The organism is Histidinibacterium aquaticum, from assembly GCF_008710275.1.
Lineage (GTDB): Bacteria > Pseudomonadota > Alphaproteobacteria > Rhodobacterales > Rhodobacteraceae > Oceanicola > Oceanicola aquaticus.
This window is the reverse complement of the sequence record NZ_VYQE01000002.1, coordinates 407,405-462,047: the sequence shown is the minus strand read 5'-3', so window position 1 is coordinate 462,047 and position 54,643 is coordinate 407,405. Positions and strand designations below refer to the sequence as shown.

Below are 54,643 nucleotides of genomic sequence, written 5' to 3'. Positions count from 1 at the left end.
GCCTTCGGCGGACGCGTCGTCCGCTGCCACGAAATCGTACACGGCAAGATGGGCGAGGTGCACCACGACGGCCGGGGTGTCTTCGCGGGCCTACCCTCGCCCTTCAAGGCCACGCGCTACCACTCGCTCGTGGTCGAACGGGAGAGCCTGCCCGATAGCCTCGAGGTCACCGCGGCGCTGACGGACGGCACCATCATGGGCCTCTCGCACCGCGAGCTGCCGATCCACGGGGTGCAGTTCCACCCCGAGAGCATCGCCTCGGAGCACGGCCACCAGATCCTGCGAACCTTCCTCGAGACCACGGCGGTACCGGCATGAGCGACGCGATGAAGCCCCTGATCTACGCCGCCTCCGAGGGGCCTCTCTCGCGCGCCCAGGCCGAGGAGGCCTTCGGCATCCTCTTCGAGGGCCAGGCGACCCCTGCGCAGATCGCGGGCCTGCTCATGTCGATGCGCGCTCGTGGCGAGTCCGTGGCCGAGTATGCCGCCGCTGCCGCCGCCATGCGCGAGCGGTGCCTCAAGGTGACGGCCCCCGAGGGCGCGATGGACATCGTCGGCACCGGCGGCGACGGGATGGGCACGCTCAACATCTCCACCGGCGCGGCCTTCGTCGTGGCGGGCGCCGGCGTGCCGGTCGCCAAGCACGGCAACCGCAACCTCTCGTCCAAGTCCGGAGCGGCCGACGCGCTGGGCCAGCTCGGGATCGACGTCATGGTCGGCCCCGAGGTCGTGGAACAGGGGATCGTCGAGGCGGGCATCGGCTTCATGATGGCGCCCATGCACCATCCGGCGATGAAGCACGTCATGCCCGTCCGCCAGGAGCTCGGCTGCAAGACGATCTTCAACATCCTGGGCCCGCTTACGAATCCGGCCGGGGTGAAGCGCCAGCTCACCGGCGCTTTCGCCATCGACCTGATTTTCCCGATGGCCGAGACCCTGCAGGAACTCGGGGCCGAGAAGGCCTGGCTGGTCCACGGCGCCGACGGCACCGACGAGATCTCGATCTCCGGTCCCACCTCCGTCGCCGCGCTGGAGAACGGCCGGATCCGCTCGCGCGAGATTCACCCCGAGGACGCCGGGCTCTCGGTCCATCCCTTCCGCGAGATACTGGGCGGCACGCCCGAGGAGAACGGCAAGGCCCTGCGCGCCCTGCTCTCCGGCGAAGGCGGCGCCTACCGCGACGCCGTGGTGCTGAACGCCGCCGCCGCGCTCGTCGTCGCCGACAAGGCCGGCACGCTGCTGGACGGGGCCCGCATGGCGAAGGAAAGCATCGACAGCGGCGCGGCGCTCCGCGCGGTCGAAACGCTGGCGAAGGTTACCTCCGGCTGACGCGCTCCGGCGCGTACTTCCAGGCGACCCAGGTCACGAGGGCGCCCGCGAGCGCGATGTAGATCCCCCAGCGGACGAAGAGCGCGATCCGGGGCACGGCGACCGGATGGCTTCGACCCGGATCGGAGGGTTCCACGCGAAGGGCGATGGGCTGCGACTCCTCGCTCTCGAAGGCGGCGTCCCGGATGGCCTCGAAAGTGGGCTCGTTCACCTCGACCCACTGCTCCTCGGTACAGCGCTCCGGCGGGTCGATGCCCTCGGGGATCGGCGTGCCGCCCTGGCACCACCTCTGCTCGGCCGCAGCGTAGTGGTAGCTCACGAAATAGGAAAAGCTGGTGCTGCCCGAGGGCGAGCGGGCCTCCGAGTCGAGCAGCTGCCCCTCGACGGCTTCGCCGACCGCGTTCAGGTCGGCCGCCCACCGCATGTTGAGCAGCGGAACCACCGTTGCGAAGAGAAGGCCAGCGATCACGATGGCGATGCCGAGACGCAGGCCCTGCGCCCGTGTCAGCTGCCGTGACGTGCTGCTCTCTCCCTCGGCCATGCGCCGCAGCGTTGCGGAGCGCTTCCCCCCGTGTCAAGACGATGTTCAGAGCGCTGGAGCAGACATGTCCGACACCATTCTCGACCGCATCAAGGCCTACAAGCTGGAGGAGGTCGCGACCCGCAAGGTCGACAAGCCCATCGGCGATATCGAGGCCGCGGCGCGCGCCGCCTCGCCGCCCCGCGGCTTCGCCGAAGCCCTGATCCAGGCCTCGAAGACCGGCTATGGTCTCATCGCCGAGATCAAGAAAGCCTCGCCCTCCAAGGGCCTGATTAGGGAGGATTTCGACCCGCCGGAGCTGGCCCGCGCCTATGCCGAGGGCGGGGCCACATGCCTCTCCGTACTCACCGACGGGCCCTCCTTCCAGGGCGCCGACGACTACCTCGTCGAGGCCCGCGCCGCCTGCGATCTGCCGGTCCTCCGCAAGGACTTTCTCTACGATACCTGGCAGGTGAGCGAGGCCCGGGCCCTCGGTGCCGACTGCGTGCTCATCATCATGGCCTCCGTCTCCGATGCGCAGGCCGAGGAGCTGGAGGCGGCGGCGCTGTCCTGGGGCATGGACGTGCTGATCGAGGTCCACGACACCGCGGAACTCGAGCGCGCCGAAAAGCTGCAGAGCCCCCTTCTCGGCATCAACAACCGCGATCTGCACAGCTTCGAGACCTCCCTCGACGTGACCCGCCAGCTGTCGCGGCTGGTCCCGCCCGACCGGATCATGGTCGCCGAAAGCGGCCTTTCCTCCCCCGATGACCTCTCGGAGCTCGCCCGATACGGCGCGCGCTGCTTCCTGATCGGCGAGAGCCTCATGCGCCAGTCCGACGTCGCCGCCGCGACGCGCGACATCCTCGCCAATCCTCTCATGCCTGCAGGGCTCTAGATGGCGAAGCTCACGCATTTCGACGCCTCGGGCCAGGCCCACATGGTGGACGTCTCGGACAAGGACGAAACCGCCCGGACGGCCATCGCCGAGGGCGTCGTGCGGATGAGCGCAGAGACCCTTGCCATCGTCGAGGCCGGCGACGCCAAGAAGGGCGACGTTCTCGGCATCGCCCGCATCGCCGGTATCCAGGGGGCCAAGAAGACCTCGGACCTCGTCCCGCTCTGTCACCCCTTGCCGCTTTCCAAGGTCGCCCTCGACCTCGACCCCGACCGCGCCCTGCCCGGCATCCGCATTCGCGCCACGGTCCGCACCACCGGCCGGACCGGCGTCGAGATGGAGGCCCTGACGGCGGTGAGCACGGCCGCGCTGACCGTCTACGACATGCTCAAGGCCGTGCAGAAAGACATGGAAATCGGGGAGATACGCGTCACTCTCAAGGAAGGCGGCAAGTCGGGGCGCTACGAGCGATGATCACGGTCGCCGAGGCGCTCGACGCCCTCTTCGCGCTCGTGCGGCCGACCGGGACCGAGGAGGTTCCTCTCGTCGAGGCCGCGGGTCGCTACATGCCCGGACCCGCCGTCGCCTCGCGCACGCAGCCCCCGTTCTCCGCCTCCGCCATGGACGGCTATGCCCTCCGCGACGCCGACCTCGCGCCGGGCGCCCGCCTGACCGTGATCGGAGAGGCGGCGGCGGGGCGGCGTTTCGCCGGGCCCTGCGGCCCCGGACAAGCCGTGCGCATCTTCACCGGTGCCCCCATGCCGGAGGGCGCGGACCGGGTGCTGATCCAAGAGGACGCGCAGGTCGAGAAGGGTGTCCTGACGGTCACCGGGGACTACGGGACTTCTTTTCACGTCAGGCCCTTGGGCGCCGACTTCAAGGCAGGGGACGAGCTCTCGCCGCGCTGGCTCCGGCCCGGCGACATCGCCCTGCTCGCCGCGATGAACCTGCCCCGCGTCCACGTCGCCCGCCGTCCCGTAGTGGCGCTTCTCCCGACCGGTGACGAACTCGTCCAGCCCGGCGAGGATCCGGGGCCGGACCAGATCGTCGCCTCCAACAGTTACGGCCTGCACGCGCTGCTCACCGCGGCCGGGGCCGAGCCTCGGCTGCTGCCCATCGCCCGCGACGACGCGAACTCGCTCGAGACGGCCTTCGGCCTGGCCGAGGACGCGGACCTGCTCGTCACGATCGGCGGGGCCTCGGTTGGCGACCACGATCTTGTCGGACCGGTCGCCGAACGGCTCGGCATGGAACGGTCCTTCTACAAGGTGGCCATGCGGCCAGGAAAACCGCTCATGGCGGGTCGGTTGGGCCGGCAGGCCGTGGTCGGACTCCCCGGAAACCCGGTGTCGGCAATGGTTTGCGGCGCGATCTTCCTGCGCCCGATGATCCACGCGAGCCTCGGCCTGCCCGCGCAGCCACTTCCGCGCGGAACCGCCCGCCTGGCTGCGAGCCTGCCGGCCAACGGCCCGCGCGAGCACTACATGCGGGCCAGCCTCGGCCCCGACGGCCTGACCCCCGCCGGCAGCCAGGACAGCGCCCTGCTCTCAGTCCTGGCCGAGAGCGGAGCCCTGATCGTGCGGCCGCCCGGAGACCCGCCGCGTAAGCAGGGCGAGACGGTCGACTACGTCACGATCTGAGGCCCATCGCGGAACGGGTTGACACAAAACGGGAACATCCGTAGAACACGGGGCAACCGTGCGCCCGGTCGCACCTGATAAGGACAGCGTGGCATGCTGACTCGCAAACAGCTCGACCTGCTTGAATTCATTCACAAACGCATCCAGCGCGACGGCGTCCCGCCGAGCTTCGACGAGATGAAAGAGGCGCTCGACCTCCGGTCGAAGTCCGGCATCCATCGTCTGATCACGGCGCTCGAGGAACGCGGCTTCGTCCGCCGCCTCGCCCACCGCGCCCGGGCGCTCGAAATCGTCAAGCTGCCTGAGGCCATGCAGGCCCGCGGGTTCGAACCCTCGGTGATCGAGGGTGGGCGTCCCGATGCGCCGCCGCCCCCCTCCGCTTCGGCAGTCGAGGGGAGCGGGGCCAGCGATCTTCCGATCATGGGCCGCATCGCCGCCGGTGTGCCCATCGCCGCGATCTCGGAGGAGGCCGGGCGCGTCAGCGTCCCGCAGTCCATGCTCGGTCGCGGCCAGCACTATGCTCTCGAGGTCCGCGGCGACTCGATGACCGGCATCGGCATCAACGACGGCGATGTCGTCGTCATCCGGGAAACCGCGACGGCCGACGATGGCGATGTCGTCGTGGCCCTGGTCGAGGACCAGGAAGCAACGCTCAAGCGCTTCCGCCGCCAGAACGGTGCGATCGCCCTCGAAGCCGCGAACCCGGCCTACGCGACGCGCGTCCTGCCGGCCGACCAGGTCAAGGTGCAGGGCCGGCTCGTGGGCCTGATCCGGAGCTACTGACCTTCAGCGGGGAGTGCCGGCAGCGCCTGCGCTGCCGCACCCCGGGTCCAGAGCCGCGCTCCGGTCAGCTCCGAGGCCGAACGCAGGACCAACCGCCCCTCATCGGCGTATCCTGCCACCGATCCCGTTTCGCGCAGGCGGCTCACGTCCAGCACGAGGCAGGGCCGCTCGGTCCCGGACTCGACATTCGTCACCACGATTCCCGCGCCGCCGCATCCGGCGAGGCCCTCAAGCGCCCGCTTCCCCGTGACATGGATCACCGAGACCGGCCCGGCGGAGGCGATGGCGCCTTTCGTCACGCCCCGGTCGTAAGCGATCTCCTGCGCGACCGGCGTGCCGTCGTTCTCCAGCCAGACCCCGGCGGCGAAGCCATCTCCGCGCGGCTTGCTGAGGCCCCTGCCCTCCGCGGTCATGACGCCGACCAGACCACCGCCCTCTGCAATCAGGAGGGCCGGCCGCTCTGCCGCGGCCCAGAGACCGAAAGCCGCCGTAAGCGGGAGCGCCCCGGCGATCCTCCCCGGCCCTCGCGCCAGAGCGACCCAGAGCCCGCCGATGGCCAGCAGCGGCAGGACCGCCGGCCCCGGCGTCGGCACATGGCTCAGCGCGCCATCCCAGCCGGAGACCGTGTGCGCCACCCGCAGGATCCAGGCGAGGCCGGCCTCCATCGCCCAGAGCCCCGCGCCCTCGAGCCCCACGGGCGCCAGGCAGGCGGCCAGAACAGCGCCCGGCATGACCACGCTGCCCATGACCGGCACGCTCAGCACGTTGGCGACCAGCCCGTAGTGCGAGATCTGGTTGAAATGCGCCGCCGCGATGGGCGCGGTCGCCAGCCCCGCCACGAAGGAGGACAGCACGACAGCCGCCACGGCCCTCAGGACCCTGGGTCCGAAGGTCCGCCCCCGCAGTGCTGCGAAGACAGCGACCAGCGCCGTCGTCGCTGCGAAGGACATTTGGAAACCGGGGCCCGTCAGCTCTTCCGGCCGCCTCACCAGGACGACGACCGCCGCAACGGCAACCGATCGGAGCGTGACCGCGCGCCGGTCGGCCAGCACAGCGACCAGCATCACGCCGACCATGATGAAGGCCCTCTCGGTCGCCACGTTGCCCCCCGAGAGCGCGAGGTAGGCCGCCCCCGCCGCGAGGGCCGCCGCCGCGCCGATCTTCTTGGTGTCCAGCCGCAGCGCGAGCCAGGGCCACAGAGCGAGCCCGTAGCGGACCAGGGCGAAGACGAAGCCTGTGAGTAGCCCCATGTGAAGGCCCGAGATGGCCAGGAGATGCGCGAGGTTCGCAGAGCGGAGCGCGTCCAGCGTCCCGGCAGGCATGGCGGAACGGTCCCCGGTCGAGACGGCCGCGGCGAAGGCGCCGGCCTCACCCCCGATCCTTTCGCGGACAGCGACAGAGAGCGCCATGCGCTGCCGGGCCATCCAGAGCTCCGCGCCGCCGCGTGCGGGTTCGAGCAGGAGGACCGGCGTCCGCGTGTAGCCCACCGCGCCGAGGCGGTCGAACCAGGCCATGCGCCGGAAGTCGAAGCCGCCCGGCTCCACCGGGCCCGAGGGCGGCGAGAGATGCCCCGTCAGCACGACGGTCTGCCCCGGCCGCGGCACGATCCAGTCCTGCCGTCCGTGCAGAGAGACCCGCACGCGCGCGGGCGTCCTCGCGGGCGACATCCGCTCCAGCACAACCCGGTCGAGCGTCAGGCGGACGGCATCGGAGGCGGACCGGTCGATCTCGACGATCCGGCCCTCGACCGGGCCGTAGTAGCGGAACCCGAGGACCGGCTCCGCCACGAGGTGCGCCCGGGCTCCCGCGAGGAGCAGTCCCGCCGCGACAAGGCCCACACCGGCCGCCGGCAAGACAAGCGCCGCGCTGCCACTCCGCGAGCCCAAAACGCCAAGGGCCACGCCGAGGCCGAGCCCCAGGTAATGCGGCGTCTCCGGCTCCCACCGCAGCGCGAAATAGAGGCCGATGCCGAGCCCAAGGAGAACCGGCGCCCAGAGAAAGAGCTGCCCCCTCCGGGCCTGCAGCGCCTCGGCCAATCGGCCCTGGGCGAACACTTGTCCTCCAACCCTCGCGGAAGTATCCCCGCTTCACTCGCACGCCCCGGTTAGAGAAAGGTAAACGCCTCCATGTCCGACACCGTCGTCACCCGCTTCGCGCCCTCTCCCACGGGCGCCCTTCACATCGGCGGGGCGCGGACGGCGCTCTTCAACTGGCTTTACGCCAGGGGGCGCGGCGGCAAGTTCCTCCTGCGGATCGAGGACACCGACAAGGCGCGCTCCACCGACGAGAACCGCCAGGCCATTCTCGACGGCCTGACCTGGCTCGGCCTCGACTGGGACGGCGAGCCGGTGAGCCAGGCGGCGGGCGCCGAGCGTCATGCCGAGGTGGCCCGCGAGCTGCTGGCCAAGGGCCGGGCATTCAAGTGCTTTTCCACCCAGGAGGAAATCGAGACCTTCCGCGAGCAGGCCAAGACGGAGGGACGCTCGACGCTCTTCCGCTCGCCCTGGCGCGAGGTGCCCGAGGAGCAGCATCCCGACGCCCCCTATGTCGTCCGGCTGAAGGTTCCGCTCGAGGGCGAGACCAGCGTCGAGGATGAAGTGCAGGGCACAACCACCTGGAAAAATGACCAGATCGACGACCTTGTCCTCCTGCGCTCGGATGGCTCGCCGGTCTACATGCTCGCCGTGGTGGTCGACGATCACGACATGGGCGTGACCCATGTCATCCGCGGCGACGACCACATGGCCAACGCCATCCGCCAATCACTGATCTACCGCGCCATGGGCTGGGAGGTGCCGGTCATGGCGCATATCCCGCTGATCTTCGGCCCCGACGGCAAGAAGCTGTCCAAGCGGCACGGCGCCACCGGCGCGGCCGAGTACCGCGCGATGGGCTACCCCGCCGCCGGCATGCGCAACTACCTGACGCGCCTCGGCTGGAGCCACGGCGACGCCGAGTTCTTCACCGACGAGGAGGCGAAGGCCTGGTTCGACCTCAAGGGGATCGGCAAGTCTCCGGCCCGCTTCGACTTCAAGAAACTGGAGAACCTCTGCGGCCAGCACATCGCCGCGGCGGAGGATGCTGCACTGCTGCAAGAACTCGAGGGCTACCTTGCCGCGGTAGGGGACAACCTCCTCACCGATACCCAGCGGGAGGGCATGGAACGGGCGATGTACTGCCTGAAGGATCGCGCGAAGACATTCCCGGAACTGCTTGAAAAGGCTCACTTCGTCCTGACAGATCGCCCGATCGTTCCGGACGAGAAGGCGGCGAAGCAGCTGGACCCGGTATCCAACGGTATACTGTCTGAATTGACGCCGCAGATGCGAACTGCTAGCTGGACGCGAGAGGATCTGGAGAGCCTCGTGAAGGCCAAGGCCGAGGAACACGGGCTGGGCCTCGGCAAGCTCGCGGGGCCGCTCCGGGCGGTGCTCGCCGGGCGCGCGGTCTCTCCATCGGTCTTCGACATGATGCTGGTTCTCGGGCGCGAGGAAACCATCGCCCGACTGAACGACATTTCCGCCTGAAACCAAATCGTCACCAACGGACGATAGCGGTTCGGGACCGGACTAACCTGCCGGCCGGCCAGCCCGGACGGCGCCTTGCGTAAGGGGACGACCCATGGCCGACGACAACCGGACAGCGAAACTCACGATAGACGGGCAGGACTTCGACCTGCCGATCCATTCGCCCACCGCCGGCCCGGATGTTCTCGACATCCGCAAGCTCTACGGCCAGGCCGGTGTCTTCACCTACGATCCGGGCTTCACCTCGACCGCCTCCTGCGACAGCACGATCACCTTCATCGACGGCCAGAAGGGCGAGCTGCTGCACCGGGGCTACCCGATCGACCAACTCGCCAGCCAGTCGCACTACCTCGAGGTCTGCTACCTGCTGCTCTACGGCGAGCTGCCCTCCGCCGCGCAGCTCGCGGATTTCGAGGACCGGGTGACGCATCACACCATGCTGCACGAGCAGATGGTCTACTTCTTCCGCGGTTTCCGCCGCGACGCGCACCCCATGGCGATCATGGTCGGCGTGGTTGGCGCCATGGCGGCCTTCTACCACGATAGCACCGACATCAACGATCCCTGGCAGCGCGAGGTCGCCTCGATCCGGCTGATCGCCAAGATGCCGACGATCGCCGCCTGGGCCTACAAGTACTCGGTGGGACAGCCCTTCGTCTATCCGCGCAACGACCTGACTTACGCCGAGAATTTCCTGCACATGTGCTTCTCGGTCCCGGCGGCGGAGTACAAGGTGAACCCGATCCTGTCCCGCGCCATGGATCGGATCTTCATGCTGCACGCCGACCACGAGCAGAATGCCTCGACCTCCACGGTCCGGCTCGCATCCTCTTCCGGCGCGAACCCCTTCGCCTGCATCGCGGCGGGCATCGCCTGTCTCTGGGGCCCGGCGCACGGCGGCGCCAACCAGGCCTGCCTGGAAATGCTCAAGGAGATCGGCACTCCCGACCAGATCCCGGAATACATCGAGCGCGCGAAGGACAAGAACGATCCGTTCCGCCTGATGGGCTTCGGCCACCGGGTCTACAAGAACTTCGACCCGCGCGCGAAGGTCATGAAGGAGAGCGCCGACGAGGTGCTGGAGCTCCTCGGGATCGAGAACAACCCGCTCCTGCAGACCGCCAAGGAGCTGGAGAAGCAGGCGCTCGAGGACGACTACTTCGTCGAGAAGAAGCTCTTCCCGAACGTCGATTTCTACTCGGGCATCATCCTCGAGGCGATGGGCTTCCCCACCGCGATGTTCACCCCGATCTTCGCGCTCAGCCGCACCGTCGGCTGGGTCAGCCAGTGGAAAGAGCAGCTCGCAGATCCGCAGCTCAAGATCGGTCGCCCGCGCCAGCTCTACCTGGGCGAGACCGCACGCGACTACGTCAGCATCGACAACCGCTGAGACACGGACGACGCGGGGCGCTACATGCGCCCCGTATCCCTCACAACGGCAGGGCGCGTGTCGACTTCAGCTCTTCCATGGAGAGCAGCGCCGTGACGTTGTAGACGCGCACCTCCGAGATCAGCGCCTGGTAGAAGACGTCGTAGGCGCGCGCGTTCTTTACCCGCACCTTCAGGATATAGTCGATATCGCCTGCCAGCCGGTGTGCCTCCTGCACCTCGGGGCGGGCCTGTAGCGCGGCGAGGAACCGGCGCTGCCAGTCCGCCTCGTGCTCCGAGGTGCGGATCAGCACGAAGAAGGTGGCCTCGAACCCCAGCGCCTCGGCATCCGGCACGACGGTCGGCGGACCGATGATGCCGGCCTCCCGCATTTTCCGGATGCGATTCCAGACGGGCGTCTTCGAAGACCCCACCGCCTTGGCGATTTCATCGAGGGATCGCCCCGCATCGGTTTGCAATTCCGAAAGGATTTTCCGGTCAGTCTCGTCGATACGGACGGAGATTTCTTTCTCGCGCTCGGTGCTGGACATGCGTTCCTCCTGAGATCGAGTTTGGAACATACGTCCTTATTAGACACAGGCAATGGGCACAAAGCAGGACGATGTTCTATATCGGGGGTCAAGCCACGGGAGTCGTCCATGCAGCATTTTCCCATCTTCATGAATCTCGCGGGCCGCCGTGTGGTGGTCTCGGGCGGTGGCGAATGCGCGGTGGCAAAGCTGCGGCTGATCCTCAAGACCGAGGCGCATGTCACCGTCTTTTCCGCCGAGCCGGAAAGCCAGGTCATCACCTGGGCGGCAGAGGGGCGCCTCACGCTCGTCCACCGGGCGCTGGGTCCGGGCGACGCGCTCTGCGCCGCGCTGTTCTACGCCGCCAACGACGAGGACGCCGAGGATCAGCGCGTCGCGGCGCTTGCCCGTGCGGACGGGGCGCTGGTTAACATCGTGGACAATCTCGGAGACAGCCAGTTCATCACGCCGGCCATCGTGGACCGCGATCCGGTGACCGTCGCCATCGGAACCGAGGGCGCGGCCCCCGTGCTCGCCCGCGCCATCAAGCGCGACCTGGAAGAGCGCCTGCCCGCCCGCCTCGGCCTGCTGGCCCGGATCGGCAAGGCCTTCCGCCACGCCGCCGAGGCCCTGCCCTTCGGCGAGAAGCGGCGCGACTTCTGGGCGGATTACTACTTCGACGCCGGCCCCCGCGCCCTGGAAGACGGCGAAGAGGCGGTGGAGCCCGCCCTGCGCAGCCTTCTCGACACGCACCTTAACCGCGATGCGCGCGAAGGCTTCGTGGAGTTCGTCGGCGCCGGTCCGGGAGACCCCGACCTGCTGACGCTCAAGGCCCGCAAGGCGCTCGACCGGGCCGAGGTCGTGATCCACGACCGTCTCGTCACGAAGGAGGTGCTGGAGCTTGCCCGCCGAGAGGCCGTGTTGGTCGACGCCGGGAAGGAGGGTTTCGGCAAGTCCATGAGCCAGGAGGAGATCAACCGCCTGATCGTGGAGCACGCCGGGGCCGGTCATCACGTCGTGCGGCTCAAGTCCGGCGACCCGACGGTCTTCGGCCGCCTCGACGAGGAGATCGAAGCCTGCGACGCCGCCAATGTCACCTGGTCCATCGTTCCGGGCATCACCGCCGCCTCCGCCGCCGTGGCGGGCATCGGCCAGAGCCTCACCAAGCGGGAGCGCAACTCCTCGGTCCGCGTCCTCACGGGCCACGACATGAAGGGCTTCGCCGAGCAGGACTGGCGCTCGCTCGCGGGCCCGGGAGAAGTCGCCGCGATCTACATGGGCAAGCGCTCCGCGCGTTTCGTCCAGGGCCGCCTGCTGATGCACGGCGCCGATCCGGCGACCCCGGTCACCGTGGTCGAGAATGCCTCGCGCCCCGACCAGCGCACGCTCGCCACCACCCTGGCGGAGCTTGAACCCACTCTCACCGGCGCCGGCCTCTCCGGCCCGGCCATCATCCTCTTCGGACTCGCGCCGCGGCGCGCCGCCGAGGTGGCGCAGGACATCCAACGGGAGATCGCGCTATGAGCCGCAAGTTCACCCCGAAAGTCGTGACCGGCAACGCCCTGATCGAGGGCGACGCCGTCTGGCTCACCGAGGACGACCGCTGGACGCGGGAGATGTCGGAGGCCGAGCTCATCGAGGACGAGGCGCACGCCCAGATGCGCCTGCTCTTCGGCCAGTCGCAGCCCTCGGTCGTCGTGGGTGTCTATCTCGCCGACGCGAAGGCCGGCCTGAACGGCCCCGAGCCTACGCACTTCCGCGAGGATTTCCGCACCCGCGGCCCCTCGAATTATCCCCACGGCAAGCAGGCCACGGCCTGAGCCGGAAGGAGAGACCATGTACAGCTATTCCGAATTCGACGAGGCCTTCGTCCGCGAACGCGTCAGCCAGTTCCGCGCCCAGGTGGAACGCCGCATCGACGGCTCGCTCACCGAGGACGAGTTCAAGCCGCTGCGCCTGATGAACGGGCTCTACCTGCAGCTGCACGCCTACATGCTCCGGGTGGCGATCCCCTACGGCACGCTCGCCCCGCACCAGATGCGCCAGCTCGCCATGATCGCCGAGCGCTGGGACAAGGGCTATGGCCACTTCACCACGCGCCAGAACATCCAGTTCAACTGGCCAAAGCTGAAGGACGTGCCCGACATTCTCGACGCGCTCGCCGACGTCGAGATGCATGCGATCCAGACCTCCGGCAATACGATCCGCAACGTTACCGCCGACCACTTCGCCGGCGCTGCCGCGGACGAGATCGCCGATCCGCGCCCGGTGGCCGAATTGCTGCGCCAGTGGTCGACCGACCACCCGGAATTCCAGTTCTTGCCGCGCAAGTTCAAGATCGCCATCACTGGCTCGCCCAACGACCGCGCCGTGACCAAGGCCCATGACATCGGCCTGCGCATGGTCCGCAACGAGGCCGGCGAGGAGGGCTTCGAGGTGATCGTCGGCGGTGGCCTCGGCCGCACCCCGATGATCGGCAAGGTCATCCGGGAGTTCCTGCCGCGCGAGGACCTGCTGCCCTACGTCGAGGCCATCGTCTCGGTCTGGAACCTGCTGGGCCGCCGCGACAACAAGTTCAAGGCGCGCATAAAGATCACGGTCCACGAGCACGGCATCGAGGAGATCCGCCGCCTGGTGGAGGACCGCTTCACCGAGATCCGTCCCGGCTTCTCCGGCGTCGACCAGGAGGTGCTCGCGGGGCTCGAGGCGGCCTTCGCCAGGCCCTCCCTGCCCGAGCGCAGCCTCGGTGGCTTCGAGAGCGCCTATACCAACGACCCCGTCTTCCGCGCCTGGTCCGACACCAACGTGGCCGAACACGCGGTGCCGGGCTACGGCATCGTCACGATCTCGCTCAAGGCCCATGGCAAGACGCCGGGCGACGCCTCCGCCGACCAGATGCGCCTGATGGCGGACCTGGCCGAGGAGCTCGGCCATTCCGAGATCCGGATCAGCCACGAGCAGAACGTGATCCTGCCGCATGTCCACAAGTCCGACCTGCCCCGCGTCCACGCGGCGCTGAAGGAGGCCGGGCTCGGCACGGCGAACGTCGGGCTGGCCTCGGACATCATCGCCTGCCCCGGCATGGACTACTGCGCACTGGCGACCGCCCGCTCGATCCCGATCGCCCAGGAGATCGCCGAGCGCGTGGACGAGCTCAAGATCGAGCACGAGGTCGGTCACCTGAAGATCAAGATCTCGGGCTGCATCAATGCCTGCGGGCACCACCACGTGGGCCACATCGGCATCCTCGGGCTCGACCGCGCGGGCGTGGAGAACTACCAGATCACGCTCGGCGGCGACGGGACCGAGTCCGCCTCCATCGGCGAGCGCGCGGGCCCCGGCTTTTCCGCCGACCAGATCGTCCCCGCGATCGAGCGGCTGATCCTGGCCTACCTCGACCTGCGCGAAAGCGACTCGGAGACCTTCATCCAGTCCTACAGGCGGCTCGGGCCCGCCCCCTTCAAAGCCGCCCTCTATCCCGAGACGGCCGAGAAGGAGAGAGCCGATGCCGCTTGATCTGAGCTCCCGCGTCTCCGATCTCAACGACCGCTACCGCCACCACGGCGCCACGGCGGTCCTCGAGCGGGCGCTGACCGATCCCGACGTGGGCGATATCGCCCTCGTCTCCTCCTTCGGGGCGGAGTCGGTCGCGCTTTTGCACCTCGTCTCGGTCATCGACCGGCGGGTGCCGGTGCTCTTCATCGACACCGAGATGCTCTTTCCCGAGACGTTGACCTACCAGTCCGAGCTCGCGGTGAAGCTCAACCTCTCCGACCTGCGCATCGTCAGGGCGCGGCTGGCCGATACGCTGGCCGAGGATCCGCGGGGGGACCTGCACAAGTCGAACCCCGACGCTTGCTGCGCCCTGCGCAAGACGGTCCCGCTGCAGCGCGCGCTGGAGGGCTTCGACGGCTGGATCACCGGCCGCAAGCGCTACCAGGGCTCCAGCCGGCAAGACCTGCAGTTCTTCGAGGCCGAAGAGGCCACGGGCCGGATCAAGGTGAACCCGCTCGCCCACTGGACGAGCGAGGACGTGCAGGACTACATCACCGAGAACCGCCTGCCCCGCCACCCGCTGGTCAGCCGCGGTTATCCCTCGATCGGCTGCCTGCCCTGCACCAGCAAGGTGGAAGAGGGCGAAGACCCGCGCGCCGGCCGCTGGCGCGGCCAGGACAAGGATGAATGCGGGATCCATTTCGTGGACGGCAAGATCGTCCGCGGCCCCAAACCGGAAGCCGCCTGAGCCCGCGCGGCAAGGGCGCATGGGGCCAGATGAAGGAGGCTCAAGGATGAGCGTGATCGTGACCGACGGGGGCTTTGGCTCCGACGACTGGACGGGCCCCATGGTGGCCTGGGACGACGAGACGGCGGAGGCCGGCCCCGGAGCGGGGCTCGACGTGCCCTCCGACGCCGACCCGGAGACGCTCTCTGCCCGCGCGCAGGCGGCGGGGATGGTGCGGATCGACTTTCCGTCCTTCTCCGACGGGCGGGGGTTCACCCTGGCCGCCCACCTGCGGCGCAAGGGCTATTCCGGCCGCCTGAGGGCCAGGGGCCATGTCATCGCCGACCAGTACGCCATGGCGCGCCGGTCGGGTTTCGACGAGGTCGAGATCTCCGAGGACCTGGCCACCCGCCAGCCCGAGGAGCACTGGCTGAGGCGCGCCGACTGGCAGGCCAACGACTACCAGGCGCGGTTGCGCGGCGGGCGCTGATCCGCCGCGGCCCGGCCGCCTTCACCTCGACCGGAACACCAATTAGAAGGGGGGCGCCGCCAAGGCCGGCCCCGTGACAGGAATGACAGAGCAGAGACCCTTGACCGACACCGCAACCGTCCGCCCCGTGCCCACCCTGCCCGACGCGCAGACCGTCACGGAGGTGCAGCACTACACCGACCGGCTGTTCCGCTTCCGCGTGACCCGGCCGCAGAGCCTGCGCTTCCGGTCGGGCGAGTTCGTGATGATCGGCCTCATGGGCGATCCCGACCCGGCGACCGGCCGGCAGAAGCCGCTGCTGCGCGCCTATTCCATCGCCTCGCCCTCCTGGGACGACGAGCTCGAGTTCTACTCGATCAAGGTGCCCGACGGCCCGCTAACCTCCCGCCTCCAGCACATCGAGGAGGGGGACCAGATCATCCTGCGGCCCAAGCCGGTGGGCACTCTCGTCCATGATGCCCTGCTGCCCGGGAAGCGACTCTGGCTCTTCGCCACGGGCACCGGCTTCGCGCCCTTCGCCTCGATCATCCGCGATCCGGAAACCTACGAGCGCTTCGACGAGATCATCGTCACCCACACCTGCCGCGAGGTGGCCGAGCTCACCTATTCCCGCGAGATGATCGAGGGCCTGCGCCAGGACGAGCTCATGCAGGAGCTTCTGGGCGACGGCCTCGACAAGCTGCGCTACTACCCGACGACCACCCGCGAGGAGAGCCCGAAGATGGGCCGCATCACCACGCTGCTGGAGTCCGGAGAGGTTCAGTCCGACCTCGGCCTGCCGCCGCTCGACCCGGCGGTCGACCGCGCCATGGTCTGCGGCTCCCTGGAGTTCAACCACGACATCAAGGCCCTGCTCGAAGGCGCGGGCCTGCACGAGGGCGCCAATTCCGAGCCCGCCGAGTTCGTGATCGAGAAAGCCTTCGTCGGCTGACCCAGCCACGGCTTCAACGCAAAAGGGCCGCCCCTCGGGGCGGCCCTTCTCGTTTCCGGTGTGTTGCGATCAGCCTTGGATGCCGAGCGACTCGCGCAGCCGCTGGATTAGCGCCTCGAGCCCGTCCTCGTTCTCCTCGACCGAGCCCACGGCGGTGCTGAGCGACTGCTTCTGCACGTCGGAGAGATCGGAGGCCTCGATGACCTCGGTCACCTGGTCGCCGTCGAAGCCCTCGACGGTGAAGAGCTCGCGCAGTTCCTCGACGCTCATCTCCACGGCCCCGGCAAGCTCCAGAACCTCCGCGCTCGCCTCTTCGGTCACCGGATCGGCAGCCTCGGCGACATCGGCGGTGGTCTCGGCGGTCGCCGCGGCGGCGTCCTCGACGGCCTCCTCGGTCGCCTCCGCAGCCTCGCCGGCGGTCTCCGCGGTCGCCTCTGCCGCGTCTTCGGTGGCGGTCAGGGTATCTTCGGCCACCTCGCGCGCGTCCTCGCCGAGATCGCTCGCCGCTTCGGCGGCATTTTCGACGGCAGTCTCGGCGGTATCCGCGACCGTCTCTGCTGCCTCGCCCACGGCGGTCGCTGCCTCACCGGCGGTCTCTTCCGCCTCTTCGGCCAGGTCACCCGCCGCCTCGGCGGTGGCGTCCGCTGCATCGGCCGCGGCGTCCCCGGTGGCTTCGGCCGCGTCTTCCGTGGCCTCGGCCGCGTCACCGGCGGCTTCGGCGGTCTCGGCAGCCGCATCCTCGGCAGCGGCCTCGGCCTCTTCCGCGGTCTCGGCGACCTCGGCAGCGGCGTCTTCGGCTTCCGCCTCAGCTGCATCGGCCGTATCCGCGATCGCGTCGCCGGTCTCTTCGGCGGCCTCGGCGGTCTCGGCGGCAGCCTCCTCGGCGCCTTCTTCGGCAGCATCGGCGGTGTCCGAAATGGCCTCGCCCGTCTCTTCAGCCGCTTCCTCGGTCGCGGCGGCGGCCTCTTCGGCGCCCTCCTCGACAGCCTCACCGGCGTCGGCGGCCTCCTCACTCACGGCCTCGGGAACCTCCTCGGCTTCCTCGGCCGTCTCTTCGAGCTCGGCTTCGGCTTCGGCGGCCTCGGTCTCCACCGCGGCCTCGGTGCCGCTCAGCACCTCGACCGGCGTGCGGTCGTTCGCGATGAACTGAAAGCCAAAGTACCCCACGACGGCGACGACCACGATAATAAGGATCGCTCTCATCTCGAATTCCCTTCCAGACTGATTTCGGCGCCGTTCGGGCGCCTTTGGCGCATATCTGACAGAACGACGGCTCCAACGGAAGGCGCAAGCCCGTTCGAATGCCCGAAATTAGCGCATTTACGGTTGAATCGGCCCCTGCCCGGCCCTAACCTCTGTCATCCACATCGCGAACAACCGAAAGGACACGCGCCATAGCCCGCAGACCGCACAACGCGCCACCCACGCGCGACACAGGCCCCCGCGTCAACGACCGCGTCCGGGCCCCTGAGATCCGCCTGATCGGCCCCGAGGGGGAAAACATCGGCGTCGTAAGTCCCGCCCGGGGCATGCAGATCGCCGAGGAGGCCGGACTGGATCTCGTCGAGATTTCCCCCAACGCCACGCCGCCCGTCTGCAAGATCATGGACTTCGGCAAGTTCAAGTACGAGCAGCAGAAGCGCGAGAGCGAGGCGAAGAAAAAGCAGAAGACCATCGAGGTGAAGGAGGTGAAATTCCGCCCCAACACCGACACTCACGACTATGACGTGAAGATGAAGAACGTCATGAAGTTTCTGGAGAAGGGCGACAAGGTCAAGGTCACCCTCCGTTTCCGCGGTCGCGAAATGGCGCACCAGAATCTCGGTCGGGAATTGCTCGAACGCGTGGCCGAGGACGTGAGCGAAATCGGCAAGGTCGAGAACATGCCGAAGATGGAAGGCCGCCAGATGGTCATGATGATCGGCCCGACCAAGTAACGCGAACGCAGCGCGAGAGACGAACGAGCCCCGGTCGATGCCGGGGCTTTTCTCGTCTTCGGAGGCGGGTCGCGGCGGTCTATCCGCCGCGACCCTTTTTCGTTCAGCGCAGGAGCGGGGTGATGTTGCGGACGGTCGCCCGGCGGTTCGCCCGCTCGGAGTCTTCCGTCTCCACCAGCAGATCGCTCTCACCGTAACCCTGGATCACCAGGTTCTCCGGCGGCACGTCGAAGTACTCCGTCAGCACGAGCGCGAGGCTTTCCGCGCGACGGTCCGACAGCGCGAGGTTGTAGGTCGCGTCGCCCACGGCGTCCGTGTGACCCTCGACGAGGAACACCGCGTCGGGGTTCTCCTCGATGGTCTGCGCGATCGCGCGGCCCAGGGCCGTGGCTTCCTCGGCTTCGGCCGGAGAGATCGCGGCGGAGTCGGTCGCGAAGTTGATCTGGTTCAGATCGACCCGCGGCGCGAGCGCCCGGACTTCCTCGATCTGCCGGATCTGCGAGAGCGAGAAGGTGCGGTTCACGTCCGCCGCCTGCTCCGCGGCGAGCGCCGCACGCAGGGCTTCCTCGTCGCTGGTGTCGACGTTCGCCTCTTCCTGCTGCGGCGCGGCCGGCAGGGCCGAAACCTCGACCGGATCGACGTCGAGCGTGTCGTCGAACAGCAGGATGCGCGTGCCGTCCGGCAGGACGCGGACGCGGCGCAGGGCACGGCCATCAGCCGCGCGGATCGTGATGATCTGCGTGCCGTCGGGACGCGTCACCGTCGTGCGCGAAGAGCCGTCGTCGAAGCTCTGGGTCCGCACCTCGGTGCCGGGCTGACGCAGCAGAACCGTGTCGTCGCGCAGCACCTGGTACTCGCCGTTGCGCTCCACGATGATCCGGTCGCCGGTGTTGCTGACGACCTCGCCGCCGTTGTCGAGCAGCGAGCCGACCGCAACCGCGCCGAGCCCCAGCAGAACGCTGCGCTCGAAGTCGCTGAGGCCACCCTCGTCGTCGTCGTCGGAGGCGCCTTCCTCGGTCTGGCTGAGGACGCCCGTCGCGAAGTCCTCGTCGGAGCTGCGCACATCTTCCTCGGTCACCGTCTCGACGGTCACTTCGCCCTCGTCCTCACTGGCGTCGGCGGCGATGCTGGCGTCGGCGCTAGTCTCCTCATCGATGGCCGATCCGCCTTCCTCGTCGTCGGAGGGCGCGGAGGTCAGGGCCGAGGTTTCCTCGTCGATGGAGGTCGTGCCGTCGTCGGAGCCGTCGGTTTCGGGCGAGGCACTGTCCGCCTCCTCGGCATCGGTCGGCGCCGAGGGTTCCTGGTCTTCACCGACCTCGGTGCCTTCACTGGCGTCCGGCACGTCGTCCTGAGCCGAGTCCGTTTCCGGATCGCTCTCCGTGGTCGTCTCGGTGTCGGCTTCTGCCTCCGTGTCCGCTTCCGGAGCAGCGTCCGTTTCCGCGCTCGCGTCGGCATCGGCTTCCGGAGTGGTGTCCGTTTCCGCATTCGCGTTGGCGTCAGCTTCCGGAGAGGTGTCCGAGCTCGTGTCGGCATCCGATTCCGGAGCCGTGTCCGTTTCCGGCGCGGCGTCGGTTTCCGTCGTCGTATCCGTTTCCGGAGCCGGCTCCGCGTCGGTCACCTCGCTCTCGGCGGCTTCGGGCGGGGCCTCCTGCACGGGCTCCTCGACCTCCTCGGGGGCCGGGGCCTCTTCCGGAGCGGGCTCGGGCGCGGCCTCTGCCTCGGGCGCAGGCTCTTCGGTCGGTTCTGCCTCGGGCGCAGCCTCAGCCTCGGGCGCAGGCTCTTCGGTCGGTTCGGCCTCGGGCGCGGGCTCTTCGACCGGCTCCTCGGTCACATCGTCGGAGCTCTCCTCCGCGGGGGCCTCGGCCTCGGGGGCCGGCTCTTCGCCGGTCTCCGGCGCCGGCTCAGCTTCGGCCTCGGCACCAGCTTCGGCCTCGGCACCAGCTTCGGCCTCCGGCGCATCGGCCTCGTCGACCGGCGGCGGCTCGTCGAGGCCGTCCTCGGCCTGCGGCTCCTCGGCCTCTCCGGCCTCGGGCGCCAGCGGCGCGGTACCGTCCTGGCCGCCGAGAAGGGCGTCGAGCGCTTCCGGCGTCTCGATCAACGTCCCCTCCGCGTCCACGCAGGGCAGTTCGATATCGGGGGCACAAGCAGGCAGCGTGTCGTCGGTCTGCGCCCAAAGCGGCGTCGCGCCGAAGGCGAGGCTCAGGGCAAGCGCCGTTGTCGTACGGATAGGCGTTCGGCTCATCGGGTACTCCTTCCTCGGGCCCCGATGAACCGGGGCCGTCTCTGGCGAGCAAACGTCGCCTGGCCCGAGCCGTTCCCGGTGACGCGAGGCCACGAGCGGGCCTCCGCCGAAACTGTCATGTCGCGTGAGGAGACCTCAGAGCGTCGCGGCAACCGCGCGACGGGTCATGACGCCAATGAGATGTGCCCGGTACTCGGGCGAGGCATGGATATCGCCGATCATCCCGTCGGCCTCCGCCTTGAGTTCCTCGACCGCCTCGACCGACCAGTCGGACGAGAGCGCCTCTTCCGCGGCGGTCCAGCGGAAGACCCCCTCCTCGGATGCGCCTGTCACCGCCACCCGCGCGCCGTCCGCGTATTTCGCCGCGAACACCGCCACGAGCGGGAATCGCGAGGCGGGCTGGGCGAACTTCTCGTAGCGCGCCCGCTCCGGCACCGGAAAGCGGACCTCTGTGATGATCTCGCCTTCCTCCAGCGCCGTTTCGAACATGCCGGCGAAGAAGTCGTCGGCCGCGATCTCGCGACTGTCGGTGATGATCAGAGCGCCCGATCCGAGCGCCGCGGGCGGGTAACAGGCCGAGGGATCGTTGTTGGCGAGCGAGCCGCCGATCGTGCCGCGGCTGCGCACCGCCGGGTCGCCGATCCGGCCCGCCAGGGAGGCGAGCGCCGGGTAGTGCGCCGCCGCCTCGCGCGCCACGGTCGCATGGGTCGTCCCGCCGCCGATGCAGACCCGGCCTTCGTCGTCGATGCAGACGCCCTTGATCTCGGGGATCCCGGACAGGCTGACCAAGGTCGAGGGCATCGCGAGACGCGCCTTGAGCGAGGGGATCAGCGTCTGACCGCCCGCGAGCGCCTGGGCGTCCTCTTCCGCAAGGGCCGCCTTGGCCTCGGCCAGCGTCGTCGGGCGGGCGAACTCGAATTCGTACATGACCGCTCTCCTCAGTCCGCCGCGACGGTGCCGACGTCCTGCCCGCTCGCGGCCATGACCGCGCGGACGATGTTGTGGTATCCCGTGCAGCGGCACAGATTTCCCTCGAGGTACTGGCGCACCTCGGCCTCGGTGGGTTTCGGATTCTCCTCCAGCAGCGAGGTCGCGGCCATGACCATGCCCGGCGTGCAGAAACCGCACTGGAGCCCGTGGTAATCCTGGAAGGCCTTCTGGACCGGCGAGAGAGTGCCGTCCGCACCCGCCACGCCCTCGATCGTGGTGACCCGGAGTCCCTCGGCCTCGGCCGCGAACATGCTGCAGGCCTTCACCGGCGCGTCCTCGACGTGGACGAGGCAGGCGCCGCATTGCGAGGTATCGCAGCCGACGTGGGTGCCGGTCAGCCCCAGCGTCCCGCGCAGAAAGTCGACGAGCAGGGTCCGGCCTTCGATCTCGCCGGAGACCTGCTCGCCATTCACGGTCATGCTGACGCGCGCCATTCACGCCTCCCCTTTCCAGTCTTTGGCCCGACCTTAAGCAGTCGGGGACCGGAAAGAGAAGGCCCGATCTGGCATTGCCTCAGAAGGTCGCGTCGAGGAAGTCGAGCAGCCCGTCCCAGCTCTCGGTGTCGGCCTCGAGCATGTAGTCGTCCGATCCCCAGACAGTGAAGGAATGCCGGGCGCCGCCGAAGATCTGCGCCTCGTGGTCGATCCCCGCCTCCTGCAGCTCGGTCAGGGTGGCGGCCAGCGCATCCGGTCCGGAGACCGGATCGGCGGTACCGTGGTAGAATTGGATCGGCCCGGTCGCGGCCTCCCAGGTCTGGCCCTCGGGGGTCCCGAGCCCGCCGTGGAAGCTGACGAAGCCCTGGGTCTCGGCCCCCGCGCGCGCGGCCTCGAGCACCGCGGCACCGCCGAAGCAGTATCCGATCATCACCATCTCGGCGGGCGCGCCCTCGATGGAGCCCGCCTCCTCGACCGCGCCCAGCAGGCGCGCGCGGAAGGTCTCGCGATCCTGGTACATCTCGCCCGAGAGGCGCTGGTAGTCCTCCATCCCCTGCGGGTCGGTATCGGCGCCGTAGACGTCGATGGCGAAGGCGGTGTAGCCTGCGGCGGCCAGCATGTCGGCCCGGCGGCGCTCGTAGTCGGTAAGCCCGTCCCAGTCGTGAACGATGAGGACAGTGCCGCGGCTCTCTTCGAGGTCGGAGTTGCGGGCGACGTAGCCTTCGAACTCGGTCCCGTCGATCGTGTAGCTGTGGCTCTCGCCCGTGATCTGGGCCTGCGCGCCCGCGGCGCAGAGGGCGAGGACGGCGGTCGTGGTGGCAAGGCGCATGGTGGGTCTCCCTGTTGGTGGCTTTCGGCGGCAGATAGCGCCGAGCGACCCAGGGTCAGCCCTTTCGGTGATCACGGGGCCGTGGGCGCGATGGGATCTCCTTCAGGAGCCCGCCCACGCCCATGGCGGCGATGTCCTCCGCGCCCACGGGCAGGCCACAGATCACGCGCTCCAGCACCCAGTCCGCGCCGTTGAGCGCGGGAGAGCGCGCGCAGCCCGGCAGGCCGATCACCGGCCGCGCCCCGAGCCGCCCGAGGAAGAGCAGGTTGCCCGGGTCCACGGGCATCCCGAAGCGGATCACCTCGCCCCCGGCGCGGCGCAACGCCTCGGGCGCGGTGTCGTGGCTGTCGGAGGTGGCGGACCCTGTGAGGATGAGCAGCAGGTCCTCGCTGCAGTCCTTCAGCGCATCGGCCAGTGGCGCGACCTCGTGTGGAACGCGGAGGGGCTCGCTCATGGCGACGCCGAGGCGCGAGAGCCGCTCCTGCGTCGCCCGCGCGCCCTTGTCGCTCGCCGGCCGCCCGGTCTCGGTCTCGATCAGCGCCGCGGTCGAGAGCCTGGGAGAGACATGGCCGATGGCACCCTGCCCCGCCCGGCAGGCCTTGCCGAGCGCCTCTTCCGGCACGGCGTAGGAGATGATCTTGATCGTGGCGATCATGGTGCCTTCGGTGCAGCGCTGCCACTCCGGCACCGTCGCGACCGTCACCATCGGGTCGACGGCGTTGACCGCCGCGATCCGCCCCGCGTCGATCCGGGCGAGTCCCGGCCCGGAGGCATGGACGTTCACTCGTCCCGTCGCCGCCTCGGTGAGCTTCAGCCCCTGGCCTTCGCCCACCAGCGCGCGGGCCAGCCGGGCTGCGGCGGAGTTCTCGTCGACGTCGTCGAGCTCAAGCCTCGCGACGGTGACCTCGCCCACGCCCGCGCCGCGCAGCGCCGCGATGTCGGCGGGGCCGAGCCGCGTGCCCTTGCCGATCCGCAGCTCTCCCGCCCGGAGCGAATGCGCGAGTACCGCGCCCTCGGCCTCTGCGAGAGGGACCGCTCCGAACCTCATGCGCCTTGCCGCAGCACGCGGGTGACCTCGGCCATGATTGACAGGGCGATCTCCGCGGGAGACCGCGCGCCGATGTCGAGGCCGACGGGGGCGTGAATGCGCGAGAGCGCCTCTTCGCCAACCCCATCGGCCTTCAGCCGCTCCAGCCGTTTCGCATGGGTCCGGGTCGAGCCGAGGCAACCGAGGTAGAAGACCTCCGAGTCCAGCGCCGCGCGGATCGCCGGGTCGTCGAGCTTCGGATCGTGGGTGAGGGTCACGACGCAGCTCCGCGCGTCGAGCTGCTGCGCGGCCAGCGCCTCGTCCGGCCAGAGGTCGAGGATGGTCTCGCCGGGGAACCGCGCCGCGGCCCCGAAGGCGGGGCGCGGGTCGACAACGACGGGGTCGTAGCCGCAGGCGCGCGCCATGGGCAGCAGCATCTGGGCGATGTGGACCGCCCCCACGACGACCATTCTCAGCGGCGGGTTGTGGACAGCGACGAAGGTCCGCTCGTCCGGCTCCACGCCGGACCGGTCGGCGCGAAACCTCTCCGCCCAGGGCTCCGGCCCGTCCAGCCGGGCGCCGCCCTCCCGCAGATCGGTCACGTAGGCGACCGGGCGGCGCGCCTCCCGCGCCTCCACGAGCCCGGCGAGGACGTCCTCGGGCATGGCCCCGCCAACGGGCTCCACCAGCACTCGGATGCGACCGCCGCAGGCGAGCCCCACGGCGAAGGCCTCGTCGTCCGAGACGCCGTACTCAAGCAGCCGGGACTTGCCGTCCTCCAGCGCCTCCATCGCCTCGACCACGACCGCGCCCTCGACGCAGCCGCCCGAGACGGAGCCCTCCATCGCGCCCTCACCGTCGATGGCGAGCTGCGAGCCCACGGGCCTCGGGGCAGAGCCCCAGGTCTCCACCACGGTCGCGAGGGCGACCTTTCGCCCGTCCCGGTGCCAGGCGAGCGCGAGAGCCGGAATGTCTTGGGTCATGGCGGGACCTCCTGCCTGCCGCCTCAACCTAGGCGCGCATCCCGCCGGCGAAAAGACCGACAGAAGAACAGCCCGGGTCCCTAGTCCCTGGCCAGCATCCACTGCCCCTCGGGCCAGAAGGCGTGGAAGGCGAAGGCGAACATCACGTCGTGCGGCAGGTCCTGCCCCGTGCCGTCCCGCACCCGCACGTCGCCCACGTCGCGGCCCTCCGATATCCGCTGGGTATCGAGCGCCGAGGCCTGGCCTTCCGACCAGGAGAGGACGACTCCGGCCTCCTCGATCCGGTCCTCCTCCGAGAGCCGCGAAAGCGGCCAGGCCCGGTCGCCCACCCGGACGACGCGCTCGAGCGGCGAGATGCCGTGCGGCGGCGACTCGCCGGAATAGAGAAAGGGCCGGTCCGCGCTGTCGTAGCGGACATAGGGGTTCGCCCCGTAGCGGCGCCGGTGTTCCGTCGGCTCGGACATCACGAGACCGCCGGGATTGCGCTCCGCGAAGCTCTGCCAGCTCTCCATCCAGGAGGGCAGCCCCTGCAATCGCGTCCCCGTCAACTCGCCGACGATGGCCTCGCCGATGGCCTGCTGCCACCAGCTCTCGGTTTCGCGGTCGAACATGATCATGTCCGAATGCCGCAGCTTCCCCGAGACGCCGAACTCCAGCACCCCGACCTCGGTCCGCCGGTCGAAGGTGAGGCCCGAGTTGCACAGCGGGCAGAAGGTGACGGCGACCGGCACGCCCGCCACCTCGTCGTTCACGATCTCATGCCAGATAAGATAGCGGATCGGGTAGGCCCGGGGCGTCGCGCCTTCCAGTTCCAGAGCGATGACCGGCTCCCTGGGTTCGAGCCCGCGCTCGTCGGAAACGGCATGAAAGTCGGGATCGCTGAGCGCCGGGATCCCGTCCTTCGGCGGCCCGCCCGAAATGATCTCGGACCAGTCCTCGACGGTCGTTTTCGAGAAATCGGTGTCGGGCCAGGCAGACTGCCAAAGGCTGGGCTGGGCAGAGACACTCCCGGCAAGCGCGATAATCAGGGCGGCGAGAGCGCGGATCATGGCGGCTCCTCCTCGGACCGAGGATGCCCCGTCGTCAGCCGTCCCGCCAAGAGCCTCGCGCAACCGTGACGGGCCGCGCGAGGCTCGAGCTTTACTGGCGCACCCGCGCCTCGACGATGGCGTCGGGGTTCTCGGTCACGGCTCCGCTGGAGCCCCGTCCGCGGCGGATCTGGTCGACCACCTCCATGCCGGCCACGACCTCGCCCACGACGGTGTAGGAGCCGTCCAGGTGCGAGGCGCTGTCGAACATGATGAAGAATTGCGAGTTCGCCGAATCCGGATCCTGCGTCCGGGCCATGCCGACGACGCCGCGCTCGAAGGGGATATCCGAGAACTCCGCCTCGAGGTCCGGCATCTCCGACCCGCCGCCCCCGGCGCGGCCGAGATCGCTCCCCGCCTTGCCGAACTCGACGTCGCCTGTCTGGGCCATGAAGCCCTCGATCACGCGGTGAAACACCACCTGGTCGTAGGCGCCCTGCTCGGCCAGCGTGACCAGCCGCTCGGTATGCTGCGGCGCGGCCTGCTCGTTGAGGTCGATCACCACGTCGCCCTGTGCCTGCCCCGCGATGCAGAGCGCGAGCCAGGGCCCGGGCTCGCCCGCCGCCGTGGACTCCGCGCCCTGTGCCGTGTCGAGCGCCTCCTCCAAGGCGCAGTCGCCCGCCTCCAGGTTCGGAGCCTCGGGCGCGTTGGCCACGGTGAACCGCTCGGGCATGACGAAGAAGTAGATCGCGGCCGCCGCGCCGATCAGCACGAGGACCACGAGGATCATGCGGTTAAGCATCCGCGGCGACCTTCACCGAGATCATCCGGTCGGGGTTCGCCGGCGGCTCGCCCCGGGTGATGGCGTCGACGTGCTCCATCCCCTCGATGACCCGGCCGTAGACCGTGTACTGGCCGTTGAGGAAGTGGTTGTCGCTGAAGTTGATGAAGAATTGCGAGTTGGCCGAGTTCGGGTTCTGCGAACGCGCCGCGCCGATCGTGCCACGGTCGTGCGGGATGCGGCTGAACTCGGCCGGAAGGTCCGGCTTGTCGCTGCTGCCGGTCCCGGCCCGGCGCGGGTTGTAGTCCTTCTCCATGTTGGCGTGCTCGACGTCGCCCGTCTGGGCCATGAAACCCTCGATCACCCGGTGGAAGGCCACGTTGTCGTAGGCGCCCTCGCGGGCCAGTTCCTTCATCCGGGTGCAGTGTCCGGGCGCGATGTCCGGCAGAAGCTCGACGGTCACGGTGCCGTCCTTGAGCTCGATGACAATGGTGTTCTCGGGATCCTTGATCTCGGCCATGGGTAGTCGTCCTTTTCAATGCTGGCGCGGAGCCTAGGGCCGGGGGGCCGCGTTGCCAAGGCGGGCCGGTTGACCGCCGCAACGGAAAGGCCCAAGCACGGACCGAATTGAACGGAGGACTGCCGATGGCCTGGAAGAGCCTCGACGACATGGACATCGCGGGCAAGCGCGTGCTCACCCGCGTCGACATCAACGTGCCGATGGAGGGGGATCGCGTCACCGACACGACCCGGATCGACCGGATCGTGCCCACCGTGCGCGACATCCTCGACGCGGGCGCCGTGCCGGTGCTGCTCGCCCACTTCGGCCGCCCCAAGGGCAAGGTCGTCCCCGAGATGTCGCTGGGCCGCCTCGTGCCCGCGCTGACCGAGGCCTTCGGCTGCGAGGTCCGCTTCTCGACGCTGGACGACGCCGCACAGACGGTCGAGGCGACGCCCGGGGGCACCGTCGTGCTGCTGGAGAACACCCGGTTCGAGCCGGGCGAGGAGAAGAACGACCGCACGCTGGCAGAGCACTACGCCTCGCTCGGCGACGTCTACTGCAACGACGCCTTCTCCGCCGCCCACCGCGCCCATGCCTCGACCGAGGCGCTGGCCCACCTCCTGCCCGCCTGCGCAGGCCGCCTGATGGCCGCCGAGCTCTCGGCGCTGGAGGCCGCCCTCTCCACCCCCGACCGACCCGTCGCGGCCGTCGTGGGCGGGGCGAAGGTCTCCACCAAGATCGACCTGCTGTCGAACCTCGTGGAGCGGGTCGACATGCTGGTGATCGGCGGCGGCATGGCCAACACGTTCCTCGCCGCGCAGGGCATCGACGTGGGCAAGAGCCTCTGCGAGCACGACCTCGCCGAGACCGCACGAGAGATCGCCAAGAAGGCCGCCGAGACGGGATGCGAGATCCTGCTGCCCCGCGACGTGGTCGTGGCTCGGGAGTTCAAGGCCGGCGCCGAGAGCGAGGTGGTCAAGGTCGAAGACTGCCCCGCCGACGCGATGATCCTGGACGCGGGCCCCGACAGCGTGGCCCATGTCGCGCAGGTCCTGGAGCGCGCGAAGACCCTCGTCTGGAACGGCCCACTAGGCGCCTTCGAGATCGAGCCCTTCGACCGCGCCACCGTGGAGGCCGCCCGCACCGCCGCCGAGCTGACCAAGGCCGGCAAGCTGCGCTCCGTCGCGGGCGGCGGCGACACCGTCTCGGCGCTGAACCACGCGGGCGTGACAGAGGATTTCTCCTACGTCTCCACCGCCGGCGGCGCCTTCCTCGAATGGCTCGAAGGCAAGACCCTTCCGGGCGTGGCGGCGCTGGGGTGATCGGCCCCAACAACCAGTGACGATGAGGGCCCCCGCGGTGATCCGCGGGGGCTTCTTGTTGCCGTGGGTGCGGACGGCGGGCACTCTTCGGGAATGACGCTCCGGATCGCCACTCAGGAGGATACCGAGGTCTGGGCAGGTCTGCGGGCCCGGCTCTGGAAGGACACGTCCCTCGATGTGCACCGATCAGAGATCGCCGAGCTGCTCGCCAGACCGCGAGGCGAGTCCATCGCCTTTCTCGAAGGCGTCCCGCCCCGCGCCTTCGCAGAGGCATCGCTCCGCCGGGACCATGTGGACGGCTGCGACACATCTCCGGTGGCGTTCCTGGAAGGGATCTACGTCAACCCGGAGGACCGGGGCCACGGGATCGGCCGCCGGCTGCTGGCTGCGGTCCGCGACTGGGCGCGGGAGATCGGGTGCTCGGAGCTCGGGTCGGACGCGGAACTCGCAAACACCGCGAGCCATGCCTTTCACGAGGCCTCGGGCTTCGAGGAGACGAGCCGCGTGGTCTTCTTCCGGATGCGGCTCTAGGCGATGCCCCGTGTCCCGGCTCCCCGGCTCAGCCGGGCGTGAGGAAGGACCGATCGGTGTCGCCCAGGATGAAGTCGACCATCTCCTCGACGTAGGACGAGGAGGTCTCCCCCTTCAGCCGCTTCGCGCGGTCGGCGAAGGTGCCCTCGCCGTCGCGCAGGGTTTGAAAGGCGGCGCGCAGCGCGGTGATGTCCTCTCGCGCGACGCCCTTGCGCTTCAGCCCCACGAGGTTGAGCCCGTCGAGCACCCCGCGCGGTCCCTGCACCAGCCCGTGCGGCAGCACGTCCTTGGTCACCATGGTCACCGCGCCGATGATCGCCCCGCGGCCGATGCGGACCCACTGGTGGATGCCGCAGAGCCCGCCGATGATCACGTCGTCCTCGATGACGCAGTGGCCGGCGACCGCCGCCTGGTTCACGACGATCACCCGGTCACCGACCTGGACGTCATGGGCGATATGGCAGCCCGCCATGAAGAGCCCGTCGTCGCCGATCCGGGTGATCCCGCCGCCGTGGGCGGTGCCCGCGTTGATCGTGACATGCTCGCGGATGCGGTTTCGCGCCCCGATCACGAGGCGCGTCTCCTCGCCGGAGAACTTCAGGTCCTGAGGGATCTCTCCCACGACCGCGAAGGGAAAGATCACCGTCCCCTCGCCCACCTTGGTCCGGCCGGTGAGGACGACGTGGGACTTGAGCTCCACGTCGGGCCCGAGCCGGACGTCCCCGCCGACGACGCAGAACGGGCCGATCCGGCAGCCCGCGCCGATCTCGGCCCCCTCCTCGATGACGGCGGAGGGATGGATCATGCTCATTGCGCGGGCAGTTCCATCATCGCGGTGAACTCGGCCTCGCAGGCCAGCTCTCCCTCGACCGTGGCCTGGCCCTTGAAGCGCCAGACCTTGCCGCCGGGCTTGCCGCGCGTGGTCTCGATATCCATGCGGAGCTGGTCGCCGGGGATCACCTTGCGGCGGAACTTGCAGCCGTCGATGCCCATGAAATAGACGAGCAGGTTGCCCTCGGTCAGGCCCAGCGTCGTGCCGACCATGACGGCGGCGGTCTGGGCCATGGCCTCGACGATGGTCACGCCGGGCATGATCGGCTGGCCGGGGAAGTGCCCCTGGAAATGCGGCTCGTTCATCGAGACGTTCTTGAGGCCCGTGGCCTTGGCCGTGCCCTCGATGCCCACGACCCGGTCGACCAGCAGGAAGGGATAGCGGTGCGGCAGGATCGCCTGGATGAGCTGGATGTCGGCCTCAGTCGGCGGGGCTTCGTCTGTCATGGGATCCTCCGTGGCGTCCGCGTCTCGTTAGCAACCGGATCCGGGGGGAGCAAGCCGCGCCCCCCCGGCGATCCGTGCCGCAATCCGCCGGTGACTGCCCCGAAAATGCCCCCGGCCCGCGAAATTCTTTCCACAGCGGCCCGCGCAGACTGACCATAGGTCAACGCCCAGTACGGAGCACTTCATGGACCGCACGAAGACAACAACCGACGACATCCTCCATTTCGTCATGGACGAACGCGCCCGCTGCGTCTCGGACCGGGAGTGGCGCCACCGCCTGCGCGGCTACGGCTACGACATCGTCACCACCGGCGCGGGCGCCATGCTGACCAAGTTGCCACACGGGCGCGAGATCTGCCCCCTCGATATCTGACGCTCAGGACGTCAGGGTCCGGCGCACGGCGTCGGTCCAGCCCGCGTAGCGGCGGGCGCGTTCCTCCTCGGGCATCCGCGGTTCGAACCTCCGGTCGGCGGCCCATTTTGCTGCGAAGCCCGCACGGTCGGGATAGACCCCAGCCGCATGCCCGGCGAGCCAGGCGGCCCCGAGCGCCGTCGTCTCCAGGACCTCCGGACGATCCGCCGGTGCGCCGGTGATGTCGGCGAGAAACTGCATCGCCCAGTCCGAGGCACTCATCCCCCCGTCCACCCGCAGCGTCGCCTCACCCGCATCGGGCCAGTCGTCGCGCATCGCCTCCAACAGATCGCGGGTCTGGAAGCCCACGCTTTCGAGCGCCGCCCGGGCGAACTCGGCGGGCCCCGAGCTGCGGGTGAGGCCGAAGACCGCGCCGCGTGCCTCGGCATCCCAGTAGGGGGCGCCCAGGCCAGTGAAGGCGGGCACGAGGATCAGTTCCTGTCCGTCGTCGGCCTTCTCGGCGAGCTCCGCGCTCTGGCCCGCGCTCTCGATCAGTCCGAGACCGTCTCGGAGCCACTGCACGACGGCGCCGGCCACGAAGATCGCGCCCTCGATGGCGTAGGTCACTTCGCCGTCGAGCTGGTAGGCGATGGTCCCGAGCAGCCGGTTGCGGCTCTCGACCAGCTCGGAGCCGGTATTGAGCAGCGCGAAACAGCCCGTGCCGTAGGTCGACTTGAACATGCCCGGCTCGAAGCACGCCTGCCCGAGGGTCGCCGCCTGCTGGTCGCCCGCCACGCCCCGGATCGGGATCTCGCCGCCGAGGAGGTCGGGCTCGGTCGTGCCGAACTCGGCGTTGCAGTCGAGGACCTCGGGCAGCATCTCGGCCGGAATGTCGAAGCGCTGCAGGATCGTCTCGTCCCACTGTCCTTCCCGGATGTTGTAGAGCAGCGTGCGCGCGGCGTTGGTGGCGTCGGTGACGTGGCGCTTGCCGCCGGTGAGCTTCCAGATCAGCCAGCTGTCGACGGTACCGAAGATCAGCCGCCCCTCGCGGGCCGCCTCCCGCGCGCCTTCGCGTTCGTCCAGCAGCCACTTGAGCTTGGTGCCCGAGAAGTAGGGATCGGAGAGGAGGCCGGTGCGCTTGGTGAGTTCGGCCTCGAAGCCCTCATCGGTCAGCTCGCGGCAGAAGGCGGCGGTGCGCCGGTCCTGCCAGACGATGGCACGGCCCGCGGGCTCTCCGGTCTCGGGGTCCCAGGCGACGACGGTTTCGCGCTGGTTCGTGATGCCGATGGCGGCGATGTCCGAGGCGGTGGCCCCGGCCTTCTCCATCACGGCGCGGCAGGTGGAGAGGACGGACTCCCAGATCTCGCCCGCGTCGTGCTCGACCCAGCCGGAGCGCGGGAAGTATTGCGGGAATTCCTCCTGCGCGGAATGGGCGGGACGCATCTCTTCGTCGAAGAGGATCGCCCGGCTCGAGGTGGTGCCCTGGTCGATGGCGAGAATATAGGTCATGCGCGCCTCCCTTTGGCCGGCAAGATGCCGGGCGCGCCCGAGCATGGCAAGCAACCGGCCCGCCGCTGCGCGGTCCGAATGTTTCGCGCGCGAAACGCTTGAATTAACTCAGATTAACGGTCGCGAGTGGTGTCGGGGAGGTCCCTACTCCGCCGCCCGACCGCGGTATCCTATTGCGACGACGAACTTTTCCGCGGAATCCGAGCGGCTCGCCGGGGGCTTCACGTTGGCCACGGAGGTAAACCTCTGCTTGAGCAGGGTCTGCAGCGAGCCCTCCGCTCCGCCGGCCAGCACCTTGGCGACGAAGGTGCCGCCCTCCTCCAGCACGTCGAAGGCCAATTCCGCAGCCGCCTCGCAGAGCGCGACGATGCGCAGGTGGTCGGTCTGCTTGTGGCCCGAGGCGGAGGCGGCCATGTCGGACATCACCACGTCGGCGGAGCCGCCGAGCCAGGCCTTCACCTTGTCGTCGGCGCCGTCCTCCATGAAGTCGAGCTGGTGGATCTCCGCGCCGGGAATCGGCTCGACCTCCTGCAGGTCCACGCCGATGACGCGGCCGATCTTCTTGTCGGTCTTCTCTCCGAGCGCATTCACGCGGCGGACGGCCACCTGGCTCCAGCCGCCCGGGGCACAGCCCAGGTCGACCACGCGGGCGCCGGGCACGAGGAACCGGTGCTTGTCGTCGAGCTCGAGGATCTTGAAGGCGGCGCGGCCGCGATAGCCCTCGGCCTTCGCCCGCTTCACGTAGGGGTCGTTGAGCTGGCGTTGCAGCCAGAGGGTCGAGGACATCTTGCGGCCGCGGGCGGTCTTGACCTTGACGGTCAGGTCCCGCTGTCCGCGGCCGGATGATTTTCGTGTGCGCTTCGCCATTCAGCCTAGATGAGGGGTTTCGCCCCCGGCCTCAAGCCCTCCGACGGCGGCGGCCGCCGCGGCCGGAGCCCGCCTCCATCGCGGCCTTGGCGGCCTCGGGATAGGGCGTGCCGGCCTCGACGGCGTCCAGAACGCGGCTGAAGCCGATCCAGGTGGCCCCGTTGGCATCGTGGTTCATCAGGAAGTTCGCCGCGCGCACCGCTTCCATCTCGACGGGGCGGACCGGGTTCATGATGGCCGAGGTCATGCCCGCGCCGATGGCCATGGGCAGGAAGGCGGCGTTGATGCCGTGCCGGTGCGGCAGGCCGAATGAGATGTTCGAGGCGCCGCAGGTGGTGTTCACGCCCAGCTCGTCGCGCAGGCGGCGGACGAGAGTGAAGACCTGCTGTCCGGCCGTCGCCATGGCGCCAACGGGCATCACCAGCGGATCGACCACGATGTCATGCGCCGGGATGCCGAAATCGGCGGCGCGCTCGACGATCTTCTTGGCGACTGCGAAACGGACGTCGGGATCCTCGGAAATGCCGGTGTCGTCGTTGGAGATCGCCACGACCGGGACGTTGTATTTCTTGACCAGCGGCAGGACGAGCTCGAGCCGGTCCTCCTCGCCGGTAACCGAGTTCAGAAGCGGCCGCCCCTCGCAGGCCGCGAGACCGGCCTCCAGCGCGCCTGGGACCGAGCTGTCGATGCAGAGCGGCACATCGACGAGGCCCTGAACCAGCTCGATCATCTTGGTCATGAGCGGCGGTTCGGTTTCGTTCGGGTTGGGGTTCGAGTTGTAGACCACGCCCGCGTTCACATCGAGCATCGTGGCGCCGCAGGCGACCTGCTCCAGCGCGTCCTTCTCGACCGTCGAGAAATCCCCCGCTTCCAGCTCGGCGGCCAGCTTCTTGCGGCCGGTCGGATTGATCCGCTCGCCGATGACGCAGAAGGGCTCGTCGAACCCGATGATGGCGGTCTTGGTCTTCGACTCCACGATGGTGCGGGTCATTGGGCGGGGGCTCCTTTCAGCGTGTCGAGCGCGGTGTCGAGGTCGGGGTCTTCGTAGGTGCGTATCGTGAGGCGCGCGCCCGCGTCGCGCAGCGCGGCATCGTCGAGACTGGAGCGCAGGCCCACCGTCCAGGCCCCGGCGCGCGAGGCGGAGGTGACGCCGGCGCGGCTGTCCTCGAAGGCGACGGTCCGCTCGGCGCGGACGCCCAGGCGGCGCATGGCTTCGGCGTAGGGGTACGGGTCGGGCTTGCCGCGCGGGCAGTCGTCGCCCAGCACGATGGTGTCGAAGCGCCCGTCCAGCCCGATCGCCGCGAGCATGGCGCGGGCGTTTTCGGGCGGCGCGTTGGTGACGACGGCCATGGGCCAGCCCTCCTGCTCCGCGCGCCCGATCAGGGCACGCAGGCCCGGCATGGGCTCGGCCTGGCTGCCGAGCCGCTCGCGGAAACGGGCCTCTTTCTCATCGGCGAGCGCGCTTGCGTCCTCGTCCGGGAAATGCTCGCCGAAGATGTCGGCGTTGAGCCGGCCGTGCAGTTCGCGGGTGTAGAACCCGTCGTCGATCTCCCTGCCCCGCTCGGCGAAGATCTCGCGGAAGACCGCCGCGTGCAGCGGATCGGTCTCCAGCATGGTCCCGTCGAGGTCGAAGAGCAGGGCCGCCATCAGGCGCTGGCCGCGGCGGGCCGTCCGGCCTCTTGGGTGTTGTCGCGCACCCACTCGGCCGCGGTCTTGATGCCACCTAGCGGGAAGATGTGGACCTGCTCGATCCCGAAGTCGGGGTTCGCGGCCTTGTGCGCGGCGAGTTCGCGGACGACGTCGGTCGGCTCGTAGGGCAGCATCAGCTTGGTCACGTCCATCGCGCGCTTCTGCAGGACCTTCATCGAGGGGCCGACCCCGCAGGCGACGGCGAACTTGATGAGGGTCTGGAGCTTGGCCGGGCCGGCGATGCCGATGTGCACCGGCAGGGTGACGCCCGCCGCCTTGAGGCTGTCGACCCACTTGATGATCGGCTTCGCGTCGAAGGCGAACTGTGTGACGAGCGCCATCTCCGCGTCCGTGCGCTGCGAGAAATCCTGCTTCCAGCGGATCGCCTCGTCGACCTGGGCGGTCGAACCGTCGGGGTCGATGTCCTTGTTGCCCTCGGGGTGGCCGGCGACATGCAGGCGCTTGAAGCCGCGGTCGTCGAAGAGACCGGTCTCCAGCAGCTGCATGGAGGAATGGTAGTCACCGTGGGGGTCCTTCACGCCACCGGCGAGCAGGAGCGCCTGGTCGATGCCGGCCTCGCCCTGGTAGCGGTCGATCCAGTCGGCGAGCATCGTCCGGTCCTTGATGATCCGGGCCGGGAAGTGCGGCATCACGTCGAAGCCCTCGCCCGAGATGCGCTTGGCTGTCTCGACCATCTCCTCGATCGGGGTGCCCTCGATGTGGGCGATGTAGACGCGCGTGCCCTGTGGGAGGATCGCCCGGAAATCCTCGACCTTCGCGGCGGTGCGGGGCATCACCTCGATGGAATATCCCTGGAGAAAACTGTCGAAATCCGCCCCGGCGGGGGCCGCCTTCCGGCGGAAGTTGAGCAGAGCCATAAGGGCCTCCCTGATGCGCTGGCCTCGCGTCACGCGCGGCCGTCATTCCCGATGAGCGACTTCAGCCGCTCGGTGTCGTACTCGGCGTCGATCCGGGCCGCTTCGGCCTCGGCCGCCTCCCTGTCGTCGCCCGGAACCTCGATCGCGGGCGCCTTGCGCCACTCCGCGAGATAGTCGTCCGTCTCGGCGGCGCCACTTTTCATGGCGGCGCGGTCGATCGCCTGCTCGAAACGTTCGGGCAGCGGTATCTTAACGCCGCGGCGGCCTTTCCCGGCGATGACCTGCGCGGGAATGTCGCGCCAGTAGACGATCGTGACCTGCGCCAAGCTGCCTCCTCGCCGCCCCCTCGGCGGCCGTTCTTCCGGGCCTCATACGCCCTGAGCGCCCGCTCCCATCGCCTGATTTCGACACAACGCGGGGGGCGCGCGACGAAAGGTATCGCAAAGCCCCCGCGGAAGCGCAAACCGTTGCTCTGCGCCGCGGCGTTACGGTGTGACAAAGCTTGTCTTCCGACGTCGCATCCCCCACACTCCGAGCAACACCAGATCGGAGGGCGTGTTGATGGCGCCCAAGCGTCCCAAGGGTGCGGGCGCTTTCCCACAACCGGTCGAGAGCCCCGCACCGGCACCGCCGGATCCGGACACGCTCTATGCGGCCCTGGATCTCGGCACGAACAGCTGTCGCATGTTGATTGCCCAGCCCAAGGGCAGCCAGTTCCATGTGATCGACAGCTTCTCGAAGTCCGTCCAGCTCGGCTATGGGCTCGAGCGGTCGGGGCGTCTCAGCCGTGCCTCCATGAACCGGACCATCGCGGCGATGCGCATCTGCATGCAGAAGCTGCGCCGGCACGAGGTGAAGCACATGCGGCTCGTCGCGACCGAGGCCTGCCGCCGCGCGACCAACGCCGACCAGTTCATCTCGCAGGTCAAGCGCGAGACGGGACTGAAGCTGGAGATCATCGAGCCGGAGGAAGAGGCGCGTCTCGCCGTCATCTCTTGCGCGCCGCTGGTTTCGACGCGGACGGACCAGCTGCTCGTGGTGGATATCGGCGGCGGCTCGACCGAGCTCGTCTGGATCGACCTGACGAAGGTGCCGCATTCCGACCGCCCCAAGGCGATCATGCGTCTGCACACCGGCTTCAGGCAGGACCCGGGGCCCTTCCCCGTCGCGAAAGTGGTGGACTGGATCTCGGTGCCGCTGGGCGTCGCCACGCTGCGCGACCAGTTCCGCGACGTGGAGGACGACGCGGCGCGCTTCGCGCTGATGTCCTGGTACTTCGAGGAAAATCTCGCGGAATTCGCACCCTACGCCGCGGAGCAGATGAAGAAGGGCTTCCAGATCATCGGCACCTCGGGGACCGTCACCACGGTGGCCGCCTCGCACCTCGGGCTGCGCCGCTACGACCGGACCAAGGTCGACGGGCTGCGGATGACCACCGAGCAGATCGACGCGGTGATCCGCGGCTACCTGGCCCTCGGCCCGGAGGGGCGGCGCAACGATCCGCGGATCGGCAAGGACCGGCACGCGCTGATCATGTCGGGGGCCGCGATCCTTCAGGCGCTCATGCGGCTCTGGCCCACCGACCGTCTCTCGGTCGCCGACCGCGGGCTGCGCGAGGGGCTGCTCTACGCGCAGATGTCCGCGGACGGCGTGCTGGAGGACGGGCCCTTCTGAGCTTTCAGAGCCCGTAGATGCTGCCGAACTTGGCTTCCAGGTAATCTAGCAGCGGCCCCTCGGAGGGCTCCGCGCCGCAGGCGGCGGCGATGGTGTCGCGCGGCTCGCGCAGGCCGCCGTGGCGCTGCAGGTTCTCGCGCAGCCAGTCGGTCGCCGGGGCCGTCTCGCCCTCGGCCAGCCGCGCGTCGAGGTCCGGCACGTCGCGGCGCAGCGCCTCGTTGAGGCAGCCCGCGTAGACGTTGCCCAAGGTGTAGGTCGGGAAGTAGCCGAAGAGGCCGACCGACCAGTGCACGTCCTGCAGGACGCCGTTCGAGGGGCGGTCGACGGGGTAGCCGAAGTCGGCGAGGAACCGGGCGTTCCAGGCCTCTTCGAGGTCGTTCACCTCGAGCTCGCGCGAGATCAGGCGGCGCTCGATGTCGGTACGCAGGAGGATGTGCAGGTTGTACTGCACCTCGTCTGCCTCGGTGCGGATGTAGCCCTTCTGAACCCGGTTCACGGCGACGTAGAAGGCCTCGGGGTCGACGAGGCCGAGCTCGCCGTAGGCGTCCCGCATCTCGCGGAAGAGGTAATCGGTGAAGGCGCGGCTGCGTCCGAGCTGGTTCTCGTAGATGCGGCTCTGGCTCTCGTGCACGCCCATGGAGACGCCCTGCCCCAGCGGCGTGAGCAGGTAGGCCGGATCGACGTTCTGCTCGTAGCTGGCGTGGCCGACCTCGTGGATCGTGGAGTAGATGCAGTTGAACGGGTCAGTGGGCGCGGTGCGCGTGGTGATGCGCACGTCGAGCCCCGAGCCCGAGGAGAAGGGGTGGACGGCCTTGTCCACGCGGCCCCGCTTCATGTCGTAGCCGAAGACCTGCGCGATCTTGCGGCTGAGCCGCATCTGCACGCCCTCGTCGAAGGTGCCGCTGACGCCCTGCGGCTCGGGCTTTGCCAGCACCGCCTCGCGCAGCGCGACCAGCCGGGGACGGAGCGCGCCGAAGAGCTCGTCGAGCGCGGCGCCGGTCATGCCGGGTTCGTAGTCCTGCAGCATGGCGTCGTAGACGTCGCCCTCGGCGGCAAGCGCGGCGCCCTCCTCGCGCTTGAGCGCGACGACCTGCTCGAGGATCGGCAGGAAGTGGGCCACATCGTCTTTGGCGCGCGCCTCGGCCCAGACGCGCTGCGCCTTGGAGGTCACGCGCGCGATCTCGGCCGAGAGCCGGGCGGGGACCCTGGTCGCCCGCTCGTGATCGCGGCGGATGTGGCGGAGCTGGGCGCGGCCGGTGTCGTCGAGAGAGGTCTCCTCGATCGCCGCGAGCCAGTCGCCGACGCGGGGATCGACGCGGCGGGCGTGCAGCACGCCCTCCATCGCCGCCATCTCCTCGGCCCGCTGGTCGGCCGCGCCGCGGGGCATCACCGTCTCCTGGTCCCAGCCGAGCCGGCCCGCGACCTGCTCCAGCGCCGCCGTTTCGCGCTGGTACGCCATGAGCTGCTCGAATGGGGTCATGCGGAGGGTCCTCTCACGGATTGCGGCAGGGGATAGCGGGCGAGGAAGCGCCCGCGCAGGATCAGCACCCAGAGCACGACGGCCCCGATCTGGTGCAGGATCGCGATGTGCCAAGGGGCGGAATAGAGGACGGTCACGATGCCCAGCAGGATCTGGACCGCCATCATCGCCAGCATCGCGTTGAAGGCGAAGCGGGTCCGGAGGTTGGGCGAGCGCCGGGCGCGGAGCCAGACCACCACCCCGAGGATGGCGAGGATGTAGCCGGTCATCCGGTGCACGAACTGCACGAGGCCCGCGTCCTCGAAGAAGTTGCGCCAGACCGGGGTGAGCTGGAACGGATCCGGCGGGAAGAATCCGCCGCCCATGGAAGGCCATGTCGGGAAGGCGCGGCCCGCGTCGATGCCCGCGACCAGAGCGCCGATCAGGATCTGCAAAAAGGCCAGGTGCAGCAGCCCGGTCGCCCCGCCCCAGAGCTTGCGCTCGGAACTGCGGCGGGCCTGCAGCAGATCGGATTCGCGCCGCGCGAGGCGGAAGGTGTACCAGGCGATGAGCCCGAGGATCGCGAAGGCGAGGCCAAGATGCGTGGCGAGCCGGTAGGAGGCGACGTCGAGCATCCCCTCCTCGAGCCCCGAGGACACCATCCACCAGCCGATCGCCCCCTGCAGCCCGCCGAGCGCGCCGAGGAAGAGCAGCCGCCCGGTCCAGCCGCGCGGGATCTTCTTGGTGGCGAGGAAATAGACGAAGCCCACCGCCCACACGAGGCCGATGACCCGGCCCAGTTGCCGGTGGCCCCATTCCCACCAGTAGATTGCCTTGAACTCGCCGAGGCTCATGCCGGCGTTCTGCTCGCGGTATTCCGGGATCTGCTGGTAGGCCTCGAACTCCGACTGCCAGTCGGCCTCGTTGAGCGGCGGGATCGCCCCGGTGACGGGGGCCCACTCGGTGATCGACAGACCGCTGTCGGTGAGCCGCGTCATGCCGCCCACCGCGATCATCAGGGCCACGAGGGCGAAGAGCACCATGAGCCAGACCCGGATCGCCCCGCGAGCGCCCTGCCCCGCCCGGTCGATGGCGCCGGTCTCGGCCGCCTTCTGCCGCTCGCCGGTCTGAACTTCCTCGAAGATCGCGCGTCTTTTCTCGGCCATTCCGCTATCCTTCGTCCTTCGGGCGCTAGCTATGCCGGGCGCGTCACCCGGGCAAGCCGCGCGTCAGCCCCGGTCCTTCCAGCGCACCATTTGCCGCATCACCCCGTGGAGCATCTGCACGTCCGCCCTCGTGAGGGGCAGCCGCGCCAGGAGCGAGCGCAGGTTCTGGCGCATCCCCTCGGCCTTGGTCTCGGGGTAGAAGAAACCGGCCTCGTCCAGCCGCTCTTCCCAGTGCGCGCCGAGGGCGTCGATTTCCTGCCGCTCGGCCAGCTCGGTGCGCTGGCCCTCGAGCCGCGTCTCGGGCGCCTCCTCGGTCGCGCGGCGCCACTCGTAGCCCATGAGAAGCACGCATTGCGCGAGGTTGAGCGAGGGAAACTCGGGGTTCACGGGCACCGTCACGATAGTGGTGGCACGCGCGATGTCGGCGTTCTCCATGCCCGCGCGTTCGGGTCCGAACATGACGGCGACGCGCTCTCCGGCCGCGATCCGCGCGGCGGCGTCGCGCATGGCGGCCTCGGGCGTCATGACGGGCTTGGTCAGCTCGCGGGGCCGCGCGGTGGTGGCGTAGACATGGGTGCAGTCGGCGATGGCGGCATCGAGATCGTCGTAATGCTGCGCCTCGTCCAGCACGCGGCCCGCGCCCGAGGCCATGGCGACCGCCTTGGGGTTCGGCCAGCCGTCGCGCGGCGCGACGACGCGCATCCGGTCCAGCCCGAAGTTCCACATGGCGCGCGCGGCCGCCCCGATGTTCTCGCCCATCTGCGGGCGGATCAGCACGGTCACGGGAATGTCGCTGCGCATGGAATGGGCTCATCGGCTGGGGCGGCGGTGTGATACGCTGGCCCTGCCGGGGACACAAGGAGAGCGCTCATGGCCTACGACGAGGGCCTCGCGGACATGCTGCGCGAGGATCTAGGCGATCGGGCGGGGATCACCGAGCGGCGGATGTTCGGCGGGCTCTGCTTCATGCTGGAGGGTCACATGCTCTGCGGCGTAATGGCCGACCACGGGATGTACCGCGTCGGAAAACCCCGCGAGGACGAGCCGCTGACGCTGGAGGGCGTGATCCCCATGGCGCGCACGGGCCGGCCCATGGGCGGGATCGTCGAGGTCGCGCCCGAGGCCATGGCCGACGACGGTCTCAGGCTGCGGCTGCTTGACCTCGCCCTGGCCAATGTCCAAAGCCTTCCGGCCAAGTAGCCAACCCGCGATTTCCCTGCTAGGGCGGCAAGGTTACGCGCCATAGCCGAGACGAGACCCCGATGACGGACGACACCCCCGAGCAGCCGCAGATCTACCTCGTCACCCCGCCGGAGTTCGAGCTTTCGACCTTCCCCGACCGGCTCGCCGCCTGCCTCGACGCCGAGGAGGTCGCCTGCGTCCGGCTGGCGCTGGCGACCCACGACGAGGACCGGCTCTCCCGCGCCGCGGATGCGCTGCGCGAAGTCACCCACGCCCGCGATGTCGCGCTCGTGATCGAACGCCATGCACTCCTGGCGGAGCGGCTGGGGCTCGACGGGGTGCACCTGACGGACGGGGCGCGGTCGGTGCGGGCCATGCGCAAGGAGCTCGGAGACGACGCCATCATCGGCGCCTTCTGCGGCACCTCGCGCCACGACGGCATGACCGCGGCGGAAGCGGGCGCCGACTACGTGAGCTTCGGCCCCGTGGGCGTGACCGCGTTGGGCGACGGGACGCGCGCGGAACGGGACATCTTCGAGTGGTGGTCGGACATGATCGAGGTGCCGGTCGTGGCCGAGGGCGCGCTGGACGAGGAAACGGTCAGAAGCCTCTGGCCCGTCACGGATTTCTTTGGCATCGGCGAGGAGATCTGGACGCAGGACGATGCCGCGGCGGCGCTGACCGCTCTGCTTGCGGCAAAACCTTAGGTCTGCGGCGCAAGCCCTTCTCCGGGCTCGAGGATTTCCACCTCATCCCCCTCGCGGACAGCGGTGTAGAAGCAATTCCGCCGGCCCGTGTGGCAGGCGGCACCGGCCTGGCGCACCAGCAGAAGCAGGCAGTCCCGGTCGCAGTCCACGCGCATCTCGACGAGGTCCTGGACGTGGCCCGAGGTGTCGCCCTTCCGCCAGAAGCTCGCCCGGGACCGCGACCAATAGACCACACGCCCTTCCTCGAGCGTCATGCGGATCGAGTCGGCGTTCATCCAGGCCATCATGAGGACCTCGCCGGTCTCGGCCTCCTGGGCGATGGCGGGGATCAGTCCGGCGTCGTTGTAGCGCAGGGTCTCTGGGTCGAAGGCCATCGTTTCGTCCTTTGATCGGGCGGCTGTTGCGCCTATCTACGGGGTCACTGCCACGGGAGGCAACGCCATGTCCTCGGACGCCGATCTGATCAAGCTCTACTCCGGCCGCATTCTCGCACTGGCCGCCGAGATGCCGCGCACGGAGCGGCTGGCCTCTCCCACGGGCACAGCGCGCAAACGCTCGCCGCTCTGCGGCTCGACAGTGACGGTGGACGTTGTCGTCGAGGACGGAAAGATCACCGACTACGGCCAGGACGTGAAAGCCTGCGCGCTGGGCCAGGCCAGCGCGTCGGTCGTCGGCGCGAACGTGGTGGGGCTCACCGAGGACGAGGTGCGCCGGGGCCGCGACGAGTTGCTGGCGATGCTCAAAGAGGACGGCCCCGTCCCCTCTCCGCCCTTCGAGGGGCTGGAGGTTCTGGAGCCTGCGCGCGACTACAAGAATCGCCACGCCTCGATCATGCTGGCGCTCGAGGCGACGCTGGCGGCGATGGAAGAGGCGAAGGTCGCCCAGACCGGCTGACCCCCCGCCGTTCCCGACCATCCCGAAAAAGAAAACCGCCGCACATGCCCGGGATGGCACGGCGGCGGCAGGCAGAGGCCGTCTCGTGTTGGGGTCCGGAGGGCCGATCGGGAGAGGCAGGTCCCGGTCAGGCCTTGGACAGGCAGATCAGGCCGGACAGGCGCGTCCCTGTGTGGGCAGGGGGAAGCGCGGGGCCCTCCGGCACGAGAGGCTCGGGCAGATCAGGTCAATCCGGGCAGGGAGAGACCGACGAGCAGCATCACCGCGATGGAAAGAGCGCCAATGGCGTCCCCGAGGATCGTTTCCTTCGACCGTTGAATGGCGGTCCTGATGTCCTGGGTCATGGCGTCCTCCGGCTGGCGTTCCGTCCGTTGCCCTTTTGTTCTCATATCGCCCCGCTTCTGTAAAGAACTTTTTGAGAACATCGGAGAACAAAGGGGGTCAGCCGACCGAGATCAGCCGGATCGCGCGGTCCTGCCCCATGAGCCAGAGGAGGTGCCGCGCCGCCCGTCCCCGCGGGCTCTCGAGCGGCGGATCGTCGTTGAGCAGCTTTCGCGCATCGCTCTGCGCGGTCTCCATGAGGGCCGCCTGGCGTTCGAGATCCGCGATGCGGAAGCGCGGCAGGCCGGACTGCGCGGTGCCGATGAGATCGCCCGCGCCGCGCATGGCGAGATCCTCTTCGGCGATGCGAAAGCCGTCCTCCGTCTCGCGCAGGATCTCGAGCCGCCGCCTGCCGCCCTCGGTCAGCGGAGGGGCGTACATGAGCAGGCAGGTCGATTGCGCCTCGCCCCGGCCGACGCGTCCGCGCAACTGGTGAAGCTGGGCGAGCCCGAAGCTGTCGGCGCCCTCGATCACCATGATCGAGGCATTGGGCACGTTCACCCCGACCTCGATCACCGTGGTCGCCACCAGGACGCCGGTCTCGCCGGCGACGAAGCGCGCCATGGCGGCGTCCTTGTCGGCGGGCGGCATCTGGCCGTGGACGAGGCCCACGGCCCCCTCTCCCAGAGCCGCGCGCAGGGTCTTGAAACGTGCCTCGGCGGCAGTGAGATCGGAGCTCTCGCTCTCGTCGACGAGCGGGCAGACCCAGTAGGCCTGCCGCCCCTCGGTCATGGCCTTTCGCAGGCGGTCCACCACCTCGTCCATCCGTCCGGCGGAAACGAGCGCCGTGGTGACCGGCTTGCGCCCCGGCGGCTTCTCGTCGAGCACCGAGACGTCCATGTCGCCGTACTGCGCCAGGCTGAGCGAGCGGGGAATCGGCGTGGCGGTCATGACCAGCACGTCGGTCTTCGCGCCCTTGGCGCCCAGCTCCATCCGTTGGGAGACGCCGAAGCGGTGCTGCTCGTCCACGATGGCGAGGCGGAGATCGTGGAACACGACGTCCTTCTGGAAAACGGCATGAGTGCCCACGAGCACCTGGATCTCGCCCGAGGCCAGCGCCGCGAGCTTGCGCGCCCGCGTCTCGCCCTTGTCGCGGCCGGTGAGCAGCTCCAGCCGGACGCCCGCGTCGGCGGCGAGGGGTTCCAGCCCCTCGAGGTGCTGGCGCGCGAGGATCTCGGTGGGGGCCATCATCACGCCCTGCCCGCCCGCCTCGACCGCGACCAGCAGCGCCATGAAGGCGACCAGCGTCTTGCCCGCGCCCACGTCGCCCTGCAGCAGGCGGTTCATGCGCTTGGGCGAGGCCATGTCGGCGGTGATCTCGCCGATGGCGCGACTCTGCGCGCCGGTGGGGTCGTAGGGCAGCGCGGCGAGGACCTTTTGCTGCAGCGCGCCCGTCCCGACGGTGGACCGTCCCGGCCCCATCTTCAGCGAGGAGCGGGCGAGGGCGAGAGTCAGCTGGTGGGCGAAGAGCTCGTCGTAGGCGAGGCGCTCTCGCGCCGGGTCGGCCGGAGAGAGATTGGCGCCGCCCGTGGGGGCATGGACCGCCTCGACCGCGGCATGCCAGGCGGGCCAGCCGCGCGCGCCCTGGAGGCCCGGGTCGATCCACTCCGCCAGTTCCGGCGCGAGGCGGACGGCCGACTGCGCCGCGCGCATCATGACTCTCTGGGTGATGCCGCCGTGCAGCGGGTAGACCGGCTCGAAGGCCGGCAGGTCCGCCGCCTCCTCCGGCGCGAGGATATGGTCGGGGTGCACCATCTGGGCGACGCCGTCGAAGAGCTCGACCTTGCCGGAGACGACGCGGCGCTGGCCGGTCGGCAGCTGGCGGCGCATCCAGTCGCCCTTGGCGTGAAAGAAGACGAGCTGGAACTCCGTCCGCCCGTCCGAGACGGTGACCCGGTAGGGGCGCCCGCGCGAGGGCGCGGGATGATGCCGCCCGATCTCGACCTCCAGCGTCGCGGTCTCGGGCGGCGTGACCTCGTGAAGCCCCGCCCGCCTGCGGCGGTCGATGCCCGAATAGGGCAGCGTCATCAGCACGTCGCGCGGCGTCTCGATGCCCGAGTCCGCGAGGGTCTTCGCGGTCTTGGGACCGATCCCATCGAGCGTCTCGAGGCCGCCGAAGAGCGGCCAGAGCGGCTCCGGCCGCCCGCTCATCCGCCCTGCCCGGCCAGCGCGATCCAGGCGTCCTCGTCGATCGTCTCGATCCCCAGCTCGGCGGCCTTCTTGGCCTTGGACCCCGCGCCGGGCCCGGCGATGACGAGATCCGTCTTGGCCGAGACGCTGCCCGAGACCTTGGCCCCCAGCGCCTCCGCCCGGGCCTTGGCCTCCTGCCGGGTCATCTTTTCCAGCGTGCCGGTGAAGACGAGCGTCTTGCCCGCGACGGGGCTGTCGCTCACCGGTTGCTCGGCCTCCTCGACCTCGAGCAGCGCGACGAGGCGGTCGATGGACTCGCGCTCTTCCTTCTGGGTCATCGTGGTGACCAGCGACTGCGCGAGGGTCGCGCCGAGGCCCTCGATACCCACGATCTCGTCCCAGGCGGCGCGCGCCTCTTCGGGGAGCGGAGGATCGGCCCAGACGCGGTCGCGTGTCTCCGAGGCGCGGGCCCGGCGGCCCTCCTCCGCGGCCTGCTTGCGTTCGGCAAGGACGGCCTGCTCCGCCTCCTGGTAGCGCAGCGCTGCCGGTCCGGCGGCATCGACGGTGCGCACCAGCGCCTCCCAGGTGCCGAAGTGCCGGGCGAGATCGCCCGCGGCCACCTCGCCGACGTGCCGGATACCCAGGGCGAAAATCAGCCGCCTCAGGGGGATGGTTCGCCGCTCCTCGATGGAGGCGAAGAGGTTCTCGGCGCTCTTCTCGCCGTAGCCCTCGCGGTTCTTCAGCTTCGAGACGGTCTTCGCGTCGCGCTCGGCCAGGGTGAAGATATCGGCGGGCTCGCGGATCGGCAGGGTCTCGTCGTGCCAGAACATCTCGATCTGGCGCGCGCCGAGCCCCTCGATGTCGAAGGCCTGGCGGGAGACGAAGTGCTTGAGCTTCTCCACCGCCTGCGCCGGGCAGATCAGCCCGCCGGAGCAGCGACGCACGGCGTCGCCCTCCTCGCGGATCGCCTCCGAGCCGCATTCGGGGCAGGTGGTCGGAAAGGCGTAGGGTTTCGCGTCTTTCGGACGGCGATCCAGGTCGATGTCGGCGACCTTCGGGATCACGTCTCCGGCCCGATAGACCTGCACCCAGTCGCCCTCGCGGATATCCTTGCCACCCCGGATCGGACTCCCGGAGGCATCGCGCCCGGCGATATAGTCCTCGTTGTGAAGCGTCGCATTCGAGACGACGACCCCGCCCACGGTGACCGGAGTGAGACGCGCCACGGGGCTGAGCGCTCCGGTGCGGCCGACCTGGATCTCGATCCGTTCGAGCTGCGTCCAGGCCAGTTCGGCCGGAAACTTGTGGGCGATGGCCCACCGGGGCGTGGTGGAGCGGAAGCCCAACCGGTCCTGCAGAGCGAGGTCGTCGACCTTGTAGACCACTCCGTCGATGTCATAGCCGAGCGTCGCGCGCTCCGCCTCGATCTTCGCGTAGTGGTCGAGAAGGCCCTCCACGTCCTCGCACCGCTCCGACAGCGGATTGACCTCGAAGTCCCACTCCTGGAATCGCGCCATGGCCTCCGTCTGGCTGGCGAAGGGACGCTCCGACAGCTCCCCCCAGGAATATGCGAAGAAGCGCAGCGGCCTGGTCGCGGTGACCGAGGGGTCGAGCTGGCGGAGCGACCCGGCGGCGGCGTTGCGCGGGTTGGCGAAGGTCTTTCCCCCGGCCTCCGCCTGGCGGGCGTTGAGGTCCTCGAAGTCGGCGTGACTCATGTAGACCTCGCCGCGGACCTCGAGGACCTCCGGCGCGCCGGCGACCCGGCGGGGGATGTCGTCGATGGTCAGGGCGTTGCGGGTCACGTTCTCGCCCGTCTCGCCGTCGCCGCGCGTGGCGGCATGCACGAGTTCTCCCGCTTCGTAGCGCAGGGAGAGCGAGAGGCCGTCGATCTTGGGCTCCGCGGTATAGGCCAGCGTATCGCTGTCCTTGAGGCCCAGGTACTTGCGGATGGAGCGGTCGAACTCCCGCAGGTCCTCGGGCTCGAAGGCGTTGGCGAGCGACATCATCCGCACGGCGTGGGTGATCTTGCCGAAACCCTCGGCCGGGGCGGCGCCCACCTGCTCGGAGGGGCTGTCCTCCCGCTTCAGGTCGGGAAAACGCTCCTCGATGTCGAGATTCCGGCGCTTCAGCCGATCGTACTCGGCGTCGCTGATCTCTGGCGCATCCTCGACGTGGTAGGCGCGGTTCGCCTGCGAGAGCGCATCGGCGAGGCGGGCGAGCTCCTCCTGCGCTTCCTGCTTCGTCAGATCCTCGACCGGCCGATCCGCGCCCATGCCGCCTCCACACCTGGCTTCGCCGGCAGTGCTATCCCCCGCGCCGCGACCCGTCCAGATGCAGCGGACCGTCGGAGCCGAGGTCCGATCCCCAAACGAGACGCCGGGTGCGTGGCATCTCCATGACCTCGCCCCGTCTCTTCACCCCTACGACCGGGTTTCCGTCCCTGTCCTCGGCCGAGCGGGCGACCTCTCGCCAGTCTGAATCGCGGGCGGTTCGCCGATCTCGATTTTCCGATGGCCAACTCGCAGGCCAAAGCCGCACGGGAGGGGAGCTGGCGGTCAGGCCCCGATCGCGACCCGTTCCGGGTCGAGGCTGCGCGGCTCGGGGTCACGCAGGACATAGCCCCGCCCCCAGACCGTTTCGATGTGGTTTTCCCCGCCATTGGCTTCGCTCAGTTTCTTCCGAAGCTTGCAGATGAAAACATCGATGATCTTCAGTTCCGGCTCGTCCATTCCCCCGTAGAGATGGTTGAGAAACATCTCTTTCGTCAGCGTCGTCCCCTTCCTCAGGCTCAGGAGTTCGAACATCTGGTATTCCTTGCCTGTGAGATGGACCGGCTTGCCATCCACCTCGACCGTCTTCGCGTCCAGGTTGACCACGATCCGCCCGGTCCGGATGACCGATTGGGCGTGGCCTTTCGACCTCCGGATGATCGCATGAATCCGGGCGACGAGTTCTTCCCGGTGAAACGGTTTCGTCAGGTAGTCGTCCGCACCGAATCCGAAACTCTTCAGCTTGCTCTCGGTCGCCTCCTCGCCGGTCAGAACCAGGATCGGCGTGTCGATCCGGCCGAGCCGCAGCTGGCGCAGCACGTCGAGGCCGTTCATGTCGGGCAGATTGAGGTCGAGGACGATCAGGTCGTAGTCGTAGAGCTTCGCAAGGTCGATGCCTTCCTCGCCCAGGTCGGTCGCGTAGACATTCAGGTTCGCGTGGGTCAGCATCAGTTCGATGCTCTTCGAGGTCGTCGGATCGTCTTCCACCAGAAGCACGCGCATCAGGAGTCTCCGTCTTATCGGTTCCTTGAATGAGTCCTAGACCGAAAAGGTTAATCCCGCGTTACCGACCTAACGGAAATCAGAAGCTCTATTTAGAGTTGTCGATACTTCTGCAACGCCGTCGTCCGAAGTGCCGCTTCGCCGAAACTCTTTACCGCGCGTTCCCATTCCGCGAATTCCTCGTCCGAAAGCCCGTACATGGTGAGCGCGCTTTCCCTGGCGAGCAACCCGTGATTGACCGCCTTCACGACGGCGGCCTTTCGCGAGGCCACCCAGCGCACCGTTCCCTGGGGGGGCAGATCCGCCCGCGTCATCACCGTGCCGTCCGGCAGCCTGACCGATCTCGGCCCATCGATTTTCCGGAGATACATGCCTCATGTCTCCCGCCTGCAATGACCGCCATCCTGCCGCCCGTGGCTTAAGCGCGTGTGAAGGCCGGGGGTTGAGAATGCCTCGGATTTTCCTATATTCCGCGCTCTCCTCATCCAGCGGAGCGCCCATGCCCCTCGATCCGGCCCTCAACTCGCTCGGCTTCGCCAAGTCCCCGGCCGAGACCCGCGTCGTCGTCGCCATGTCCGGCGGCGTGGACAGTTCCGTCGTGGCGGCGGAGCTCGCCTCGGAAGGCTACGACGTGGTCGGGGTCACGCTGCAGCTCTACGATCACGGCGCAGCGCTGGCCAAGAAAGGCGCCTGCTGCGCCGGGCGCGACATCCACGATGCCCGCCGCGTGGCCGAGGCCATGGGCTTTCCGCATTACGTGCTCGATTACGAGAATGTCTTCCGCGACGCGGTCATGGACGAGTTCGCCGACAGCTACCTCGCCGGCGCGACGCCGGTCCCCTGCATTCGCTGCAACGAACGGGTCAAGTTCAAGGACCTGCTCGAGACCGCCAAGGATCTCGAGGCCGACTGCATGGCGACGGGCCACTACATCCAGCGCAAGATGGGCGATCTGGGCCCCGAGTTGCACTCGGCCGCCGACACGAACCGCGACCAGTCCTACTTCCTGTTCTCGACCACCCCCGAGCAGCTCGATTACCTGCGCTTCCCGCTGGGCCACCTCGAGAGCAAGGCCGCCACGCGCGAACTCGCCGCGAAGCACGGCCTGACCGTCGCCGACAAGCCCGACAGCCAGGACATCTGCTTCGTGCCGAACGGCAACTACGCCTCGGTCATCGAGAAGCTGCGCCCCGGCGCGGCGGAGCCCGGCGAGATCGTCCACGCCGACGGCCGCGTGCTGGGCGAGCACCGGGGCGTGATCCACTACACCATCGGCCAGCGCCGGGGCCTCGGCATCGGCGGCCTCGACGAGCCGCTCTACGTGGTGAAGCTCGACGTGGACGCGCACCGGGTCGTGGTCGGCCCGAAGGAGATGCTCGCCACCCGCACCGTCCCCGTGCGCGAGGTCAACTGGCTGGGCGACGGTCCCTTCGACGCGACGGCCGAGCGTCGCATTGCGGTCAAGGTCCGCTCCACCCGTCCGCCGACCGAGGCCGTCCTGCGCCCGCTCTCGGCCACCGAGGCCGAGGTCGAACTGCTCTCACCGGAAGAAGGCGTCTCGCCGGGACAGGCCTGCGTCTTCTACGATCCCGAAAGCACCCGCGTGCTCGGCGGCGGCTGGATCTGGCGCGGCCACTAGCCGCCGCGCCCCTCTCTTCATCTGGCTGAAAATACCGCGGGGGGAGGCGCCGCAGGCGCCGGGGGGCAGAGCCCCCCTTCCCCGGTTCAGGACAGCTGCGCCGCCACCCAGTCGGAGAGCCGCGTCGTCGGTCGCCCGATCAGCCGCGACAGGTCCCCGCTGTCGTCGTGAAGCACGCCCCTGGCGATTTCGGCATCCATACCGGCGATCATCCCGGCCATGCCTTCGGGCATGCCGCTCTGCTGCAGCAGTCCGGCGTACTCCTCCACGCTCATGTCGCGGTAGGGGATCTCGCGCTGGGTCTGGCGGGTGAGCTCGGCGGCGAGGTCGTCCATGGTCCAGCTCTCGTCGCCCGCCAGCTCGAAGACCTGCCCCTCTGTCTCGGGCCGCGTCAGGGCGGCGACGGCGGCCGCGGCGAAGTCGTCCCGCGTGGCGGAGCTTATCCGGCCCCTGCCTGCGGCACCGAAGACGGCACCGTGCTCCATCGCGGTGCTCACGGCCGGGGCATAGTTCTCCGTGTACCAGCCGTTTCGCAGAAGAGTGTGGGCGAGACCCGACTCCGCCAGGGCCGCCTCAGTCTCCCGGTGTTCCGGCGCAAGCGCGAGCGTCGAGGTCGGTGCGTGCAGCACGCTGGTATAGACGACACGGCCCACGCCGGCCTCCTTCGCGGCCTCGATAACCGCACGGTGCTGCCGGCTGCGTTCGCCGAGCTCGCTGCCGGAAATCAGCAGCAAAGTCTCGACACCCTCCAGGGCCGGCGCGAGCGTTCCGGAGCTGTCGTAGTCGAAGGCGCGGACCTCCACGCCCAGGTCCGCGCCCTTGGCGGGGTCTCGCGCCAGCGCGACGATGGGGGTGTCTGTGGCCCCCTTTAGCCCGGCGATCACGCGGCGTCCGAGATGGCCGGTCGATCCGGTCACGGCAATGGACATGGCGGCACTCCTTGCTTGAACTCTCGCCCGCCACCTAGGGCCCCGCCGCGCGGCTTGAAGCCCCGTGCGGCGTTCGCCCGCGCACAGTCGCGGTGGCCGCCGCGCGCTGTCGCCGCAAAGCCGCGCCGGGAGCCCGCCGCACCCGCGCCCTCTGGCGCAGGGCCCGCGCCATGGGTATCGCTCTGCCTCATGATCTACGCCTCCCCATCCGACTGGCGCGCGGCGCCGGAAAAACGCGTGCTCTTCTTCGGCATGTCGGGCCTCGGCAAGACCCGGCTCGCGGCCCTGCTGCGCGGGACGGGGGAGTGGTTCCACTACTCGATCGATTACCGCATCGGCACCCGCTACATGGGCGAATTCATCGCCGACAACGCCAAGCGCGAGGCGATGAAGGTGCCGCTCCTGCGGGAACTCCTGATGACGGATTCGATCTACATCGGCTCCAACATCACCTTCGAGAACCTCGCTCCGCTCTCCACCTACCTCGGCAAGCCCGGCGACCCGGCGCGGGGCGGCCTGCCCTTCGCGGCTTACCGCAAGCGCCAGGATCAGCACCGCGAGGCCGAGATCAGCGCGCTGCTCGATACCGGGCATTTCATCGAGCGGGCGCAGGAGCTCTACGGCTATCCGCATTTCGTCTGCGACTCGGGCGGCTCGATCTGCGAGGTGGTCGACCCCACCGACTCCGGGGACCCGGTGCTCAGCCACCTCTCCGAGCGACTGCTCATGGTGCATATCGAGGGGAGCGAGGATCACACCGAGACGCTCGTCCGCCGCTTCGACGCCGCGCCGAAGCCGATGTATTACCAGCCCGACTTCCTCGACGGGGCCTGGCGGACCTACCTCGCCGAGACCGGTCGGAGCGAGGAGGAGGTCGATCCCGACGCCTTCATCCGCTGGACCTACGCCCGCGCGCTCGCCCACCGCGCGCCGCTCTACGGCGCCATGGCCCGCTGGGGCGTCACCGTCCGGGCCAACGACGTGGCGCGCGTCGGATCGGCCAGCGAGGCGGTCGAGCTCATCGCCGAGGCCATCGCCCGCGCCTGACCCCGTCTTGTGCCCCCGGCGGACGCGTCCTAAGTCCGGTCCGGTTTCCACCCAGAGGTTCCCGCATGCCCATCAAACTGCCCGCCAGCCTGCCCGCCTACTCCGTCCTCGGCCGCGAGGGCGTCATGGTGATGGACGAGGCGCTGGCGGCGCGGCAGGACATCCGGCCGCTGCGCATCGCGCTGCTGAACCTCATGCCGAAGAAGATCCAGACCGAGACCCAGTTCGCCCGGCTGATCGGCGCGACGCCGCTGCAGATCGAGTTCAACCTGATCCGCATGACCGGCCACGAGACCCGCAATACCGCGGCGGAGCACATGGAGGCCTTCTACCGGCCCTTCGAGGAGGTCGCCACGAGCGGCGAGAAATTCGACGGCCTCGTCATCACCGGCGCGCCGATCGAGCACCTGCCCTTCGAGGAGGTCACCTACTGGGACGAGCTGCGGCAGGTCTTCGAGTGGAGCCAGACCAACGTGCATTCCACCTTCGGCGTCTGCTGGGGCGGGATGGCGATGATCCACCACTTCCACGGGGTGAAGAAGCACCTGCTGGACGCCAAGGCCTTCGGCTGCTTCCGGCACGAGAACTGTGCGCCCGAACATCCGCTGCTGCGCGGCTTCTCCGACGACATGGTGATGCCGGTCTCGCGCTGGACCGAGATGAAGCGCTCCGAGATCGAGGCGGCGGAGGGGCTGCGGGTGCTGATCGATTCCGCCGAGGCCGGCCCCTGCCTGGTCGAGGATCCGGGCCACCGGGCGCTCTACATCTTCAATCACCTCGAATACGACAGCGGCACGCTCAAGGAGGAGTACGACCGGGACGTGGAGAAGGGCGAGCCCATCGGCGTGCCCTGCAACTACTACCCCGAGGACGATCCCGCCCGGCCGCCGCAGAACCGCTGGCGCAGCCATGCCCACCTGCTCTACGGCAACTGGATCTCCGAGATCTACCTGACCACGCCCTTCGAGATGGAGCGCATCGGCCAGGACATGACCGACCTGCGCAAGTGAGAGGCGTCCAAATTTGGACGCTCCTACAGGCCATTGATATCGCTCCCAATTCCGGAGTCCCGCCAGTCGACGCAACGCGGTCAACGAGACGGCATCGAGGGATGGTCGGACCGGCGGGCGGACGGCGTCGCCGGGACCGCGGCCTCGGGGACAGAGGCCCCTGCCCTTCATCGTCTTCCCGTATCGCCGCCGGAGGCTCTGCGATCCGCCGTGCGCGCGGTCGCCCGCCGCATCCGCCGACGACCTGCCAAAGGGCACCAGGATCGAGCGAGCCGCCCCCGCGGGGCGGCTCTCCGCTGGATCACGTCCCGGTCGCCGCTCGATTTTTCCGTCGCGGCGCGGGTGTGCGCCGGGGCGAAAGCGCCTAGATGGGGTCGGTCATGCGCATCCTGATCCTTCTCCTCGTCGTCACCGCCCTCGTCATCGCGCTCGCCACGCTCTGGCGGGTGCGCGCCCGGACCGCCGCGGCGGAAGATGCCTATCCCCCGCAGGGCCAGGCCGTCGAGGTCGAGGGCCGCACCGTTCACGCGGTGGTCCGGGGCGACGGGCCGGATGTCGTGCTGATCCACGGCTCCAGCGGCAATACCCGCGACATGACCTTCCGCCTCGCGGAGCGCCTCACGGACCAGTACCGGGTCATCGTCTTCGACCGGCCGGGGCTCGGGTATACCGACAGGCTGGCGGGCGACGAAGGGATCGTGCCGCAGGCGGAGCTGCTCTCGCGGGCGGCACAGGCCCTGGGGGCCGAGCGCCCGCTGGTCCTCGGCCAGAGCTATGGCGGCGCGGTGGCGCTGGCCTGGGCGGTGCACTTCCCCGAGCGGCTTTCGGCGCTCGTCACCGTCTCGGCGGCGGCCATGCCCTGGGAGGGCGGCTTGCCGCTGCTCTACCGCATCAACTCCAGCGCGCTGGGCTCGGCGGTCGCGGTGCCGCTGATCTCGGCCTGGGTGCCGGAGTGGTACGTCGAGGACCAGGTGCGCAGCGTCTTCGCGCCCCAGGACATGCCGGAGGGCTACGGCGAGGCCATCGGCGCGCCGCTCACGCTCCGGCCCGAGAGCCTGCGGGCCAATGCCGCGCAGCGCGCCACGCTGAAGGACGAGCTGCGCGCGCTTTCGCAGCGCTACGGCGAGATCGAAGTGCCGGTGGAGGTCATACACGGAACCGCCGACAGCACCGTCCCGCTCGAGATCCATGCCGAACCCTTGGCCGAGCGCATCCCATCCGGACGGCTCACCCGGCTGGAGGGGATCGGACACCTGCCGCAGAACGTGGTGCCCGGCGAGGTCGCCGAGGCGGTGGACCGGGCCGCCGCGCGGGCCGGATTGCGCTGATGCCTGCGCCCCGCGATACTGCCGCGACGATGACGGACAGCCTCCTCGATACCCCGCTCGACGGCGCGATCTCGGCCTACCTTGCCGAGGAGGCGCCGGAGCACGTCCGGGCCGCCGTCCTCGACGCGCCGAAGAAGGCCATTCTCTCCGAGAGCTATCCCTACGACCGTCGCCTCTCCTCGGAAGACTACCACCGCGAGATGGATCCGCTGCAGGAGGAGCTGGTCCGCCTCCAGGCCGACGTGGCCGAGACCGGCAAGCGTGTGGTCGTGGTCTTCGAGGGGCGCGACGCCGCCGGCAAGGGCGGCACGATCAAGGCGATGACCGAGAACCTCAACCCGCGGGTGGCCCGCGTCGTGGCGCTGCCCAAGCCCTCGGACCGCGAGATCGGGCAATGGTACTTCCAGCG

The 54,643-nt window shown here is 69.3% G+C and carries 58 protein-coding genes (2 of these 58 cut by a window edge); 27 read left to right on the top strand and 31 right to left on the bottom strand.

Annotation, left to right across the window (positions count from 1 at the left end; translation table 11 throughout):
• On the top strand, positions 1-318 hold the 3' portion of the coding sequence (locus F3S47_RS07690; protein ID WP_150444660.1) for an anthranilate synthase component II. Its footprint begins 264 nt before the window's first position; 318 of the gene's 582 nt are visible here — the last part of the coding sequence; its start codon lies beyond the left edge, outside the window; its stop codon occupies positions 316-318.
• Positions 315-1,328 carry an anthranilate phosphoribosyltransferase gene (gene trpD / locus F3S47_RS07685; RefSeq protein ID WP_150444659.1) on the top strand — a complete coding sequence of 338 codons (1,014 nt, stop codon included), beginning with the start codon at positions 315-317 and terminating at the stop codon, positions 1,326-1,328. Before F3S47_RS07690 ends, trpD begins: the two co-directional genes overlap by 4 nt.
• On the opposite strand, the gene F3S47_RS07680 is transcribed toward trpD, so the two are convergent.
• Complete coding sequence (locus tag F3S47_RS07680; protein ID WP_150444658.1) at positions 1,315-1,869, bottom strand: DUF3592 domain-containing protein; 555 nt, start codon at positions 1,867-1,869, stop codon at positions 1,315-1,317. The two genes, trpD and F3S47_RS07680, sit on opposite strands and share 14 nt — an antisense overlap.
• Before the next feature lie 64 nt (positions 1,870-1,933).
• On the opposite strand from F3S47_RS07680, the gene trpC reads away from it, so the two are divergent.
• The 4 genes from trpC to lexA all read left to right on the top strand — a co-directional run bounded on the left by trpC (position 1,934) and on the right by lexA (position 5,169).
• A complete protein-coding gene (trpC, locus tag F3S47_RS07675; protein WP_150444657.1) occupies positions 1,934-2,746 on the top strand; it encodes an indole-3-glycerol phosphate synthase TrpC in 813 nt (270 codons plus the stop codon).
• The gene (gene moaC, locus F3S47_RS07670; RefSeq protein WP_150444656.1) at positions 2,747-3,220 is read left to right on the top strand and encodes a cyclic pyranopterin monophosphate synthase MoaC; all 474 of its coding nucleotides are present in this window, start codon (positions 2,747-2,749) and stop codon (positions 3,218-3,220) included.
• Entirely contained in the window at positions 3,217-4,386 is a 1,170-nt protein-coding gene (locus F3S47_RS07665) for a molybdopterin molybdotransferase MoeA (protein WP_150444655.1), read from the top strand. Before moaC ends, F3S47_RS07665 begins: the two co-directional genes overlap by 4 nt.
• Positions 4,387-4,479: 93 nt before the next feature.
• Positions 4,480-5,169: a transcriptional repressor LexA gene (gene lexA / locus F3S47_RS07660; RefSeq protein WP_150444654.1), complete on the top strand. Its 690-nt coding sequence runs from the start codon at positions 4,480-4,482 to the stop codon at positions 5,167-5,169.
• On the opposite strand, the gene F3S47_RS07655 is transcribed toward lexA, so the two are convergent.
• Positions 5,163-7,223, bottom strand: coding sequence for a ComEC/Rec2 family competence protein (locus tag F3S47_RS07655; protein WP_150444653.1), 2,061 nt, complete (start codon positions 7,221-7,223; stop codon positions 5,163-5,165). The two genes, lexA and F3S47_RS07655, sit on opposite strands and share 7 nt — an antisense overlap.
• Before the next feature lie 72 nt (positions 7,224-7,295).
• Between F3S47_RS07655 and gltX the strand changes: the two genes are divergently transcribed.
• Entirely contained in the window at positions 7,296-8,696 is a 1,401-nt protein-coding gene (gene gltX, locus F3S47_RS07650) for a glutamate--tRNA ligase (RefSeq protein WP_150444652.1), read from the top strand.
• A gap of 94 nt (positions 8,697-8,790) precedes the next feature.
• Positions 8,791-10,086, top strand: a complete 1,296-nt coding sequence (gene gltA, locus F3S47_RS07645; protein ID WP_150444651.1) for a citrate synthase — start codon at positions 8,791-8,793, stop codon at positions 10,084-10,086.
• A 40-nt stretch (positions 10,087-10,126) separates the two neighbouring features.
• Here gltA and F3S47_RS07640 read toward each other — a convergent pair whose 3' ends face one another.
• Positions 10,127-10,588: an Lrp/AsnC family transcriptional regulator gene (locus F3S47_RS07640; RefSeq protein ID WP_150445037.1), complete on the bottom strand. Its 462-nt coding sequence runs from the start codon at positions 10,586-10,588 to the stop codon at positions 10,127-10,129.
• A gap of 135 nt (positions 10,589-10,723) precedes the next feature.
• On the opposite strand from F3S47_RS07640, the gene cysG reads away from it, so the two are divergent.
• From cysG to F3S47_RS07610, 6 genes are all read left to right on the top strand, one after another.
• The gene (gene cysG, locus F3S47_RS07635) at positions 10,724-12,118 is read left to right on the top strand and encodes a siroheme synthase CysG (protein ID WP_150444650.1); all 1,395 of its coding nucleotides are present in this window, start codon (positions 10,724-10,726) and stop codon (positions 12,116-12,118) included.
• A complete protein-coding gene (locus tag F3S47_RS07630; protein ID WP_150444649.1) occupies positions 12,115-12,414 on the top strand; it encodes a DUF2849 domain-containing protein in 300 nt (99 codons plus the stop codon). The genes cysG and F3S47_RS07630 overlap by 4 nt, the downstream gene beginning before the upstream one ends.
• A 16-nt stretch (positions 12,415-12,430) precedes the next feature.
• Positions 12,431-14,110, top strand: a complete 1,680-nt coding sequence (locus tag F3S47_RS07625; RefSeq protein ID WP_150444648.1) for a nitrite/sulfite reductase — start codon at positions 12,431-12,433, stop codon at positions 14,108-14,110.
• A complete protein-coding gene (locus tag F3S47_RS07620) occupies positions 14,100-14,837 on the top strand; it encodes a phosphoadenylyl-sulfate reductase (protein WP_150444647.1) in 738 nt (245 codons plus the stop codon). Before F3S47_RS07625 ends, F3S47_RS07620 begins: the two co-directional genes overlap by 11 nt.
• Before the next feature lie 46 nt (positions 14,838-14,883).
• Positions 14,884-15,306: a DUF934 domain-containing protein gene (locus F3S47_RS07615; RefSeq protein WP_150444646.1), complete on the top strand. Its 423-nt coding sequence runs from the start codon at positions 14,884-14,886 to the stop codon at positions 15,304-15,306.
• A gap of 82 nt (positions 15,307-15,388) precedes the next feature.
• Positions 15,389-16,237: a ferredoxin--NADP reductase gene (locus tag F3S47_RS07610; protein ID WP_150444645.1), complete on the top strand. Its 849-nt coding sequence runs from the start codon at positions 15,389-15,391 to the stop codon at positions 16,235-16,237.
• Positions 16,238-16,306: 69 nt separating this feature from the next.
• Here F3S47_RS07610 and F3S47_RS07605 read toward each other — a convergent pair whose 3' ends face one another.
• The gene (locus F3S47_RS07605) at positions 16,307-17,440 is read right to left on the bottom strand and encodes a hypothetical protein (protein ID WP_150444644.1); all 1,134 of its coding nucleotides are present in this window, start codon (positions 17,438-17,440) and stop codon (positions 16,307-16,309) included.
• Positions 17,441-17,592: 152 nt separating this feature from the next.
• Between F3S47_RS07605 and infC the strand changes: the two genes are divergently transcribed.
• A complete protein-coding gene (gene infC / locus F3S47_RS07600; RefSeq protein ID WP_449768861.1) occupies positions 17,593-18,174 on the top strand; it encodes a translation initiation factor IF-3 in 582 nt (193 codons plus the stop codon).
• Between the two features lie 103 nt (positions 18,175-18,277).
• Here infC and F3S47_RS07595 read toward each other — a convergent pair whose 3' ends face one another.
• The 9 genes from F3S47_RS07595 to F3S47_RS07555 form a co-directional block, all read right to left on the bottom strand.
• Positions 18,278-20,416 carry an OmpA family protein gene (locus F3S47_RS07595; RefSeq protein ID WP_150444642.1) on the bottom strand — a complete coding sequence of 713 codons (2,139 nt, stop codon included), beginning with the start codon at positions 20,414-20,416 and terminating at the stop codon, positions 18,278-18,280.
• 135 nt (positions 20,417-20,551) lie between these two features.
• Positions 20,552-21,343, bottom strand: coding sequence for an FAD binding domain-containing protein (locus F3S47_RS07590; protein WP_150444641.1), 792 nt, complete (start codon positions 21,341-21,343; stop codon positions 20,552-20,554).
• A gap of 11 nt (positions 21,344-21,354) precedes the next feature.
• Positions 21,355-21,840, bottom strand: coding sequence for a (2Fe-2S)-binding protein (locus tag F3S47_RS07585; protein WP_150444640.1), 486 nt, complete (start codon positions 21,838-21,840; stop codon positions 21,355-21,357).
• Positions 21,841-21,919: 79 nt separating this feature from the next.
• Complete coding sequence (locus tag F3S47_RS07580) at positions 21,920-22,669, bottom strand: dienelactone hydrolase family protein (protein WP_150444639.1); 750 nt, start codon at positions 22,667-22,669, stop codon at positions 21,920-21,922.
• 55 nt (positions 22,670-22,724) lie between these two features.
• Positions 22,725-23,717, bottom strand: a complete 993-nt coding sequence (locus F3S47_RS07575; RefSeq protein WP_150444638.1) for a molybdopterin-binding protein — start codon at positions 23,715-23,717, stop codon at positions 22,725-22,727.
• Positions 23,714-24,679: an XdhC family protein gene (locus F3S47_RS07570; RefSeq protein ID WP_150444637.1), complete on the bottom strand. Its 966-nt coding sequence runs from the start codon at positions 24,677-24,679 to the stop codon at positions 23,714-23,716. Before F3S47_RS07570 ends, F3S47_RS07575 begins: the two co-directional genes overlap by 4 nt.
• 80 nt (positions 24,680-24,759) lie before the next feature.
• Positions 24,760-25,728: a DUF3179 domain-containing protein gene (locus F3S47_RS07565; protein WP_150444636.1), complete on the bottom strand. Its 969-nt coding sequence runs from the start codon at positions 25,726-25,728 to the stop codon at positions 24,760-24,762.
• Between the two features lie 91 nt (positions 25,729-25,819).
• Positions 25,820-26,440: a peptidylprolyl isomerase gene (locus F3S47_RS07560; protein ID WP_150445036.1), complete on the bottom strand. Its 621-nt coding sequence runs from the start codon at positions 26,438-26,440 to the stop codon at positions 25,820-25,822.
• Positions 26,441-26,501: 61 nt separating this feature from the next.
• Positions 26,502-27,008, bottom strand: coding sequence for a peptidylprolyl isomerase (locus F3S47_RS07555; RefSeq protein ID WP_150444635.1), 507 nt, complete (start codon positions 27,006-27,008; stop codon positions 26,502-26,504).
• Between the two features lie 125 nt (positions 27,009-27,133).
• Here F3S47_RS07555 and F3S47_RS07550 point away from each other — a divergent pair, with 125 nt between their 5' ends.
• Both F3S47_RS07550 and aac(6') read left to right on the top strand, forming a co-directional pair.
• Positions 27,134-28,312 carry a phosphoglycerate kinase gene (locus F3S47_RS07550; RefSeq protein ID WP_150444634.1) on the top strand — a complete coding sequence of 393 codons (1,179 nt, stop codon included), beginning with the start codon at positions 27,134-27,136 and terminating at the stop codon, positions 28,310-28,312.
• Between the two features lie 93 nt (positions 28,313-28,405).
• Entirely contained in the window at positions 28,406-28,843 is a 438-nt protein-coding gene (gene aac(6') / locus F3S47_RS07545) for an aminoglycoside 6'-N-acetyltransferase (protein ID WP_150444633.1), read from the top strand.
• Positions 28,844-28,871: 28 nt separating this feature from the next.
• On the opposite strand, the gene lpxA is transcribed toward aac(6'), so the two are convergent.
• Both lpxA and fabZ read right to left on the bottom strand, forming a co-directional pair.
• Positions 28,872-29,654 carry an acyl-ACP--UDP-N-acetylglucosamine O-acyltransferase gene (gene lpxA, locus F3S47_RS07540; RefSeq protein ID WP_150444632.1) on the bottom strand — a complete coding sequence of 261 codons (783 nt, stop codon included), beginning with the start codon at positions 29,652-29,654 and terminating at the stop codon, positions 28,872-28,874.
• Positions 29,651-30,121, bottom strand: a complete 471-nt coding sequence (gene fabZ / locus F3S47_RS07535; protein ID WP_150444631.1) for a 3-hydroxyacyl-ACP dehydratase FabZ — start codon at positions 30,119-30,121, stop codon at positions 29,651-29,653. Before fabZ ends, lpxA begins: the two co-directional genes overlap by 4 nt.
• A 184-nt stretch (positions 30,122-30,305) precedes the next feature.
• On the opposite strand from fabZ, the gene F3S47_RS07530 reads away from it, so the two are divergent.
• Positions 30,306-30,494, top strand: a complete 189-nt coding sequence (locus F3S47_RS07530) for a hypothetical protein (RefSeq protein ID WP_150444630.1) — start codon at positions 30,306-30,308, stop codon at positions 30,492-30,494.
• A gap of 3 nt (positions 30,495-30,497) precedes the next feature.
• On the opposite strand, the gene glpK is transcribed toward F3S47_RS07530, so the two are convergent.
• The 6 genes from glpK to F3S47_RS07500 all read right to left on the bottom strand — a co-directional run bounded on the left by glpK (position 30,498) and on the right by F3S47_RS07500 (position 35,742).
• The gene (gene glpK, locus F3S47_RS07525) at positions 30,498-31,982 is read right to left on the bottom strand and encodes a glycerol kinase GlpK (protein WP_150444629.1); all 1,485 of its coding nucleotides are present in this window, start codon (positions 31,980-31,982) and stop codon (positions 30,498-30,500) included.
• A gap of 144 nt (positions 31,983-32,126) precedes the next feature.
• Positions 32,127-32,849 (bottom strand): RlmE family RNA methyltransferase, encoded by a 723-nt coding sequence (locus tag F3S47_RS07520; RefSeq protein WP_150444628.1) that lies wholly within the window; start codon positions 32,847-32,849, stop codon positions 32,127-32,129.
• A gap of 31 nt (positions 32,850-32,880) precedes the next feature.
• On the bottom strand, positions 32,881-33,840 hold the full coding sequence (locus F3S47_RS07515; RefSeq protein ID WP_150444627.1) for a methyltetrahydrofolate cobalamin methyltransferase: 960 nt from the start codon (positions 33,838-33,840) through the stop codon (positions 32,881-32,883).
• Complete coding sequence (locus F3S47_RS07510) at positions 33,837-34,496, bottom strand: HAD family hydrolase (RefSeq protein ID WP_150444626.1); 660 nt, start codon at positions 34,494-34,496, stop codon at positions 33,837-33,839. Before F3S47_RS07510 ends, F3S47_RS07515 begins: the two co-directional genes overlap by 4 nt.
• Positions 34,496-35,416: a methylenetetrahydrofolate reductase gene (locus F3S47_RS07505; RefSeq protein ID WP_150444625.1), complete on the bottom strand. Its 921-nt coding sequence runs from the start codon at positions 35,414-35,416 to the stop codon at positions 34,496-34,498. The genes F3S47_RS07510 and F3S47_RS07505 overlap by 1 nt, the downstream gene beginning before the upstream one ends.
• A 29-nt stretch (positions 35,417-35,445) precedes the next feature.
• Positions 35,446-35,742 carry a virulence factor gene (locus F3S47_RS07500; protein WP_150444624.1) on the bottom strand — a complete coding sequence of 99 codons (297 nt, stop codon included), beginning with the start codon at positions 35,740-35,742 and terminating at the stop codon, positions 35,446-35,448.
• A gap of 235 nt (positions 35,743-35,977) precedes the next feature.
• Between F3S47_RS07500 and F3S47_RS07495 the strand changes: the two genes are divergently transcribed.
• On the top strand, positions 35,978-37,090 hold the full coding sequence (locus tag F3S47_RS07495; RefSeq protein ID WP_150444623.1) for a Ppx/GppA phosphatase family protein: 1,113 nt from the start codon (positions 35,978-35,980) through the stop codon (positions 37,088-37,090).
• Between the two features lie 4 nt (positions 37,091-37,094).
• On the opposite strand, the gene F3S47_RS07490 is transcribed toward F3S47_RS07495, so the two are convergent.
• The 3 genes from F3S47_RS07490 to F3S47_RS07480 all read right to left on the bottom strand — a co-directional run bounded on the left by F3S47_RS07490 (position 37,095) and on the right by F3S47_RS07480 (position 40,516).
• Complete coding sequence (locus F3S47_RS07490) at positions 37,095-38,570, bottom strand: carboxypeptidase M32 (protein ID WP_150444622.1); 1,476 nt, start codon at positions 38,568-38,570, stop codon at positions 37,095-37,097.
• Positions 38,567-39,715, bottom strand: a complete 1,149-nt coding sequence (gene ctaA, locus F3S47_RS07485; protein WP_150444621.1) for a heme A synthase — start codon at positions 39,713-39,715, stop codon at positions 38,567-38,569. Before ctaA ends, F3S47_RS07490 begins: the two co-directional genes overlap by 4 nt.
• A 63-nt stretch (positions 39,716-39,778) precedes the next feature.
• Positions 39,779-40,516 carry an RNA methyltransferase gene (locus F3S47_RS07480; RefSeq protein WP_150444620.1) on the bottom strand — a complete coding sequence of 246 codons (738 nt, stop codon included), beginning with the start codon at positions 40,514-40,516 and terminating at the stop codon, positions 39,779-39,781.
• 69 nt (positions 40,517-40,585) lie between these two features.
• On the opposite strand from F3S47_RS07480, the gene F3S47_RS07475 reads away from it, so the two are divergent.
• A complete protein-coding gene (locus F3S47_RS07475; protein ID WP_150444619.1) occupies positions 40,586-40,915 on the top strand; it encodes a TfoX/Sxy family protein in 330 nt (109 codons plus the stop codon).
• Between the two features lie 62 nt (positions 40,916-40,977).
• Entirely contained in the window at positions 40,978-41,604 is a 627-nt protein-coding gene (locus tag F3S47_RS07470) for a thiamine phosphate synthase (RefSeq protein WP_150444618.1), read from the top strand.
• On the opposite strand, the gene hisI is transcribed toward F3S47_RS07470, so the two are convergent.
• Positions 41,601-41,978 carry a phosphoribosyl-AMP cyclohydrolase gene (gene hisI / locus F3S47_RS07465; protein ID WP_150444617.1) on the bottom strand — a complete coding sequence of 126 codons (378 nt, stop codon included), beginning with the start codon at positions 41,976-41,978 and terminating at the stop codon, positions 41,601-41,603. The genes F3S47_RS07470 and hisI overlap by 4 nt on opposite strands.
• Before the next feature lie 67 nt (positions 41,979-42,045).
• On the opposite strand from hisI, the gene F3S47_RS07460 reads away from it, so the two are divergent.
• Positions 42,046-42,498 (top strand): iron-sulfur cluster assembly scaffold protein, encoded by a 453-nt coding sequence (locus F3S47_RS07460; RefSeq protein WP_150444616.1) that lies wholly within the window; start codon positions 42,046-42,048, stop codon positions 42,496-42,498.
• A gap of 221 nt (positions 42,499-42,719) precedes the next feature.
• Here F3S47_RS07460 and F3S47_RS19640 read toward each other — a convergent pair whose 3' ends face one another.
• The 5 genes from F3S47_RS19640 to sciP form a co-directional block, all read right to left on the bottom strand.
• A complete protein-coding gene (locus F3S47_RS19640) occupies positions 42,720-42,842 on the bottom strand; it encodes a hypothetical protein (RefSeq protein WP_263405979.1) in 123 nt (40 codons plus the stop codon).
• Positions 42,843-42,939: 97 nt separating this feature from the next.
• On the bottom strand, positions 42,940-45,030 hold the full coding sequence (gene recG / locus F3S47_RS07455) for an ATP-dependent DNA helicase RecG (protein WP_150444615.1): 2,091 nt from the start codon (positions 45,028-45,030) through the stop codon (positions 42,940-42,942).
• Positions 45,027-47,282, bottom strand: a complete 2,256-nt coding sequence (gene ligA / locus F3S47_RS07450; protein WP_150444614.1) for an NAD-dependent DNA ligase LigA — start codon at positions 47,280-47,282, stop codon at positions 45,027-45,029. The genes recG and ligA overlap by 4 nt, the downstream gene beginning before the upstream one ends.
• A gap of 282 nt (positions 47,283-47,564) precedes the next feature.
• Entirely contained in the window at positions 47,565-48,281 is a 717-nt protein-coding gene (ctrA, locus tag F3S47_RS07445) for a response regulator transcription factor CtrA (protein ID WP_150444613.1), read from the bottom strand.
• Positions 48,282-48,373: 92 nt separating this feature from the next.
• The gene (sciP, locus tag F3S47_RS07440) at positions 48,374-48,652 is read right to left on the bottom strand and encodes a CtrA inhibitor SciP (protein WP_150444612.1); all 279 of its coding nucleotides are present in this window, start codon (positions 48,650-48,652) and stop codon (positions 48,374-48,376) included.
• Between the two features lie 128 nt (positions 48,653-48,780).
• Between sciP and mnmA the strand changes: the two genes are divergently transcribed.
• On the top strand, positions 48,781-49,920 hold the full coding sequence (mnmA, locus tag F3S47_RS07435; RefSeq protein WP_150444611.1) for a tRNA 2-thiouridine(34) synthase MnmA: 1,140 nt from the start codon (positions 48,781-48,783) through the stop codon (positions 49,918-49,920).
• 86 nt (positions 49,921-50,006) lie between these two features.
• Here mnmA and F3S47_RS07430 read toward each other — a convergent pair whose 3' ends face one another.
• Positions 50,007-50,849, bottom strand: a complete 843-nt coding sequence (locus tag F3S47_RS07430) for an SDR family oxidoreductase (RefSeq protein ID WP_150444610.1) — start codon at positions 50,847-50,849, stop codon at positions 50,007-50,009.
• A 189-nt stretch (positions 50,850-51,038) separates the two neighbouring features.
• On the opposite strand from F3S47_RS07430, the gene F3S47_RS07425 reads away from it, so the two are divergent.
• From F3S47_RS07425 to ppk2, 4 genes are all read left to right on the top strand, one after another.
• Positions 51,039-51,896 (top strand): ATPase, encoded by an 858-nt coding sequence (locus tag F3S47_RS07425; RefSeq protein WP_150444609.1) that lies wholly within the window; start codon positions 51,039-51,041, stop codon positions 51,894-51,896.
• Positions 51,897-51,961: 65 nt separating this feature from the next.
• Entirely contained in the window at positions 51,962-52,906 is a 945-nt protein-coding gene (locus F3S47_RS07420) for a homoserine O-succinyltransferase (protein ID WP_150444608.1), read from the top strand.
• A 380-nt stretch (positions 52,907-53,286) separates the two neighbouring features.
• Positions 53,287-54,234, top strand: coding sequence for an alpha/beta fold hydrolase (locus F3S47_RS07415; protein ID WP_150444607.1), 948 nt, complete (start codon positions 53,287-53,289; stop codon positions 54,232-54,234).
• Positions 54,234-54,643, top strand: the start of a protein-coding gene (gene ppk2 / locus F3S47_RS07410; RefSeq protein ID WP_223877753.1) for a polyphosphate kinase 2. 505 nt of this gene lie beyond the right edge of the window; 410 of the gene's 915 nt are visible here — the first part of the coding sequence; it begins with the start codon at positions 54,234-54,236; the stop codon falls past the right edge of the window. The genes F3S47_RS07415 and ppk2 overlap by 1 nt, the downstream gene beginning before the upstream one ends.

Coding starts and splice junctions, on each gene's coding strand:
- trpD (WP_150444659.1), top strand. CDS start 315: ATGAGCGACGCGATGAAGCCCCTGATCTACGCCGCCTCCGAGGGGCCT.
- F3S47_RS07680 (WP_150444658.1), bottom strand. CDS start 1,869: ATGGCCGAGGGAGAGAGCAGCACGTCACGGCAGCTGACACGGGCGCAG.
- trpC (WP_150444657.1), top strand. CDS start 1,934: ATGTCCGACACCATTCTCGACCGCATCAAGGCCTACAAGCTGGAGGAG.
- moaC (WP_150444656.1), top strand. CDS start 2,747: ATGGCGAAGCTCACGCATTTCGACGCCTCGGGCCAGGCCCACATGGTG.
- F3S47_RS07665 (WP_150444655.1), top strand. CDS start 3,217: ATGATCACGGTCGCCGAGGCGCTCGACGCCCTCTTCGCGCTCGTGCGG.
- lexA (WP_150444654.1), top strand. CDS start 4,480: ATGCTGACTCGCAAACAGCTCGACCTGCTTGAATTCATTCACAAACGC.
- gltX (WP_150444652.1), top strand. CDS start 7,296: ATGTCCGACACCGTCGTCACCCGCTTCGCGCCCTCTCCCACGGGCGCC.
- gltA (WP_150444651.1), top strand. CDS start 8,791: ATGGCCGACGACAACCGGACAGCGAAACTCACGATAGACGGGCAGGAC.
- cysG (WP_150444650.1), top strand. CDS start 10,724: ATGCAGCATTTTCCCATCTTCATGAATCTCGCGGGCCGCCGTGTGGTG.
- F3S47_RS07630 (WP_150444649.1), top strand. CDS start 12,115: ATGAGCCGCAAGTTCACCCCGAAAGTCGTGACCGGCAACGCCCTGATC.
- F3S47_RS07625 (WP_150444648.1), top strand. CDS start 12,431: ATGTACAGCTATTCCGAATTCGACGAGGCCTTCGTCCGCGAACGCGTC.
- F3S47_RS07620 (WP_150444647.1), top strand. CDS start 14,100: ATGCCGCTTGATCTGAGCTCCCGCGTCTCCGATCTCAACGACCGCTAC.
- F3S47_RS07615 (WP_150444646.1), top strand. CDS start 14,884: ATGAGCGTGATCGTGACCGACGGGGGCTTTGGCTCCGACGACTGGACG.
- F3S47_RS07610 (WP_150444645.1), top strand. CDS start 15,389: ATGACAGAGCAGAGACCCTTGACCGACACCGCAACCGTCCGCCCCGTG.
- F3S47_RS07605 (WP_150444644.1), bottom strand. CDS start 17,440: ATGAGAGCGATCCTTATTATCGTGGTCGTCGCCGTCGTGGGGTACTTT.
- F3S47_RS07595 (WP_150444642.1), bottom strand. CDS start 20,416: ATGAGCCGAACGCCTATCCGTACGACAACGGCGCTTGCCCTGAGCCTC.
- F3S47_RS07590 (WP_150444641.1), bottom strand. CDS start 21,343: ATGTACGAATTCGAGTTCGCCCGCCCGACGACGCTGGCCGAGGCCAAG.
- F3S47_RS07585 (WP_150444640.1), bottom strand. CDS start 21,840: ATGGCGCGCGTCAGCATGACCGTGAATGGCGAGCAGGTCTCCGGCGAG.
- F3S47_RS07580 (WP_150444639.1), bottom strand. CDS start 22,669: ATGCGCCTTGCCACCACGACCGCCGTCCTCGCCCTCTGCGCCGCGGGC.
- F3S47_RS07575 (WP_150444638.1), bottom strand. CDS start 23,717: ATGAGGTTCGGAGCGGTCCCTCTCGCAGAGGCCGAGGGCGCGGTACTC.
- F3S47_RS07570 (WP_150444637.1), bottom strand. CDS start 24,679: ATGACCCAAGACATTCCGGCTCTCGCGCTCGCCTGGCACCGGGACGGG.
- F3S47_RS07565 (WP_150444636.1), bottom strand. CDS start 25,728: ATGATCCGCGCTCTCGCCGCCCTGATTATCGCGCTTGCCGGGAGTGTC.
- F3S47_RS07560 (WP_150445036.1), bottom strand. CDS start 26,440: ATGCCCGAGCGGTTCACCGTGGCCAACGCGCCCGAGGCTCCGAACCTG.
- F3S47_RS07555 (WP_150444635.1), bottom strand. CDS start 27,008: ATGGCCGAGATCAAGGATCCCGAGAACACCATTGTCATCGAGCTCAAG.
- F3S47_RS07550 (WP_150444634.1), top strand. CDS start 27,134: ATGGCCTGGAAGAGCCTCGACGACATGGACATCGCGGGCAAGCGCGTG.
- lpxA (WP_150444632.1), bottom strand. CDS start 29,654: ATGAGCATGATCCATCCCTCCGCCGTCATCGAGGAGGGGGCCGAGATC.
- fabZ (WP_150444631.1), bottom strand. CDS start 30,121: ATGACAGACGAAGCCCCGCCGACTGAGGCCGACATCCAGCTCATCCAG.
- F3S47_RS07530 (WP_150444630.1), top strand. CDS start 30,306: ATGGACCGCACGAAGACAACAACCGACGACATCCTCCATTTCGTCATG.
- glpK (WP_150444629.1), bottom strand. CDS start 31,982: ATGACCTATATTCTCGCCATCGACCAGGGCACCACCTCGAGCCGGGCG.
- F3S47_RS07520 (WP_150444628.1), bottom strand. CDS start 32,849: ATGGCGAAGCGCACACGAAAATCATCCGGCCGCGGACAGCGGGACCTG.
- F3S47_RS07515 (WP_150444627.1), bottom strand. CDS start 33,840: ATGACCCGCACCATCGTGGAGTCGAAGACCAAGACCGCCATCATCGGG.
- F3S47_RS07510 (WP_150444626.1), bottom strand. CDS start 34,496: ATGGCGGCCCTGCTCTTCGACCTCGACGGGACCATGCTGGAGACCGAT.
- F3S47_RS07505 (WP_150444625.1), bottom strand. CDS start 35,416: ATGGCTCTGCTCAACTTCCGCCGGAAGGCGGCCCCCGCCGGGGCGGAT.
- F3S47_RS07495 (WP_150444623.1), top strand. CDS start 35,978: ATGGCGCCCAAGCGTCCCAAGGGTGCGGGCGCTTTCCCACAACCGGTC.
- F3S47_RS07490 (WP_150444622.1), bottom strand. CDS start 38,570: ATGACCCCATTCGAGCAGCTCATGGCGTACCAGCGCGAAACGGCGGCG.
- ctaA (WP_150444621.1), bottom strand. CDS start 39,715: ATGGCCGAGAAAAGACGCGCGATCTTCGAGGAAGTTCAGACCGGCGAG.
- F3S47_RS07480 (WP_150444620.1), bottom strand. CDS start 40,516: ATGCGCAGCGACATTCCCGTGACCGTGCTGATCCGCCCGCAGATGGGC.
- F3S47_RS07475 (WP_150444619.1), top strand. CDS start 40,586: ATGGCCTACGACGAGGGCCTCGCGGACATGCTGCGCGAGGATCTAGGC.
- F3S47_RS07470 (WP_150444618.1), top strand. CDS start 40,978: ATGACGGACGACACCCCCGAGCAGCCGCAGATCTACCTCGTCACCCCG.
- hisI (WP_150444617.1), bottom strand. CDS start 41,978: ATGGCCTTCGACCCAGAGACCCTGCGCTACAACGACGCCGGACTGATC.
- F3S47_RS07460 (WP_150444616.1), top strand. CDS start 42,046: ATGTCCTCGGACGCCGATCTGATCAAGCTCTACTCCGGCCGCATTCTC.
- F3S47_RS19640 (WP_263405979.1), bottom strand. CDS start 42,842: ATGACCCAGGACATCAGGACCGCCATTCAACGGTCGAAGGAAACGATC.
- recG (WP_150444615.1), bottom strand. CDS start 45,030: ATGAGCGGGCGGCCGGAGCCGCTCTGGCCGCTCTTCGGCGGCCTCGAG.
- ligA (WP_150444614.1), bottom strand. CDS start 47,282: ATGGGCGCGGATCGGCCGGTCGAGGATCTGACGAAGCAGGAAGCGCAG.
- ctrA (WP_150444613.1), bottom strand. CDS start 48,281: ATGCGCGTGCTTCTGGTGGAAGACGATCCGACGACCTCGAAGAGCATC.
- sciP (WP_150444612.1), bottom strand. CDS start 48,652: ATGTATCTCCGGAAAATCGATGGGCCGAGATCGGTCAGGCTGCCGGAC.
- mnmA (WP_150444611.1), top strand. CDS start 48,781: ATGCCCCTCGATCCGGCCCTCAACTCGCTCGGCTTCGCCAAGTCCCCG.
- F3S47_RS07430 (WP_150444610.1), bottom strand. CDS start 50,849: ATGTCCATTGCCGTGACCGGATCGACCGGCCATCTCGGACGCCGCGTG.
- F3S47_RS07425 (WP_150444609.1), top strand. CDS start 51,039: ATGATCTACGCCTCCCCATCCGACTGGCGCGCGGCGCCGGAAAAACGC.
- F3S47_RS07420 (WP_150444608.1), top strand. CDS start 51,962: ATGCCCATCAAACTGCCCGCCAGCCTGCCCGCCTACTCCGTCCTCGGC.
- F3S47_RS07415 (WP_150444607.1), top strand. CDS start 53,287: ATGCGCATCCTGATCCTTCTCCTCGTCGTCACCGCCCTCGTCATCGCG.